Origin of the sequence: Leifsonia sp. EB34, assembly GCF_041260585.1 — a bacterium.
In the GTDB taxonomy this organism is placed as follows: domain Bacteria; phylum Actinomycetota; class Actinomycetes; order Actinomycetales; family Microbacteriaceae; genus Leifsonia.
Genome location: NZ_JBGCCV010000001.1, coordinates 445,296 through 502,966, shown reverse-complemented (window position 1 = coordinate 502,966; position 57,671 = coordinate 445,296). Strand labels below are relative to the sequence as shown.

The following is a 57,671-nucleotide window of genomic DNA, read 5'->3' as shown; positions in this document are numbered from 1 at the left end:
CGAGTGGAAGGGCTCCATGCCTGCCAGCACACACCGCGTCGCCGCCGTGCTGCGCAGAGCGCGCAGGCTTGCGGCCCTGGCGGCCGGATACCTCGCCCTCCCGCTGCTCAACGCGGTCTCACCGCTGCTTGCGCTGCCGGCGATCACCGCCGCGTACAGCGGGCAGGCCTTCGCCGCGATCGCGATCGGTCAATCGCTGGGCGCCGCCGCGGGCGTGGTGGTCGAACTCGGCTGGAGCCTCTCGGGCACTCAGCGTGTTGCCCGCCAGTCACCGCGCAACCGCGCGCGCTCGTTCGCGCTCTCACTGGTCACGAAGCTCATGGCCGCCGTCCCGTTCACGACCGCGGCGAGCATCGTGGCGTTCGCGCTCGCCCGCGAGCACGCCGAGATCGCAGCGCTGGTCGCCGTCGCGACCTCGCTGGGCACCCTCTCGGCCGGCTGGATCTACCTGGGGATGATGAAGCCCCAGACGTTCCTCGTGGCGGAGGCGATTCCGCGGGCGGTGATCATCTCGCTCGCCGCCCTGGGCCTCCACTTCGGCGCGCCTCTCCTGCTCTATCCGCTCGCGCTGTTGTGCTCCTCGCTGCTGGGGCCCGCGCTGGGCTGTCTCGTGCTCGGGGTGCGTTCCCGGGACTTCGTCGCCGTGGGCTTTCGTCGGTGCCTGATCGTCATCCGGAGCCAGTTGCACGCGGTGACGACCGGTGTCTTCTCGAGCATGTACATCGCGCTGGGCGTCACCGTCGCGACCCTGGGCTCGCCGCAGGCGACCGTCCTGTACGGATCGGTGGACCGGCTGCAGAGGATGGCCCAGCAGGTGCTGGCCGCGTCGAACACCTTCTTCAAGGGCTGGGTGGGTCGCGCGGTGGACCCTTCCACGCGGGTCGCGCGGGCGCGCACCGCGATCGCCGCCGCGGCCGTCGTGGGCGCACTCGCCGGGATCGTCTTCGCCGCGCTCGCGCCGATCGCCGCCGCGGTGCTCTTCTCTGGCACCGTCACGGTTCCCCCGCTCGCCGCCGTCATCGCGGGCGCCTCGCTCTGGATCATCACGCTCAGCATGGCGATGGGCGGAGTCATGCTCGTGACCTTGAATCGGGTCGCGGCTGTCGCTCGCTCGGCGATCGTGGGAGCCGTGGTGGGAGTCCCGCTGATCTACGCCGGCGCCGTCCTCGGCGGCGGCACGGGTGGTCTCGCCGGTCAGCTGGCCGCCGAATTCGCCGTGCTGTCCGTCCAAGCCGTGGCGGTCTTCCGCGGTCTGCGAGAACTGAATCGTACGAACTCAGGGAGGGAATCATGCGCATCGTCCACCTCACCAACAAGATGAGCAATCTGGCCGATGGCGTCGTCAACGTCGTGGTCGATCTCTCGACAGCCCAGGCGGCCGCCGGCGACGAGGTCGTCGTCGCGTCGACGGGCGGCGATTACGAACCCCTCCTCCGCGACCGGGGCGTGCGGACGGCGCGCATCGATTTCACCGACCGAGGGCCTCGGGGGCTCCTACGCGCGCGCGGGAGGCTGCGCGCGCTCATCGCGGAGTTCCGGCCGGAGGTCATCCACTCGCACACGATGACCCCGGCGTTGCTGGCGTCCACGTTGAGGACGCCCGGTGCGGTGACGGTCGGCACCGTGCACTCCGGGCATCAACGCGAATCACGGCTGCTGGGCGTCTGCGATGTCGTCGTGTGCGTCAGCGGCGCGGTGGAGCGGTCGATGTCGCAGAGCGCGCTCTGCCGCGGCAAGACCGCCGTCGTCTACAGCGGGGTCGTGGGCACTCCGCGCCGTTCCGGCGACGTCGTCGTGCCGAAGCTGGAAGGGCGCTCCGTGGTGGCCGTCGGCTCGCTGAAGCGCATCAAGGGGACCGACGTCCTGCTGCGGGCGTTCGGGCGGGTGGCGGCCGAGCTGCCGGACGCTCACCTCTACTTCGTCGGAAACCTCGACGACGAGGAGCTGGTGCGCCCCTTCCGGTCCGAGCCGTGGTTCGGTCGCGTCCACCTGGAGGGCTTTCACCCCGATCCCACGGGATACCTGCTGGCCGCCGACGTCTTCGTGCAGGCGTCCCGTCGGGAGGCTCTGGGCCTGGCGATCCTGGAAGCGCTGCACGCCGGCATCCCGGTGATCGGGAGCGACTCGGAGGGCATCCCGGAAGCGCTGCAGCACGGTCGCGCGGGGGACATCTTCCCCAATGAGGACGATGCGGCGCTGGCCGACCTGCTCCTCCGGCGGCTGCGCGAGACGCGTGACCGGGCGGCGGACGGGCCGCGACCCGATGCGCCGTCCGCGCCCGGGGGGCGACGCGACTTCTCTGTGGCCCGGATGGCCGCGGACTACGACGCCGTGTACCGGCGTGCGCGTTCCGGGCGTTCCTCCACGCCCGCGCCCTGACTGAACGTTCTCCACAATCTGCCCGGCTCTGGCACATCCCGCCCCGAAAACCGACAGAATAGTGGGACGGCCTGAAACGGGGCGCGAACACACAGGGAGGCGACGTGGCGGCATCGGGTGACGCGCAGCGATACATTCTCGTCGTCGCGCACACCGGCCGGCAGGACTCCCTCGACGCCGGCGTGCAGGTGTGCCGCCAGCTCATCTCGGCGGGCGTCGTGCCCGTGCTCAGCGAGGACGAGCGCCGCGACCTGCTCACTGCCGCACCCGACCTGGACGCCGTCGCCGTGCTCGGCGACGAGGTGCAGGCGAGCGACCTCGAGCTGGTGATCGTGCTCGGCGGCGACGGTACCATCCTGCGCGCGGCGGAGCTGGTCCGCGGCTGCACCGCGCCGCTTCTCGGCGTCAACCTCGGGCATGTCGGCTTCCTCGCCGAAAGTGAGCGCGACGACCTCGAGATCGCCGTCGCGCGCGGCCTCGCGAAGGACTACGAGGTGGAGGAGCGCATGACGCTCTCCGCCCGGGTCAAGGTCGGCAAGGAGGTCGTCTACGAGAGCTGGGCGCTCAACGAGGCGACCGTCGAGAAGGCCAGCCGGGAGCGGATGCTTGAGGTCGTCATCGAGGTCGACGGCCGTCCGATGTCGAGCTTCGGCTGCGACGGCGTCGTGATGTCGACGCCCACCGGATCGACCGCGTACTCGTTCTCGGCCGGGGGACCGGTGGTCTGGCCCGGCGTCGCGGCGCTGCTGCTCGTTCCGCTCAGCGCACACGCGCTCTTCTCCCGGCCCTTGGTCGTCGACGGCAACTCGTCCCTCGCGATCGAGCTGCTCGACCGCGCGGGCGGGGAGGGCATCCTCTGGTGCGACGGGCGCCGGCAGTTCGACCTGCCGCGCGGAGCGCGTGTCGTGGTGCGCCGGTCGCCCATCCCGGTGCGGCTCGCCCGGCTGCACCCCGGTCCGTTCACCGACCGGCTCGTGCACAAGTTCGACCTCCCGGTGACGGGGTGGCGGGGGCCGGCCGGCCGTGACTGAGCGCTCCACCACCCGCGCCGCGGCGGCCCGCGAGCAGACGTCAGCACGCCGCGGCGGCATCGACGAGATCTCCATCCGCGACCTCGGCGTCATCGCCGAGGCCGCGCTCCCGCTCGGCCCCGGGTTCACCGCGATCACCGGCGAGACCGGCGCGGGCAAGACCATGGTCGTCTCCGCCCTCGGCCTCCTGCTGGGCGAGCGCGCCGACACCGGCGCCGTCCGGCTCGGCAGCCCGCAGGCCTGGGTCGAGGGACGCTGGCGCATCGAGGAGCAGGGCGAGGTCGTCGAGCGCGTCCGCGACGCCGGCGGCGACGTCGACCCGATCGGCGACGGGGCGGCTGAGCTGGTGCTGAGCCGGTCCGTCTCGGCCGAGGGCCGGTCGCGGGCGGTCGTCGGAGGTCGCAGCGCGCCGGTGAGCGTTCTGACTGAACTCGGCGAGCAACTCGTCGTCGTGCACGGCCAGTCCGATCAGCTCCGGCTGCGGTCGGCAGTGGCCCAGCGCGAGGCGCTCGACCGGTTCGCCGGGCCCGACCTCGCGAGCGCGCTCGACGGCTACGTGCGGGTGTTCCACCGCTGGCGCGACAACGCGACGGAGCTCGACGAGCTCGTCGCCGACCGGGACCGCCGTGCGCGGGAGGCGGACGACCTCCGGGTCGCGATGGCCGAGATCGAGGCCGTGGCGCCGCAGCCGCGCGAGGACGACGAGCTCGCCGAGCGCGCAGAGCGGCTGACCAACCTCGAAGAGCTGCGGCTCGCCGCCTCCGGCGCCCGCGAACTGCTCTCGGCCGAGGAGTCCGACGAGCCCGACGTGGTCGGCCTCCTGGAGGCCGCGCGCCGCCAGGTCGAGCGCGTCGCTCCCCACGACGCCGAGCTCGCCCCGACCGTGGAGGCCGTCGCCAACCTCAGCTACCTGGCCTCGGACATCGCCGCTCAGCTCTCGACCTACCTCGCCACGCTCGACACCGACGGCTCGCGCGAGCTGGAGGCCGTGCAGGAGCGCCGGGCGGAGCTGTCCACGCTCATCCGCAAGTACGGGCCCACGCTGGACGACGTGATCAGCGCGCTGGAGACCGGGAGCCTGCGGCTGCTGGAGCTCGACGGCGACGCCGACCGCATCCAGGAGCTCGCGGCCGAGGTGGAGTCCGACAAGGCGCTCGTCGTGGAGCTCGCCGCCGACCTGAGCGAACGCCGCCGCGCGGCCGCCGAACGACTCGCCGCCGCGGTCTCCGACGAGCTGTCCGCGCTCGCCATGCCGGACGCCCGCGTCGTCGTGGAGGTCACCCAGCGCGACGAGGACGACCCGCAGAGCTACACGGCCAGCGGCCGCGACCAGGTCGCCATCCTGCTGCGCCCGCACCCCGGCGCCGAACCGCGCCCGCTCGGCAAGGGGGCGTCCGGCGGCGAGCTGTCGCGCGTCATGCTCGCCATCGAGGTCGTCATCGCGGCGACCGACCCGGTGCCGACCTTCATCTTCGACGAGGTCGACGCCGGCGTCGGCGGAGCCTCGGCCATCGAGATCGGCCGCCGGCTCGCCCGGCTGGCCGAGACCGCTCAGGTGATCGTCGTGACCCACCTCGCCCAGGTGGCGGCGTTCGCGAACAACCACCTCACCGTCGTCAAAGGCAACGACGGGGCGGTCACGGCCTCCAGCGTCCGCCGACTCGATGGGGACGAACGGATCGCGGAGATGGCGCGGCTGCTCTCCGGGCTGCCCGGCTCCGAGAGCGGGCTCGCCCACGCCCGCGAGCTCGTGGACATGGCGGCCGCCGCGCGCTGAGCCGCGACACGCGCGGGACACCCCGCAGCAGGTGATAAGCTGAGAGCCCGTGGTGGATAATTCAGACGCGGCTCAGACCAACAGCAAAAACGGCACTACCAAGCACATCTTCGTGACCGGTGGTGTCGTTTCTTCGTTGGGGAAGGGCCTCACGGCCGCCTCCCTCGGAAACCTCCTGACAGCACGCGGTTTGCGCGTCGTCATGCAGAAGCTCGACCCGTACCTCAACGTGGATCCGGGCACGATGAACCCGTTCCAGCATGGCGAGGTCTTCGTCACCGACGACGGCGCCGAGACCGACCTCGACATCGGGCACTACGAGCGCTTCCTCGACATCAACCTCTCGCAGTCGGCGAACGTCACCACCGGCCAGATCTACTCGAACGTGATCGCCAAGGAGCGCCGCGGCGAGTACCTGGGCGACACGGTCCAGGTCATCCCGCACATCACCGACGAGATCAAGCGCCGGATGCGCCTCCAGGCCCAGCCCGGCCCGGACGGCGAGGCCGCGCCGGACGTCATCATCACCGAGATCGGCGGCACCGTCGGCGACATCGAGTCGCAGCCGTTCATCGAGTCCGCCCGCCAGGTGCGCCACGAGCTCGGCCGCAAGAACTGCTTCTTCGTGCACGTCTCGCTCGTGCCGTTCATGAACGCGTCCGGCGAGCAGAAGACCAAGCCGACGCAGCACTCGGTCGCGGCCCTGCGCTCCATCGGCATCCAGCCGGACGCGCTCGTGCTGCGCAGCGACCGGCCGGTCTCCGAGTCCAACAAGCGCAAGATCGCGCTGATGTGCGACGTGGACGAGCAGGCCGTCGTCAACGCGGTCGACGTGCCCAGCATCTACGACATCCCGACCATGCTGCACGAGCAGGGCCTGGACGCCTACATCATCGACCAGCTCGGCCTCGACAAGGCCGCCGACGTCGACTGGAACGGCTGGGCGCGGCTGCTGGAGGCCGTGCACGACCCCAAGCACGAGGTCACCATCGGCCTGGTCGGCAAGTACATCGACCTCCCCGACGCCTACCTGTCGGTCACCGAGGCGCTGCGCGCGGGCGGCTTCGCCCACCGCACCAAGGTCAAGCTCAAGTGGATTCCGTCCGACGAGTGCCAGACGCCGGAGGGCGCTGCCGCGCAACTCGGCGACGTCGACGCGATCTGCGTGCCCGGCGGCTTCGGTGTCCGCGGCATCGAGGGCAAGGTGGGCGCGCTGAAGTTCGCCCGCGAGAACGGCATCCCGGCTCTCGGCCTCTGCCTCGGCCTGCAGTGCATGGTCATCGAGTACGCGCGCCACGAGGCGGGCCTGGCCGGCGCGTCGTCGTCGGAGTTCGACCCGGAGACCGAGTTCCCGGTGATCGCCACGATGGCGGAGCAGGTCGAGATCATCGCAGGCGGCGACCTGGGCGGCACCATGCGCCTGGGCCTCTACCCGGCCCTGCTCGCCGAGGGCTCGCTCGCGGCCGAGCTGTACGGCGCCGCGGAGGCCAGCGAGCGCCACCGGCACCGCTACGAGGTCAACAACAACTATCGCGAGCAGATCGCCGACGCCGGCCTCTGGTTCTCCGGCACCTCGCCGGACGGCCACCTGGTCGAGTACGTCGAGCTGCCGCGCGACGTGCACCCGTTCTACATCGGCACCCAGGCCCACCCGGAGCTGCGGTCGCGCCCGAACCGCGCGCACCCGCTGTTCGCCGGGCTCGTCGGCGCCGCACTCGACCGTCAGAAGGCCAGCCTCCTGTTCGAGGTCGCGCCCGATGACGAGGTGGGCGCCGGGGTCGGCGCGATCGAAGTCGGCGCGGACGCCTGATGGCGGCCGGACCCGGCGCGGCGCAGCCCGGCGCAGCGCAGCCCGGCGCGGCGCAGCCCGGCGCGGCGCAGCCCGGCGCGTTCCGCGACGAGCCGTTCCGTCCGGAGATCGTCGCCTCGGAGGTCCCCTTCGACGGCAAGATCTGGAACGTGCGGCGCGACACCTTCCGCTACAACGGCACGGAGATCACCCGCGAGTACGTGGACCACACCGGTGCGGTCGCGGTGCTCGCGCTCGACGACCAGGACCGGGTGCTGCTGATCAAGCAGTACCGGCATCCGGTGCGGTATCGCGACTGGGAGATCCCGGCGGGGCTTCTCGATATCCACGGTGAGGACCCGCTGACCGCGGCCCAGCGCGAGCTGGCCGAGGAGGCCGACCTCGAGGCCGAGCGCTGGGACGTGCTGACCGACGTCTTCACGAGCCCCGGCGGCAACGACGAGGCCATCCGCGTCTACTTGGCCCGGGGCGTGCGGGCGACCGCCGAAGCGTTCGAGCGCGAGGCGGAGGAGGCCGACATCGAGGTGGCGTGGGTACCGCTGGAGGAGGCGGTCGACGCGGTGCTCGAGCGGCGCGTCCACAACGCGGTGCTCGTCATCGCGGTGCTCGCGGCCCGGGTCGCGCGGGAGAAGGGCTGGGCGTCCCTCGGCGCCGCCGACGCGCCCTGGCCGAGCCACCCGAAGCTGGCCGAGGCTCGCACCGATGCCGGCGCTGCCGCGGGCCCCGCCGCCGGCACAGCCGCAGACCCTGCCGCCGGCGCCGCCGCGCCCGAGCTGAGCGAGCAGAGCGCCGCGGGATGAGCGTCGCGGCCGACGTGGACGCCTTCCTGAGGCACGTCGCGATCGAGCGCGGCCTCTCGGCGAACACGGTGGCCGCGTACCGGCGTGACCTCACGGTCTACACGGAGTGGCTGGACGGCGAGGGCATCCGCGACGTCCGCGAGGTCGTTCCACTGACGGTCTCGACGTACCTCGCCCACCTCGCGTCGCGCCAGGAGTCGCCGCTGACCGCGACCTCCCTCGCCCGGATGCTGTCGACGGTCCGCGGGTTCCACCGGTTCCTGCTGGAGGAGGGCCGCGTGGAGGTGGACGCCGCCCGCGACATCCGGCCGCCCAAACAGCCGAGCACCCTCCCGAAAGCGATCACCGTCGACCAGGTCGCCGCGCTGCTCGCGGCCTGCGACGGCGACGAGCTCGACCAGCTCCGCGACAAGGCCCTCCTGGAGCTGATGTACGCGACCGGCGCGCGTGTCAGCGAGGCGGTCGGCCTCAACGTGGACGACGTGATCGACACCGACGTGGTGCGCCTCACCGGCAAGGGCGCCAAACAGCGCATCGTGCCGCTCGGCAGCTTCGCGCAGGCCGCGGTCGCCGCGTACCTGGTGCGGGCGCGCCCGGTGCTGTCGGTGCGGGGGAGGGCGACGCCCGCGCTCTTCCTCGGGATGCGCGGAGCGCGGCTTTCCCGGCAGAACGTCTGGCTGATCATCCGCGCGGCCGCCGAGCGCGCCCAGCTCGGCGTGGAGGTCTCGCCGCACACCCTCCGGCACTCGTTCGCGACGCACCTGCTGGCGGGCGGGGCGGACGTGCGGGTGGTGCAGGAGCTGCTCGGCCACTCGTCGGTGGCGACGACGCAGATCTACACGCTGGTGACGGCGGACGCGCTGCGGGATGTGTACGCGACGGCTCACCCCCGGGCGCGGTGACGCCCGGGAACGGCGCCGGGACTTGCCGCCGTCACGGCCCGCGGACAGGGGTGCGCGCGGATAGGATGGAGCCCGTGAACAGGCCGTGAACGGCCGACGATCGAAAGGGACGAGGATCAGCCAGGTGACGCGCAACGACGAGGTCAGGACGGAGCTTCCCGGCATGGACACCGCATCCCTGGCCACGCGGCTCGGACCCACCGGGCGCCCGCTGCGTGCGTTCCCCGCGCCCGCCGAGCTCGGCCAGCACGGACCCGCCAAGATCGTCGCGCTGTGCAACCAGAAGGGCGGGGTCGGCAAGACCACGACCTCCATCAACCTGGGCGCGTCGCTGGCCGAGTACGGCCGCCGCGTGCTCGCGATCGACTTCGACCCGCAGGGCGCGCTCTCGGCCGGTCTCGGCGCGCAGACCCACGACGTGACGACGATCTACGACCTGCTGCTGAACCGCAATGCGGACGTGCAGGAGGCCATCCAGACCACCGGTGTTCCCGGGCTCGACATCATCCCGGCGAACATCGACCTCTCGGCCGCCGAGGTGCACCTGGTGAACGAGGTCGCGCGCGAGCAGATCCTCGCCGGCGTGCTGCGCAAGGTGTCGGCCGACTACGACGTCATCCTCATCGACTGCCAGCCGTCGCTCGGCATCCTCACCGTCAACGCTCTGACCGCGAGCCACGGCGTGCTCATCCCGCTGGAGTGCGAGTACTTCGCGCTGCGCGGCGTCGCGCTGCTGATCGAGACGATCGACAAGGTGCGCGAGCGGCTCAACCCGGCCATCGAGCTCGACGGCATCCTCGCCACGATGTACGACTCCCGCACGTTGCACTCGCGTGAGGTGCTGGAGCGCGTCGTCGACGCGTTCGGCGACCGCGTGCTGGAGACGGTGATCTCGCGCACGGTGAAGTTCCCCGACGCCTCGGTCGCGGCGACGCCGATCACGCAGTTCGCGCCCGAGCACCAGGCGGCGGAGGCCTACCGCCAGCTCGCGAGGGAACTGATCTTCCGTGGCGCCGTCGCCTGAGGCGCCGCAGGAGAAGGACACCGCCGGCCAAGGCGGCTTCCGCGTAGCCGTCGGCCACTTCGAGGGTCCGTTCGACCTCCTGCTGTCGTTGATCTCCAAGCACGAGCTGGACATCACCGAGATCTCGCTGAGCCGGGTCACGGACGAGTTCATCGCCTACCTGCGCCGCCTGGACGCCGACGAGAGCCTGGACGAGGCGAGCGAGTTCCTGCTCGTCGCGGCGACCCTGCTCGACCTCAAGATCGTCGGCCTGCTGCCGCAGGGCGAGCTGGTCGACGCCGAGGACGTAGCACTGCTGGAGGCGCGCGACCTGCTGTTCGCGCGGCTGCTGCAGTACCGGGCGTTCAAGGAGGCGTCGACCTGGTTCGCCGCCCGCCTCGACGCCGAGAGCTCCCGGCACGCCCGCACGGTGCGGCTGGAGGACAAGTACCGCCAGCGCACGCCCGAACTGGTCTGGACGCTGACCGCCGAGGACTTCGCGGCGCTTGCGACCCTGGCGATGACGCCGCGCGAGGTCCCCGTGGTCGGGCTCGACCACCTGCACGCGCCGCTGGTCAGCATCCGCGAGCAGGCCGCCGTGGTGGTCGGGATGCTGCGCGCCGGGGAGCCGCTGTCGTTCCGGCAGCTCGTGGCCGGAGCCGAGCAGAAGGGCGTGGTGATCGCGCGGTTCCTCGCCGTGCTCGAGCTGTACCGGCACGCGGCGATCGCGTTCGAGCAGCTCGAGCCGCTGGGCGAGCTGACGCTGCGCTGGACGGCCGAGCACTGGTCGGAGGAGAACCTGTCGAACCTGGGAGCGGATTATGACGGTTGACGGAACCGAGCTGGAGACCGAGCCGGCTGGCGTCGAGGACGCCCAGATCGAGCGCGCGCTGGAGGCCATCCTCATGGTCGCCGACGAGCCGAAGAGCCTCGTGACGCTGGCGACGGCGGTCGGCGCGCCGGTCAAGCGGGTGCGGGCAGCCGTCGACGCGCTGGTCGCCGACTTCGACGGCGCGGCCGGACCGGACGGGAGGCCCGGCGTGCGCCGCGGCTTCGAGCTGCGGGAGGTCGGCGGCGGCTGGCGCGTCTACGTGCGGCCGGAGTTCGACGCCGTGGTGTCGGGCTACGTCCTCCAGCAGAACCCCACCCGGCTGTCGCAGGCGGCGCTGGAGACGCTGGCGGTGATCGCCTACAAGCAGCCGATCAGCCGTGGTGCGATCGCCTCGATCCGCGCCGTCAACGTGGACTCCGTTGTGCGCACGCTCCTCGGCCGGGGCCTGATCACCGAGCTCTTCACCGACAGCGAGACCGGCGCCATCAACTACGGCACCACCGACCTGCTGCTCACCCAGCTCGGCATCAACTCCATCGAGGAGCTGCCTAAGATCTCGCCGCTGCTCGCGGACGGCGCGGAAGGATTCGACGATGTCCGTTGACGGTGCGAACGGTGGCTCGGCCGCCGAGGGGGAGCGCCTCCAGAAGGTGATGGCGGCCGCCGGGGTGGCCTCCCGCCGGGTGTCGGAGGACATGATCGTCGCCGGCCGCGTCACCGTGAACGGCCAGATCGTCACCGAACTCGGCCGCCGCGTCGACCCCGCGACGGACCGCGTGGCCGTCGACGGCACCGCGGTGCAGCTCGACACCTCCCGCCGCTACGTGATGCTCAACAAGCCGGTCGGCGTGGTCAGCTCGATGCGCGACGAGCAGGGCCGCCCGGACCTGTCGCGCTTCACGGCCGGATACCCGGAACGCCTGTTCAACGTCGGCCGCCTGGACGCGGAGACCTCCGGCCTCCTCATCCTCACCAACGACGGCGAACTCGCGCACGTGCTCGCCCACCCCAGCTTCGGCGTGACCAAGACCTACATCGCGCGCGTGCGCGGCACGGTCACCCCGCAGACCATCGCCCGCCTGACCAAGGGCGTCGAACTGGAGGACGGCCCGATCGCCGCCGACAAGGCGCGGCTGCTGCAGTCGCGTTCGGCCGGCGGCGACAGCCTCGTGGAGATCACCCTGCACTCCGGCCGCAACCGGATCGTCCGCCGGATGATGGCGGAGGTCGGGCACCCGGTGATCGAGCTGGTGCGGAGGCAGTTCGGGCCGCTGCACCTCGGGACGCTGAAGGTGGGGGCGATGCGCGACCTGACGAAGGAGGAGCTGGGGGCGCTGCTGACGATCTCGCGGCAGTAGCCTCCCTGTGCGTTTCGAAAAATACAAACATTGAAGCGTGAAACCTCAGGCACTACTTTCGTGTTCGTGTAGTTCAACGACGAACGAGAGGTGAATCCATGAGGCTCAACCGTAAGACCGGAGTGCTCATCGCAGCGGTGTCCGTACTCGCTTCGATGCTGGTGGGGAATGCTGCGAACGCTGCTGAGCCGCCCCACGCGGCCGACACCACGAGCGGTGGGGTCATCGTCTCCGGGCCTGGCGACAATGTGGTCCAGTTTCCCGATGGCACGTTCGTCCGTTTCGACGAGGGACGCGTGAAAGTGGAATTGACGGCGGATGGGGTCGAGACGGCGCTTCCCTCCGGCACGGTCATCGAGACGCCGACTGTGGAGGGCAGGGCGTCTCGCGCGGTTTATGCGCCCGTCACCATCTGGTACTCGCGTGCCGACGTCGAGGAGATGTGGCGCGCGAAGAACAACATCAACAACATCTGCCGAATGATCCCGCTGTCCTACTTCGGGTCGATCGGATGCTCGGCTCCCGCCACGCTCGCTGCAGCGCTGGATCAGGCTCACTATCAGGGCAAGCGGATCAAGGCGCTCTACTACCAGTGCTCTACGGGGACCTACTGCAGCTACTACACCTACCAAGTCGTCGCTTAGAAACGAGGGCGGCGAAAGCTCGGCTTCGCCGCCCTCCGAAGGGAACCCATGCCGGTCCGCATCATCGCCGCGCACGCGAAGATCACCTTCTTCGTCGTCGGTATCCCGGTGATCCTTACCGCTGGGTGGAGCATGGGGATCGCCGTCGGAGGAGCGATCGGAATCACGCTGAGCTCCGTTCTGGCTGTCGCGCTGCTCGTCGTCGCCGGCCGCACGTTCCGAGGCGCGGGCGAGCCGATCCTGCCCCCGCGGGCGTGGTGGCGCTTGACCGCCGGCCCTGTCGCCGGTTTCGTCGTCGCCGTGCTCTTCGCACTCAGCGGGATCGGGTCGGCCATATCGGGGGTGGGGTCCGATGGTTCTGCTGCGCTCACCGTGTGGGTGGTCGTCTTCGACTTCGCCGTGGCCGCTGCCTACGCGAACTCGTCCACTCGGCTGCTCTCGTCCGCCGCGTGAGCGAGCCCGGGAGACGAGCTGGGCGCGCTGCTGACCCTCTCCTGACAGGAGACACGCGCCGAATTCTCCTGCCCGAGGGCATCCGGAAGGAGAGTGGGCGGCGCGGCGGCGCGAATCTCCTGCTGGAGGAGGGCGGGCGGTAGCCCCGTTTCCGCCCCCACTAAAGTGGATCCGTGACTGATTCCGCCTCCCGCCTCGCCGGACCCGTCCGCGTGGTCGGTGCGGGGCTGCTCGGGGCGTCCGTCGGGCTCGGCCTGCGCGCTCGCGGCGTGGACGTCCTCCTCGCCGACGCCTCTCCCGCCCACCTGCGCCTCGCCGCCGACTACGGCGCGGGACGGCCGGACGACGGGACGGCGGAGCCCGCGCTCATCGTCGTGGCGGTGCCACCGGACCTGGTGTCGCGCGTGGTCGCGGACGAGCTGGCCGCGCATCCCGCCGCCGTCGTCACCGACGTCGCCAGCGTGAAGGGGCAGCCGCTCGCGGAGCTGGTGGACGCCGGCGTCGACCTCTCGCGGTACGTGGGATCGCATCCCCTCGCCGGCCGGGAGCGCGGCGGCCCCAGCGCCGCCCGTGCCGACCTCTTCATCGGCCGCCCGTGGGTGGTCGCCGCTCGGCCCGAGAACGCGCGCGCATCCGTCAACCTGGTGGAGGCGCTCATCCTCGACCTCGGCGCGACGCCGGTCGAGATGGCGGCCGACGACCACGACGCCGCCGTGGCGCTGGTCTCGCACACGCCGCAGATCGTGTCCTCGCTCATGGCCAAGCGGCTCGCCGCCTCCACCGACGCCGCGCTCGGCCTCGCGGGCCAGGCCGTACGCGACGTGACCCGCATCGCCGGAAGCGAGCCGGAGCTGTGGGTGCAGATCCTCGGCGCCAACGCTCCCGCCGTCGCGGCGATCCTCCGCGCCTACCGCGCCGACCTCGACCGTGTGCTCGCGGCTCTGGAGGACGTGGACGCATCCGGCTCACGCCGCACCCTCGCGGAGGAGATCGCCGGTGGAAACCTCGGAGTCTCCCGCCTGCCGGGCAAGCACGGCCAGGACAAGCGGTTCTCCAGTCTCGTCGTCATGGTGGACGACCGGCCGGGCGAACTCGCGCGCCTGCTCGCCGAGCTGGGCGAGCTGGACGTGAACCTGGAGGACCTGCGCCTGGAGCACTCGCCGGGCGCCGCCTTCGGCCTGGCGGAGATCGCCGTGCTCCCCGAGGTGTGGCAGCGCACCGTCGACGACCTGACCGACCGCGGCTGGAGGATCGCCGGATGACCGACCCGACCGACACGACCGACCCGACCGACCCGACCCACCGACCCGGCGGCGCCCTCCCGATCGTCGTCGCCGTCGACGGACCCGCCGGCAGCGGCAAGTCCTCCGTCTCCAAGGCGACCGCGCGCAAGCTCGGCTGGTCGTACCTCGACACCGGCGCCGCCTACCGCGCGCTGAGCTGGTTCGTCGTGCAGCGCCGCCTCGACCCCACCGACTCCGCCACCGTGATCGACGTGCTGCCCGACTTCGATTACCGGATCGGCACCGACCCCGACACCTACCACGTGTTCGTCGGCGACCACGACGTCACGGAGGTCATCCGCGAGCCGGAGGTGACCGCCGTGGTCAGTGCGATCGCGCGCGTGCCGGAGGTGCGCGAGTTCCTCACCGGGCTGTTCCGGTCGATCATCGCGCACGGCGAGAAGCGCGGCTTCGTGGTGGAGGGTCGCGACATCACGACCGTCGTCTGCCCCGATGCTCCGGTGCGCATCCTGCTCACCGCCGACGAAGAGGTTAGAATGGCCAGGCGTTCTGCCGAGCTGACCGGCCATTCCGCCGCCCACGTCGGTGAGGCCCTCCGCAGACGCGACGCGGCCGACTCCCGGGTCGTGGACTTCATGAACGCCGCAGACGGCGTGACCACCGTCGACTCCACCGACCTCGACTTCGACCAGACCGTCGACGCGGTCATCGCGGTCGTACAGAAAGAGACCCATGTCTGACATCGAGAACGAGCCAACCGGCGCCGACGACCTGGTCGAGCGCCTCGCCGGCCTGGACGAGAACCTCGCGGCGCAGCGCGCCGCCACCCTCCGCAGCGGTCTGGAGGAGTACGAGCTCGACGAGACCGACCTCGACGTCCTCGGCGCCGTCACCGAGGACCCCGACGCGATCACCTACCTCCCCGCGCTGCCGGTGCTGGCCATCGTGGGCCGCCCCAACGTGGGCAAGTCGGCGCTCGTCAACCGCATCCTCGGCCGTCGCGAGGCCGTCGTGGAGGACACCCCCGGCGTCACCCGCGACCGTGTCTCGTACCACGCCGAGTGGAACGGCCGCCGGTTCACGCTGGTGGACACCGGCGGCTGGGAGCCAGACGCCCGCGGCATCGACGCCTCCGTCGCCGCTCAGGCGGAGGTCGCGATCGACCTGGCCGACGCGGTGCTGTTCGTCGTGGACGCCACCGTGGGGGCGACCTCCACGGACGAGCAAGTGGTCCGGCTGCTCCGCAAGACCGACAAGCCGGTGTTCCTCGCCGCCAACAAGGTGGACGACGCCCGCCAGGAGCCCTTCGCGACCGAGCTGTGGTCGCTCGGCCTCGGCGAGCCGTGGCCGGTCTCCGCGCTGCACGGCCGCGGCGTCGCGGACCTGCTGGACGCCCTCCTGAAGGCGCTGCCCGAGGTCTCCAAGGTCGCCAAGCAGGAGGTCGGCGGCCCGCGCCGCGTGGCCATCGTCGGCCGCCCGAACGTCGGCAAGTCGTCCCTGCTCAACAAGGCGGCGGGGGAGGAGCGCGTGGTCGTCAACGAGCTCGCCGGCACCACCCGCGACCCGGTGGACGAGCAGGTCGAGCTGGGTGGCAAGGTCTGGCGCTTCGTCGACACCGCCGGCATCCGCCGCCGGGTACACCTGCAGCAGGGCGCCGACTTCTACGCATCGCTGCGCACCTCCACGGCTCTGGAGAAGGCGGAGGTCGCGGTCGTCGTGCTCGACGTGTCCGAGCCGATCAGCGAGCAGGACGTCCGCATCATCGACCTCGTGCTGGAGTCCGGCCGCGCGCTCGTGCTGGCCTTCAACAAGTGGGACCTGCTGGACGACGACCGCCGCCGCTACCTGGAGCGCGAGATCGAGCAGGACCTCGCGCACGTCTCCTGGGCGCCGCGCGTCAACATCTCGGCCCGCACCGGCCGCCACCTGGAGAAGCTGGTTCCGGCGCTGGAGCAGGCGCTCGAGTCGTGGGACACCCGCATCCCGACCGGCAAGTTCAACGCGTTCCTCGCCGAGCTCACCGCGGCGCACCCGCACCCGGTGCGCGGCGGAAAGCAGCCGCGCATCCTGTTCGGCACGCAGGCGAGCAGCCGCCCGCCGACATTCGTGGTGTTCACCACCGGCTTCCTCGACCCGGGCTACCGGCGGTACATCATCCGCCGGCTCCGCGAGGTGTACGGCTTCGAGGGCAGCCCGATCGTCCTCAACATGCGCGTCCGCGAGAAGCGCAAGCGCTGACCTCCCGAGTACGCCCATAATCGGTCAGTAACCGCCGAGTACGCAGATTATCCGCGTACTCGGCGGTTTGGCGTCAAGGGGGCGCGCGGGCAGGGAGGGTGAACGGACGGGTTTGCGTCACCCCCAGTGAGGGGGCGACTCGCTTGGGGGGGTTTGTACCCCTGTCTGTCCTCACTACTGTGGACCACTGAGAGAGCTACCCGACCGCGCTACCCGAAGGCGCGGGCTCTCGTCATCGAGGACGCATACCCGAAAATGAGTTCTACAAGTTCATACACGCCTGCCCGAAAACGACAGTGGGGCGCCGAGCGCCGCACCGAACCGCTGCCCACGGTCCACCCGAAGCCCTCCGACCGGAAGGTCACCTGGAGCCGCGTCGCCATCGTCGCGACCATCGTGTTCTGGGCGATCTACGTCGTCACCACGATCATCCGCCAGTTCCTCGTGCTGGGCACGCAGGACTTCCGCTTCACGATGGAGGCGATCGGCTACACGGTCGTCGTCACCTTCCTCACCTTCTCCGCGCTGATGTACCTGGTCGCCCGGCAGGGCGCGCTGCAGCGCTTCCAGAAGCACGTGCGCGTTCCCCGCGCCGAGCTCGACCGGCACTTCGCCCAGCACCAGCCGTCCATCACCGTGCTCGTGCCCTCCTACGCGGAGGAGCCGGAGGTCGTGCGGATGACGCTGCTGTCGGCCGCGCTGCAGGAGTTCCCCTCCATGCGCGTCGTGCTGCTGGTCGACGACAACCCGAACCCGACCGACCCGGCCGTGGCCGAGCGACTGGAGGCCACCCGCGCCCTCGCCGACAGCATCACCGGTCAGCTCGCGGAGCCGCGCTTCCGCTTCACCGACGCGCTGCTGCGCTTCGAGCTGGGCGACGAGCGCGCCTTCGCCGACGACGAGGCCACGCTCGAACTGGCGGATCACTACCGCTGGGCGGCCGAGTGGCTGTACGCCGAGGCCGACGCGCACGGCATCGACGACCACGTTGACGTCTTCTTCGCCGACCAGGTGCTCCGCGCCCTCGGCGACGAGCTCGCGCTCACCGCGGAGGCCGTGACGGCCGCCGTCGGCGAAGGCGCGGCGCTCAGCACCGAGCGCGTGGCCCAGCTCTACCGCCGGCTGGCGTGGACCTTCGACGCCGAGCTGATGGTCTTCGAGCGCAAGAAGTGGGCGTCCCTCTCCCACGAGGCCAACAAGGCCATGAACCTCAACGCCTACATCGGCCTCATGGGCGGCAGCTACCGCGTCGAGGAGACGCCGGACGGCCCGATCCTCAGCGCGGTGCCCGCGGGCTCCCGCCGGCCCGGCGACATCGAGATCCCGGACAGCGACTTCCTGCTGACCCTGGACGCCGACTCCATCCTGCTGCGCGAGTACTGCCTGCGACTGACGTACTTCCTGCAGCAGCCGGACAACGCCCGCGTCGCCGTGACGCAGACCCCGTACTCGTCGTTCCGTGGTGCAGGCACCCGCATCGAGCGTCTCGCCGGTGCGACCACCGACATCCAGCACATCCTGCACCAGGGCAAGAGCTTCTACGGCGCCACTTTCTGGGTGGGCGCGAACGCGGTCATCCGCAAGCGTGCGCTGGAGGACATCGTCGAGACCGAGTGGGTCGGCGGGTTCGAGGTGCGCCGGTACATCCAGGACCGCACCGTCATCGAGGACACCGAGTCGAGCATCGACCTCGGCACCCACGGCTGGACGCTCGTGAACTACCCGGAGCGGCTCAGCTACTCGGCGACCCCGCCGGACTTCGGCTCGCTGATCGTGCAGCGGCGCCGCTGGGCGAACGGCGGCCTCCTCATCCTGCCGAAGCTGTGGAAGCAGGTCCGTGAGCGCAAGCGCCGCGGTGAGACCGTCTCGCGCATCGAGCTGCTGCTGCGGGTCAACTACATGGCCTCCATCTGCTGGGCGAGCTTCGGCCTGGTGTTCCTGCTGGCCTACCCGTACGACGGCCGGCTGCTCAGCCCGATGGTGCTGCTGGCCGCGCTGCCGTACTTCATCAGCCAGGCGAGCGACCTCCGCTACGCCGGGTACAAGGCGACGGACATCTTCCGGATCTACGGCTTCAACCTGATCCTGCTGCCGGTGAACCTGGCCGGTGTGCTCAAGTCGATCCAGCAGTCGCTGACCGGCAAGAAGATCCCGTTCGCCCGCACCCCGAAGGTGAAGAACCGCACCGCGTCGCCGCTGCTGTACGTGATCGCGCCGCTCGCGATCATCGCGTTCTCGCTGTTCACGCTCTGGCGGGACTGGAACGCGCACAACTGGGGCAACGCCGCGTTCGCCGCCTTCAACGCCACCCTGGCGATCTGGTCGCTGGTCGCCTACATCGGCGTCTGGAACTCCATCGTGGACATCTGGCTCGGTGTGACCAAGCCGCTGTACGTCGAGAAGAAGGGCACGCGCTCCGCCCCGCAGACGACGCCCGCGACCGAGTCGGTCGACTGGCGCTCGGTGCTTTACCACGGCCACGCCGGCGGGGAGGTGCCGCACTTCGAGCGGACGACGGTGCGGGACGACGCGCCGCTGGACGCCCCGTTGGACGCACCCGTGGTCGACGCTCCGGCGGTCGACGGCGAGCGGCAGGCCGCCTGATGCCGCGGAAGGATAGGGACGCCGCCGCGTCGTCCGGAGCTGGGGACGCCGCTTCGGCCGACCGGCTGCAGGCCCCGGAGTCGGACTCCGGCCGCCGCCTCTCGCCGCTGCGCGTGATCGGCGCCGCCCTCGTCGCGATCGTCGTCGTCTCGGCCGGCGCGGTCGGCCTCCAGTGGTGGAGCGCCCGCGCGTCGGTGGACGTGAAGCCGTGGTTCGCCTCCTACGTGGACGTGACCGCGACCCCGAAGTACGCGTTCGAGAACCTCGGCTCCACCTCCACCAAGGACGCCGTGCTCTCGTTCATCGTCTCCGACCAGACGAAGCCGTGCACGCCCTCCTGGGGCGGCGCGTACACGATGAGCGAGGCGCGCGGCTCCCTCGACCTGGACCGCCGGATCGCCCGCCTCCAGCAGCAGGGCGGCGACGTCGCGGTGTCGTTCGGCGGTCAGCGGAACGAGGAGCTCGCGGTCGGCTGCACCGACCCGACCGAGCTGAAGAACGCCTACGCTTCGGTCGTCGACCGCTACAAGGTGGGCACCATCGACCTCGACCTGGAGGGCGAGGGCCTCGTGAACGCGGACGCCGCCGCACGCCGGGCCACCGCCATCCACGACCTCCAGCAGGAGCGTCGCGCCGACGACAAGAGCCTCGCCGTCTGGCTGACCCTCCCGGTGTCGCCGACCGGCCTGACCGTCGATGGCACCAACGCCGTCGCCGCGATGCTGAAGGCGAAGGTGGACCTTGCCGGCGTCAACCTGATGACGATGGACTACGGCACCGCCAAAGCCGCGGGGACGTCGATGGCCGCGATATCGGAGACCGCGCTCACCGCCGCGCAGAAGCAGCTCGGCGTGCTCTACGACCGGGCCGGCACGCACCAGTCCGACCCGCGCCTGTGGGCGAAGATCGGCGCGACCCCGATGATCGGCCAGAACGACGACCGCGGGCAGGTGTTCGGACTCGCCGATGCCAGGACCCTGAACGCGTGGGCCGTCTCCACCGGGCTCGGCCGCATGTCGATGTGGTCGGCGAACCGCGACAAGACCTGCGGCTCCAACTACGTGGACACGAGTGTCGTGTCGGACGCGTGCAGTGGCGTGAACCAGGGCAAGGCGACCTTCGCCGGCCTCCTCTCGAAAGGCTTCGACGGCCGCATCGCGCTGGGGGAGGGCGCCGTCACCACGGCGGAGCCCACCTCCGCCGCCGCGACCGACGATCCGGCCCACTCGCCCTACCCGATCTGGGCCGCGAGCAACTCGTACCTGAAGGGCACCAAGGTCACCTGGCACCACAACGTGTACCAGGCGAAGTGGTGGACGAAGGGCGACGTGCCCGACAACCCCGTGCTGAACGCGTGGGAGACCCCGTGGGACCTGGTCGGCCCGGTGCTGGCGGGGGAGGCGCCGATCCCGCAGCCGACCCTTCCGGCCGGCACGTACCCGGTCTGGAGCGGCGAGACCGCCTACGACAAGGGCGCCCGCATCCTGTTCGGCGGGATGCCGTTCGAGGCCAAATGGTGGACCAAGGGCGACAGCCCGGACGCCGCCAGCGCGAACCCCGACTCGTCCCCCTGGGCCCCGCTCACCCAGGACGAGATCGACACGATCCTGGGCGGTGGCACCACCCAGAAATGACTCGACGGCGGGATGCTGCCCCCCGCGCATCCCGTCGCCGACCATGCCTGGACGCACCGCTGCGGGGCGGGAAGTCCGGGCGTCGCGTCGCGCCTCCCTCGTCGGGAGGAAGGCCGCGCGGCGCTGTGTCGGCGGGGCAACGGTGGCCTTCGGGTTGGTCACGACCGGCCTCGCCGACACGCTAAGATAGACGAGTTGTCTCGCTTGGCGCTCTCACGGCCTGGGTGGGACAGCAACGGGCTGTGGCGCAGCTTGGTAGCGCACTTGACTGGGGGTCAAGGGGTCGCAGGTTCAAATCCTGTCAGCCCGACCATCAAAAGCCCCGGTAAACCAATGATTTGGTCTGCCGGGGCTTTCGTCGTTTAAGGCGTCTAGACCGCCTCTGTGTGCACCCTGTGTCCACGTCTACCCGGAGACCATCGTCCACTCTGTCATCCCCATAGGACGGGGTCCGGCCATGTCGTTCATCTCACCGGAGGACGCCCGGATTCTGGTGGGCGGAGACGGCATCGTTTTCCGCGACTGACATACGGGCAACCTGAGCACTTGTCGCGATGCTTACGCCGCCTCATACTTACGTGAGAATTACTCAGCTAAGAAGGTGAACGGCCGTGAGCACACGGCGCAAGAGCAAAGACCCAGAGAAGACGGGAACAGAACCGGGACCGGCAGGACAGCCGGCGGCCGCAACACCAGACCCAGCCCCAAGCGGCACGTCTGATGTCTTCCGCGCCGCAATCTATGTCTCGTTCGCGCTACTAATCGGCATTCTGGCCGCCCTCGGTATCCAGGGCGACACCATGCAGAGGATGATCCGCACCTACTCCGACTGGTTTGCCTTGGCGCTGACCCTTCTCTTCGCCGGAGCTGCGGTTCCGCTCGCTACCGGTTTCTGGCGGAAGGGCGGCTCACGCTGGCTGAAAGGAGTGGAAATACTCGGTGTGGCTTTGATGGTCGCAGCAATCTCATGGAGCGTCTATCTCGCGTCAGACAGCATCCGCAACAAGGAAGCCCCGAGCGTGACCGTTACAGTGCGCCGAGTGTCACCAACGATGCTTCACCTGGTCGCGAAAGTACACGGCACCTCCCTCCTCACTTACGAGAAGGCAGTCATGGGCGTGTTCGCAATGACCGATGACACCAAGGACTGCGACATTTTCAGCAAGGGGTTCAAGGACTACCAACCCAACCGGTTAGCAGTCGACTGGAGCGAGAGCACACCGAACGCGGCCGGCGTTGCAGACATCACCTTCGACAGCTACCTCAGCGCGGCGAAGATTCAATACGTCTGCGCCTGGGGTGGGCTAGAACTAGCCGACAGGTCAATCGCGCAAGTCCAAAAGAAGCTTCAGCAGCAGGATAGCGGGCGGTTCACAGTCGCTTTCGTAGACGCCGGAGACCTCCCCGCGCCATAGCCGTTTCTGTCGCGATTCTGCGTTCTTCCGCGCATGAAAGAGCATGAACGCCACCACCGCCATTGCACGCTCCGTCACGCTCATCCTCGTCGACGCGAAAGCGAAATCGAACAAGTTATACGCTCGAGCTGGACTCCACCGTTCGCGATCAGTACGCTCACCCGATGTAGGCGAAGGCTTTTGCGGCGGCGAGCACCTCGCGACCAGCCTCCGTCGGATCGCCCTCCCGGAGCAGTTGCGCCGGCGCCATCCCGAGCGAGGGGTTCTGGCCCTTGAACCACGACTGCACCGTTATGTCGTCGTAGCGTTCCAGCAGGGCCGCCGCGTCATACGAGTAACGCAATCGCTCCTGGTCCTTCTCGCTGGGCGCGCTGTGGCCATCGGCCCAGTCGCTAACCGCGCTGGACCGCGCTTCGCCGCCGATAAAACCGACGAGTCGTACGCCGATTATGTCGCGGAGGACCGTGACGAGCTCGTCGAACGGCATGTCGGGTCGCGTCAGCTCGCTCTCCTTTGCGGTCAATGCGCCATCCTCCCAGCGTCTTCGCGGGCCGCCGCGAGCACGGGTTCCGCGTCGCCAGCAAACAGCTGCTCCACGGCGGTAGCCCCACCCAGGCGTCGACTCGGCGTGTTCAGCCATCTGGCGATGGTCAGATCGTTCGGGAGCGCCGGGTAGAGGATGCTTCTGATCTCCGCAAGGTGAGGAAGGGGCTTGCCGAACGGCGAAATCTGAAAAGCGGGAAAAAGCCGTCGGCCAGCATCCGTTGTCACAGCCAAGAGATCGCCGGAGGCCTCCATCCGATCAATCTCGTCCGGATCCACGCCGAGCCAAGCGACGAGACCACCCGCCTCGTAGAAAGGCCCCGCCTTGGTGTCCCAGTCTTGATAGTGAGACCAGCGGGCGGCGAGCAAGCGCGTAGCGACATGCGCTGCCGTTTCGCCCTTATACAGGATCAGCTCGTCGTCGTCGACATCGAGCAGCAGCTTGCGGAGCTCCTCAAGCAGCTGCTCGTAGTACGGGGACAATTCACGCGTCATGGTCAGCCTCCCTTACGCGTCCTCGAGTCGCGCCAGCAAGCTCATATCGCGTTTGAGAACGCCGTCGACCATACGGTCAACAGGCGCCCGCCGGGCGTAACTCTCGACGAGCATCTGTGCCGCCGCGACCATGAGCCTGTTCTTGGAGGTGTGCATCTGCGTGGCGAGCTCCCCGATCTGCTCGTCGAGCTGCTCTGGCAGAAGCACGGTCATACCGGTCTTAGGGGCGATGGTACAGCCGACGCGGTCATCTCACCCTCCGAACGGTTAGCGCGGAACAGCCGAAAAGCCCGGCAATCTCGCCGGCAGTTCGCCCTTCGGCGCGAAGCCTGATCACCTCGCGGCGCTGAGCAGGGGACAGAGCGGGTGGCCGGCCGCCGGCTCGACCGGCGGCCAGGCCCTCGTTCACCCGCTGGACAATGATCGCTCGCTCCATCTCTGCGAGGGCGGCGACGATAGAAAAAACCATCCGGCCGGCCGGGGTGGCGGTGTCCACGCCGAGTTGGAGGATCTGCAACTCGACCTGCCGTTGCCGCAGTTCGTCGACCCAGACGAGCAGCTGCCGAGTATCCCGACCGAGTCGGTCCAGGCTCATCACGACAATCGTGTCTCCTGGTCGTACGTCGTCGAGTAGCTGGTCAAGCGCCGGGCGCGAGGATTTCATCCCGCTGATCCGATCGACGTAGATCTCGTCAACACCGGCCTCGCGGAGTGCGTCCTCCTGACGGTCAGTGACCTGGCCCTGCGCCAACGACACCCTCGCGTAGCCGAGACGGCGCGCACCCAGGTTTTTGGCCGGGAGGTTTCGCCGGGGTTTTTGACCGTTTCGCCGTCCCGGTTTTCCGGCTTCGGATTCTCGGCAGTGTCCGCGTAGACAGAATCAGTCGTTTCTGTCATGCCTGGAGTATGCGCGGACCCGCCGACTTCAGCGCGTTCACTCAGTGGTAAGGGTGAAGCGACGTCGCCCTCCCTGTGACGGCCGTTGCGTTCAGTACAGTGTGGCCGGCGCGGGGCTGGAGCCAAACCCTCCGGCCGACACTTCAACGGGCGCGCGAACGCCTGCGCAACGCCCGTCTTTTGTCGATGTTTCTGCTCCCTGACATGAGGTGAAACCAGGCGCTGGCTCCGCCTTTCGATGACCAGGCAACCCTGGAATCGCCAGCAACGAAAGCCCGGCTGAGGGATGTGCCCGTTCAGTTTCAGGGGTTGCCACCTAGAGACTTCACCAATTTCGTATTAGTTGGCTCGCTGTACGTGGCTGCCGCAGCAGCCATCGTTGTACGTGGTATTTGCGGGTCTGGTGTGCGCGCGGTCGGGGGTACCTAGCCTGCGGATGCGAGCCGCTCGCATCGGCGGAGTCCGGGACGCCTTGCCCGAGCGCTCAGCATTTCTGCACCTCGAGCTGCGGTGCCGCGCGGTGCTTGCCGCGCGGCACCGCAGGCACGCCGTGCGCGCTGCCTTGACGGAGCTCCCCGCCGATATCGGGCTGGATCAATCTGTTCAGGGGAGGGTGAGCGGTTCGTCCTCGTCGGCGCCGTTTGCCGATTGCAGCTGAGCAAGCAGGTACTGGCCGGCGTCCCGCACGGCGTGCACGACGGAGACGTCCGTCAGCACGTGCCAGCCGTCGTACGGCGCCCAGAGCTGGCGGAGGCTCCGCGCCGCGACCGTCTCTGCCTCGGCGGCGATTCGCTCGGGCGTCCAGCCAGCGCGCTCGGCGCGCTCGAGCTGGTCGACGTGGAGGGTGAACGTTGCAGTGGGCACACCCCCGCGGCAGAGGGAGGCGACCGCTGTGAGGTCCGGAAGTCGAGTGAGCTCGCTGGGCGGCACGCCGCCGAGACGCTCGCTCGCGGCGACGGCGGCACGGATGCCTGTGCGAAGCGATACCGCGGAGCCGCAGTTCGCCTCGACCGCGAGGGCGAGCCGCGGCGCCAGACCGTCCGCACTTTGCGTGGCGATCACAACACCCGCGCCATACTTCCTCCCCTCGGCGAGCAAGCCCGGCAGTGCGCCGAAGGTGTGCAGGTGTGCTTCGTCGACGAGGATCACGAGCGGCCGGTCGCGATGCGCACGGCGACCGATCGCACTTCGGATCTTCAGCAGCCACGCCGCGGTCAGCACCCGGGCAACGTCTTCGCCCAAGGCCATTGATGCAGTGTCGACAATGAGGCTCCGACCGCTGTCGATGAGATCCAGCACGTCGACCGAGTCGGCGCCCGTGCCGAGGATGTCGCGCAGGGCAGGTGTGCGCAGGAAGGGCTGGAGGCGCGAGATCAACCAAGAGATCAGATCTCCGAACTCCTTGTCTGCGAGCCCGAGCAGTTCCGCATGGATTCGGAGGGTGAGATCGGGGTTGATCGGCCTTACAGCCGCCGCGAGGACGCGCAGCGCTTCCTTCGTGACGCAGAGGGCGACGACGTCAGTGATCGAGGTGCGCGAGCCGAATAGCTCGAACGCAGCTAAAGCCACCAGGCTGATGCTGCGCTTGAACCGCTCGCCCACCATGCCCTCCTGACGCGGGTCGAGCATCGCCTGGACGGACTCGAGCCAGTCCGCTAGGGCGCGCTCGCGCAGCTCCGGATCGGTCTCGCCGAAGAAGTTCAGACGCACAGGGTGGGCGCGGTCACCATGGCGCACGTAATGCACACCTGGGCCGTCCAGTTCGGCGCTATATGCGGCCGCCCGCGCGGCACCGTCGCCGTGCGGGTCGAGGTAGATCACCTGGCAATCCGCCCTCAGCAAGGATTCGCATAGCTGGACCAGGAAGAGCGTCTTGCCCGAGCCCGGGCGGCCTTCGACGAAGACCGATCGGCACAGATCGCTCGCCTCGAGCTCGACCTCAGCGCGCTGGCCGAAGGCGTCCGCGGCCCAGCCGAGCCGGACGGGACGTGACGGCCTCGGCGGCATTGGATCCAGCGGGCGCGGGGGCGCGGGCGGGCGCCGGGTCGGGAGGCCCAAGGCCTGTTCGCCGCCAGCTGCCGGCACGCGAAGAAGTGCGACAGCGTGCAGCTCACCGATGGCGGCGGAACGAACCCCCGCTTGCGGCGCGGCCCAGAGCTCCGCCGCCGAGCTCACGTTCAGCGGAGCAAGCCGCAGCCCACTGCCGCGCAGCGCCAAGGCGGCGCGAACCGCGACCGGCACGCGGGACTCGGACGTCACCACCGTGCGCGCGAGGACGGGCGTCCGTGCGTAGTCGCCGATGGCTGAGCGCGACATCGAGGCCGCGAGCTCGTCGAGGGCGATCTGCGCGGCCAGATCGCCGGCCGGTGCGAGCACTGTCCGCACGCGCAGCCGACGGTCGGTGCGGGTGAGCGCGGCGAGCAGCGGCTCGTCGGAGTCCGCGTCGTTCGGCATCGGTACTGCGAAGGCGGGGCCGTCGATGAGGTCCTGCGCCTGCGACTCGGACTCGGTCGAGCTGGCGGTCGCGCGGAACAGCGGCGTTACCGTAGTCCTCACCAGCTCGAAGGCGGTGGCAACGTTCGGCACGTTTTCAGGCGCGAGCGGCATGGGCTTCCCGACGACGACAGCGGGGTCCAGCGCCGCGCGCAGTTCAGCGAGGTCCAAATCGAGGGCGGCGGGCCCGGCGATCGAGACGGATGCCGCGAGCCGACCTCGTACCTCCGTGGTGCGCACCTCGAACGCAATGTATGACTCCGGGTCGAACTCGGCAACGAGCCGGACGAGGCGACGCGATGCCACGAGCGCACGGAGGCCGGCGTCCTCGTCGCGCACGAGCGCGGTGACTGGGTAGACGAGGCCGAGAGGGGGGTGCTCGTCCGAGGGCTCGGCCGAGTGTTGAGGCTGCTCGTCCGGGCGATAAGGGGAAGCTGTCATAGGAGTCTCCTGAGTGGTCTGCGCAGGGGAAGACGGTCGCGTCTGCATGAGAGGGTCCCGCCGGATCTGCTGACGGGACCCCTGGCGCATCCGGGGCTCAGCCCCATTTAATGCCGCACACAGGACAGCGGACGAACCGGTCCTTGTAGACCTCCGTTCCGCAGCCGCGGCAGACGTACATCGCACGGTGCCGCTGGTGGCGGGTGAAAGCGTTCACTCTGCTCATCACCTCCCTCCGGAGGAATCAGGATTTATCGGGGTGAGCACCACGTTGCCGCTGGGCAGGCGCGGCAGGAAGCCTCGCGGCCTGCCCCGCCTGCCTTGACCGCGTGCCGGAGCATGGCTCCGTGTGATTCGGGGCGACGAAGAGGACGGTTCGCGCGTCGGCGCGGCCGTTCGCCACGGCCTGGATGTCGAGGACCCTCTCGCGGGTCACCGACACGCCTGCTAGTGACATCCGAACGCTCGCAGCGCCCGGCTCGCTCGCCGAGAGGACAGCGCTCGGGAAGGCGACGCCGCGCCGCTCATCCGCGCCGAGGGCCTGAATGCCGGCCGCGGCGAGTTGGGCGCTCAGGGCGCGGTGCGCGGCGATGATCGCGCCCGGCTCGTCGGCGTTGAGCGCGGCGTTCAGAAGGATGGCGGCGATTGGATGCGGGCGAATTGACAGTTCGCCGAGCTCCGGCATGGCGATGCCGTCGTGCAGCTGCCGCAGGGGGTGCGCGCTGCGACGCAGCGCCGCCTCCTTCAGGGCGTGGTCGCGTAGCACGATCGCGCCGAGCTCGCCGGCGTCGAGGCGCTTTCCTGGCCCGAAGCTCAGCACCGCGGCGTCTCCGAGGGCGCCGACGGGTCGCCCGTCGAGAGTCGAGCCGAGGGCCTGTGCACAGTCCTCGACCACGGGCAGCTGTGGGAGTGTACTGCGCAGGGCGGCCACATCGGCGGCGATCCCGAAGAGATGTGTGGCGACCACGGCGCGGGTGCGCGCCGTGCGGCGTGACGCCGCCGCGACGGGGTCGATGGTTAGGGTCCCGGGGGCAACGGGCACGACGACGGGCACAGCGCCGAGCGTCCGTACGGCCGCGAGGCTCGCCGGCCAGTCGTACTGCGGAATCAGCACCTCGTCGCCGTGGCGGAGGCCCAGGGAGGCGAGCACGACCATCAGGCCGTAGCTCGCGCTCGGCACGAGGAGCACGGGGCGCCCCTCATGCTGAGCGGAGAGCCGGGCCTCGACGAGCCCGATCGCGCCGCCGCCAGTGAGTTGACTGCTCGGCGTCTGGACGCGCGCCTCGAGCCAGTCGTCGAGCGCGCGGTGGGCGTGCAGAACGAGGTCGAGGTCGGGCGACTGCGGCGACGAGGCTCGTTCAGTAGCCACGGACCCGCTCCAGCTTGCGGAGACGGTCGTCGATCGCGGCGACGTCGAGCGTGCCATCGGGGCGCACGCAGGTGTCAAGGTAGGCGGGCGGGACCGCGCCGTCCACGCCTAGGTGTCGCGCCGCGTTCCACGGGAGGTGCCCCGCCCAGGTCGTAGCCCGCACGGCGAGCAGCGACTGTCTCTCCTCCTCCGGTCCGATGAAATGCAGCGACTCGGCGATCGCTGCAGCGACGTGGGCCCCGCGCACGGCGCTATGGGCGGACTCCAGTGCGTGGATGTGGGCGCGGTGGAACAGTCGCACCGCTTGCCGGCCCGAGACAGCGACCGGCGCGTCGGCGAGAGCGAGTCCGGCCTCGGCGCTGTCGAAGTCGATGGCATCCCGCCGCGCCTGGATCGCCATGATCTGCGCGGCCTCCCATGGCGAGGGATGCAGGACTGGCACCACCGTGAAACGGTCCGTCGCTGCCTCGTCAAGCAGGTCGGGGCGGTTGGTAGCGCCGATCACGGTGACTCCAGCCTTCGCGCCGACGTCGCCGAGCCACGCGAACAGCGCCGCGCGAAGGTTCGCGGAGACCTCGCTGCCTTCTCCGCCCGCGGACTCGCCTCGGCGCCCGAGGCCGGCCTGGTCGGCCTCGTCGATGAACAGCACGGCAGGCGCGTTCGCCTCGATCGCGTCGAGGGCGCGGCGCAGGTTGTCCTCGCTATCGCCGACATAGCGCGCCCGGATCCGCCCGAGCTCGAGGACAGGGACGCCGAGCCACGAGCCGATCGCGGTGGACACCCGTGTCTTGCCGTTGCCGGGAGGTCCGGCCAGCACGAGCCGCAACCTCTCGCTTCCGTGAAGCTGCTCCTCCTGCAGCACCCGCCGCAACTGCGGAAGGCCCGCGACGTCCGCTTCGATGTCGAGCAGCTCGTCGTGGACGAACAGAGTGTCCCCGGCCGCCTGACGGATCGCCGCGTTCTTGTGCGCGATGATCTCGGCGACCTCGAGCGGATGTTGCGCCGAGGTGTGGAACCGCATCGCGCTGAGTCGGTGTAGCGGAATCCCGCCGGTCAGCCGCGCGGCGCGATCGAGGTCGAGCCCGGGCGCGAGGTGCAGCGGGCTGCGCCGGGCGTGCGTCATCAACTGGATGCCGTGGCGCCGCTCGTCGAGCTGGGGGAGGCCCAGGCTGATCTGGCGCACACAGGGGAGCCGGATGATCCGCTCGTCGACGCTCGCGGTGCGTCCGATGAGGACAAGTCGATGCCCGCCCAGGGACCATGCAGCGTTCTTCGGCAGGGCTGCGATCTGCTCAACGATGCGCGCGGTGTCGCCGCTGGCCGACTGCATCTCGTCCGGCGGCAGCACGTGCTCGGCGTAGTCGGCGATGAGCAGGTGCGGCGAGTCCGACTGCAAGCACGCCTCGCGCAGCTGGTCGAGGGCGACCGTCGGCGGTGTGTTCGGCCCGATGCCCCCGGGAACGCGCGCCCGCGGGGCGCCGGGGGCGGCGATGACCTCGACCTGACCGGCGATGGAGTAGTGCAGGGTGGCCATCCCGCGCTCGGCCGCGCGTGCGGCGAGCACTCGTGTGACTTCGCGGAGAGTGCCCTGGTCGGCGAGGAAGTCGCTGACGAGGTCGTTCACGACCAGGATCGTCCCGTCGATGCAGGCGCGGTCGAGAGCGTCGATGAGAAGCCACGCGCGGCCGGTCATCGAGCGTACTTCCGTGCGCGGCGGCGGCCCGTGGGTACCGCTTGCATCGCAGGTTGGGGGACGAGGCGAGCCGCACTCTGGTCGCCGAAGCTCACCAGGCGTTCGGCGAGCGAGCCGCCGCCACGCGCAGCGTTCTGGGCGAGCGAGCCGCCGCGAGGGTCGTGGTGCTGAACGTTCGCCTGCTCGTCGAGAGCAATGCCGGCCTCGCGCATCGCATCGACGAACTCGGCCTGACGGTCGTTGCAGCTGCCGTCGATCAGACCGAGGTAGTCCATCTCTACGGCACCGCCGTCACGGAACATGATCAGCATCGTCTCGTGACCGTTGCGGGCCTCGAACGCGCTCGTGCACTCGCCGTCGGCGCGCTCGATCGCGTACCCGAGCATCGGTAGTACGGCCGCCGCGGTGTCAGCGGCGGCGAAGCGCTCGAGAGCGCCGAGATCCTGCGCGACCGCCGCGACGGCGTCCTGGAGCGGCACCGACCCCGTCTGCGCTTCGGTCAGCGCGTCGAGGGATGACACGGGAAGGTGCTCTCGCCACAGCGGCAGCGCCTGATCGACGTGCGACCAGGCCGCCGCGACGGCGCTCGGGGTGGCGAGCGGCATGTCGGCGAGGTCCGCCGCCAAGGTGGCGGCAGCCTGCGAGCAGAGGCCGTGGAGCAGGGCTTCGTACTCGGTTGATGCGGAGTCGAAGGCGGTTGAGACGCTTGTCGAGGTGTACGAGGTCGTGGCGGTGCGGTAGGTGGACACTGGCGTGAGCCTTTCGTTGGCGTTGGGTTTTCCGGGGGTTTACTGGAGGATGTCGAAGGAGTCGTCGAGGCGCTCGGGCGCCGGCCCCGCGATGGGCTCGGCCTCGGGCTGGGGGCTGGGCTGCACGATCGGACGCCCCGGCGTGCGGGAAGCCGAGGGCGCGCGACCCGTTGCCTCCGGGCCGACGGGCTGCACAGGGCCGCCGGCCGTCGATGCGGGCGTCGCCGGGACGGTCATAGTGCTCGCCGCGTCCGGCACGCCCGAGGGCATCGCGACTGGGTCCAGCGTCCCGGTAGCGACGGCGGCGGCGGGAGCAGGCTCGAGCTGGCGATCGAGGTCCTGCTGGGTGAGTCCAGCACTGCGGAATGCGCGGCCGAGCCGACGCAGCATCCGCGCCTCGCGCACGTTGTGCCGGTTCTGGGCGGCTGCGGCGAGCCGACGCGTGCGGTAGGCCGCCCCGCGGGCCGCCTCAAGCTGCAGCAGGTGCAGCGCGGGCAGCAGAAAGTATCCGCTCGCGGTTTCGACTCCGGCGGCCAACGGCACCAGGATCTGGTTGAAGGCGGCGGACTGCCGCTCCTGCGCCGTGAGCTGGGCGATGAGACTCTTCTCCGTTGCGACCGCGGTCTGGTCCCCGTCGTCCTGGTACTTGACAAGCTGGTGCCGAGCCGTTGTGAGCTGCTCGGCGTACTCGATCTGCGCGCGGATCGGGGCAAGGGTGGCGAGGATGGCGATCACAATGACGACCGCGGCAAGGACGGCGATGACGGCGCCAGCGAAAACGAGCGGGCCGAGCCGCGTGCGCCAGCGGTTCACAAGCTGCTCGAGCACAAGTGCAGCGACGAAGGGCCAGCACATGAACACCAGCACGCCGACGAGGGCATACAGGCCGTTGCCGCCGCTCACCGACTTGATGATCGGCCAGTCCAGGACAGCGGCGGCGGTGATCGCGACGAGCCAGACGGCGAGCATAGCCAAGGTGAAGATCTTTACGCTCCAGCCGGGCTCGGTGCCGTGGGGGAACCCGGCGCGGATGCGGTCCACGCGAGCCTCGGCCTCGCTCTGTGCGGACTGCGCCGCGCTAATCTTCTGCTGGCTCCGAAGCCGGGAAGGCAGCTGGATGCGCGCGGTGATGCGCGCGTGGTCGCCGGGGTTCCCGCGGATCCGTTGACGCCGCGCGTCGACCAGGGCGGCGGCGCGCCGGGCGACGCCCGGCAGGAGGCGGGTGGCGGCGATCAGCGCGAAGGCGCCACCGGCAAGCAACATGACGGTCAAGACGATTTGCGAGATGGACATGGGTGGTCACTTCCCATCGATGAAGGTGTTGAGAGCGGAGACGGCGGCCTCGGGGCGCACACGGGTAATGTCACCCGCACCGCCCGTCTGGGCCCACGAGCGGAAGGAGGCGTAGAGCGTGTCCCAGCGAGACTCGTCGCCTGCCGGGTCCGGCTGGACGACGAGGACCGGGTGTCCGTTGAAGTTCGCGGCCTGCCGGGGGCGATTTTCGTCGAGGTCTGAGAGGACGGCGAAGGCGACGTCTCCCTGAGCGGGCGCGAGGAGTGCGAGCGCAGCAGTCCCGGCCGTGATACCGCTCAGGACCGAGTTCGCGGCATCCACGGGAACGCTCTGCAGCGTCACGGCCGCGGCGCTCTGTGCGGCCAGCGCCTCGTCGTAATACGCTGACCAGCTCTTTTCGGCCTTCTGCCAGCTGTCGAGCGGCCCCTCGGGGTCGAGGGCACCCGGCGCCGTCGGGTCCGGCCGGGCCGGCAGAGCCGGAACGCTTGGGATTGCGACCGCGTAGTTCGGGGCGTCCGAGGACAAGGAGTCAGTCGACACGAGCCGCACCGTCAGCTGCACGCCGACAACGGCGCGGACGCCGCCTCGGACGTCTGCTGGCTTCGGTGGGACGACTCGGCCGACAGCCGAGATGGTGTCGGCCTTCATGGCCTGGCGGAACGAGGCGTTCGTCGACGTGGTCGGGTCGATGAGCTCGAAACGGAGCCGCGGAGCGGGTGCAACACCGAGAGTGACGAGGGAATGCGTCGTGCTCGGCGTCGGGGCGGGGGCGCCTGTGAGGTGCGCCTCCAGCGCGGTGAGCGTGTCGCGCTCGAGGTAGGCGACGGCGCCCAGCAGAGCGACGACGAGGACGAAGCCGAGGATCTTCTTCACGGCGTCCACCCCGCCCAGGCCGCGAGCGCGGCGGAGTGGACGACTGCGATCGCCTCAAGGGCGGTCCGGTTGGCCTCGGCGGTCGGTGGAACGACCCGGACCTCCGCGGCAGACGTAAGGTGAAATCCGCCGCAGCCCTCAGCGCAGCGGTAGAAGCGCGTCTCGTGCCGCTTGGTCTCACCGTAGACGGCGAGCTGGTGCGCTCCCGTCCACTGCGCGCTGCGCAGGGCATCGCGCGCCTGGTGCGCGTCGCGGTAGCGGCGCTTCCCGGAGGAGCGGCAGATCGCGACCGCATGGCGCTCGATGGTAACAGGACCGCGGCGACGGGAACGGCTGCGGCCGATCGACGCCTGGCCGGAATCCCGGCGGGCGGTGTGGCTGATGCTGGTCAATTCGTGCTCCGTATCTTCTGGGCGGACGGTGCTGCTCATCAGATATTGGGCGTGGGCAGGATCAGGCAGCCAGACGTGATCGCTGCCCGCTCTGCCCGGCCTGCCTGCCGACGCCGAGAGCGGCATCCAACGAGGTCGCGCGGAGGTGGTGTTTACTGAGGACGCCAGTCTTGAAAGAATCTCGACATGAGGAGTGCCATGCGGAGCCGGCGAGATGACCAGTTCCCGGTGCGTCTCGCCCGCTTTCTGCAAGAGCGACAGATCCCCCAGGACGGTGCACTCGGCCGCACGGTCAGCGCGATCGCGAGCTATCTCGATGAGCTGAAGACCGGTCACGGACTCGCGATACCTTGGACGAAGAGCAACGCGAGGACGCCACGGGTCTCGACGGATCCCCTCGCTGTGCACTACTTTCCGCCCGACCCCGACGACCCGCTCGCGGTCGATATCGAGGTGGCGGCGCGGCTGTTGTACGACTCGCTGGTTCGGTTATCGACGCAGCCGGAGGTTCAGAAGACGCTGAACCAGTTGCTCCCCCTCGCGCCTGAGCAGGTCATGCTGCTCGGCCAACTCGCGTGGAACATCGTCAAGGAGCCGGAATTCCAGCGGCTTCCGCTCGGTACCGAGCGACGAGAGGACGGCAGGCGCCTGGCTATCGCCTCACGCGACGTCGACTTCGCGGAGCTTAGTTGGACCAAGCGGACCGAGCATCGAGAGCTCGAGAGGTTGAGGCTCGGGAAGGGGGACGGAGGCTTCCGGAGACCTGTCACACAACTCACGCTATGGATCGCATGGGACATCGCCCACGCGCGCGGGCTACCGCCGGCTGCGGAGGTCATCGATGAGGGCGACGCCGACGAGGTCGCACAGACGGCCATCGCACAGACGGCCGCTGGCGCGCAGGTCGCACCAGTCGCGAATGCTGTGGTCACGGCGCCTCGGCCCAAGCGCGTTCTCATCGTCGAGGACCATATTGGTAGAGAACTCGAGCAGGAACTCATCGACCGGTACCGTGGCCCGATCGAGATCTATCTCGTCGCCGACCGCGACCAGTTCGAGAGGATGCAGCAGAACGTCGCAGACATCGACCTTGTGCTCCTCGACTACCATCTCGGCGGCTCTGACAGCAATTTCAGCGGGCTTCTCATCGCGAGGCAGATCATGAACGTTGAGGCGCCAGTCGCGGTTCTAGGGATGAGTTTCGCCCGCCCCGGGGTGAACGACGGGGCTCCGGTGCTGAAGTACGACCTCAGGGAATTCGTGTCCAAGCACGCGCGCGATGACAGCACGGCGGTGGAGGGCATCGTGACGACGGCGCTGGGGATTCTAGCCTCGACCGACGAGGACACGCGTGATCACTACCGCACGCGCTCGGCCCTGATGCATCACCGCGCCCGAACCAAACTGCGCATGCTTGGCGCAGACGAGACGCGATTTGCTCAGATGGAGGAGTCAGCAGAGCGGCTGAGAGCGGCCGTCGACTCGCCCGATCTGCAGCTGATGCGCCGGTTATCGCATCGCTTCTACGAGGACTGGTGCGGATGAGCGCCCGCAGACCAGTCCAACTGCATTATCTCGACGTCAGCATCCACTCGTGGGACGGTGAACCGCACGCGCGCGCCGCCCCGATCGCGGTTGCCCAATTCGACCGGGCCTGCGTGGGAGGCGAGCAGTCGATAAGCTTTGAGCCCGTGGCCATGATCGGATGCGCCGCTCGTCTGCGCCTCGCGACCTGATGAGAACGCGTTCAGGATCTCGGCGGGAAATCCCTCGCCCCGGTCTATAACGGTGAACGTGACGGCCGAGTCGCTCACTGTGACCCCCAGGTGGATGCCAGACTCCACCGACCTGCCGCGCGCCCGCGAGTCACGGATCGAATTCACGGAGTTGTGAAGAGCGTCCCACAGCGCCACATACAGTAGGACATAGGGCCCCTTGATCTTGATCGCGTCGTCGACATCAGGGGCGTCGATGAAGAACTCGATGTCAGGGGACCCCTTCTGGCGCTCAAACCGCAGTTGAACGACCGTGATCAGGTCCTTGACAGAAACGGGGACGTCGGGGTCCTTAAGATCGTCGATGCCGATCTGCACCTCGCGCTCGTCCGCGCCGGCGCTGTCGACGATGATGCCGCGGACGTCGTGGAGCAGATGACGATAGAGCTCCGCGTCGAACTGCTGGTCATAATCGGTACGGGCGGTGCGAAGCATGCGATGGACCGCATTCGTAAACCACCCGCGCGACCGGTCATTCGCAAAGGTCCTTCGGAGCGCATACCAGGGTGCCTTGTTGATCATTCGGTAGCGACCGTCGGGAAGCTGTTCGACATATCGTGCGGCGGTTAGCTTCTGAAGCTCGGCTTCGATCGTGACCAGTTCGAGGTCGACGGGCAGCGGTTCTGTTGTCGCCTCCTGCGCCGACTCGCGCACAAAGTATTCGATCTCCTCGCGGGTAGCGCCGGACCGTTCCCCCCATTCGGAGATGGCTGCCAGGACCACGACGGTCCCGGCGGAGCCGAGGTCCTTCGCCACCAACTCAGAAAGCATCAGGTCGAAGCTGGGGGTCGCCCTCCTGTCGCTGAAGCTAATCGCGGCGGGCGATTCCTTCTTTATCGCCTCGACGACGCGCCACAAGACGTAGGGGTGCTCTTCGAGCATGTCTTTGAGCGCCTCCCGCTCGGCCTGAGTGAGGTCGACGCCCAGGATGTAGAGAAGTCGGCGGAGGTGCTCCGGGCTTATCGCCGAAGCGCCCGGTGTCTGGGCACTTCTGCCCAGCACCTCGTCGAAGTCCAATCTGGAGGCAACCAGGCGGTGCAGACGGAGTTGTCGCAGGTCGAGCCGGTTGGCAGGGTCGGGAAGATACATGAGGGAGAGGATGTCTCCGATGGTGATCGTCGCGCCCCAGGGCCCTCGTTCCATCTCAGTCGCCAGACGCCAGTCCATGTCGGTGGCAAGGCGGAAGAGCGCGGGGGACTCCGACGTCCCGATCGCCACGTCGACCACTGAGTTGTCGGCCCATTTGATGCTCGAGGTGCCGTAGGGAGCCGGGAACTCAAACCTCGCGACGGGGCCGCCCGTTCCCTCGACGATGCGCGGCTGCGGCGTGGACGGACTCACGAGGGCCTGCACGGCGGCGACGTAATGCTCGATCGCCCCGTCTGCTCCCGCTGCCATTGCCGCGAGCGCTGTGATCACGCGCTGGCCCTCTGAATCGTCTTCGGTGGGAACGAAGTCCGCGAAGCCCGGCGGCCGCTCGTCGACGCGGGTGAGCCCGTTGACGACCTCGCGCAGCCGCAGGCTGTTCCAACGGAATGCCGGCGGCGGGGCGAAGTCGGATGCCGGGGCGCGGTGCAGCCGCCGTGCGTCGTCCAAGGCGGTGTTGTACTCGCCGATCCGGATGAGACCCTCCACGTACTCGCGCAGGGAGTCGTCTATATCCTCACGGGAGTTGAGCACAGTGGCGATCTCCTGCACTCGGAGCTCTTCGGTGTGTTTGAGGTCGGCCTCGACGGCGCTCAGCGTGTCCTCGTCGGGTTCAGACGCCTCCATCCCGATCCGCAACTCCTCGACCGGTGTGCCGAGGCGCTCGGCGGTCGCCGCTATACGCGCGACCCGCGACTGGAGCTGTTCGACCCGTCGATCGCGCTCAAGCTCCCACGACCGCCGCAGACGAGTCAGGACCTCCACGTCTACCGCGTTCTTTTCATCTAGACACTGGATGAACGAAGCGGCGGCGGAGAGATCGGGGTCGTGCAGGTACGTATTTAGTGCGTCTTCCGGTGAACGAATCTCAAGCAGATCGAGCGCTGCGAGGCGGGCCCGATCAGCCGGACCGGTATCGACGAGGCGACGGTACCGCGGCAAGCGCCAAACATCGAGGATGCGCGGATCGACAGCGATGGGATCGAGTGCGAGCTGGTGAAGCGCCCGAGCGAAAAGCGCGTCACTTGCCGTGCTTCCAACATGCGCCGACAGCAGCTCGTGCGCCGACTTCACGATTCCTTCCGCCGATTCCCGCTCGCCATCCAGCAGACCGCGCGTGGTTGACGGGCTCGCCTCGGCCGCGTCGAGGATCTTCATCGCGGCGACGCGGGTCGCCCGCCGTTTGGTCGTGAACCCGGTCCGCAGCTTGCCGACCAGCTCCACCGCGCCCGCCCGGTGAGCCGCATCCACCAGCCAGCGCTGGTCGTCGGCCTCATATTGCCGGTACCAGTCCGAGAGACTGTTCAGCTCGCGAGCGCGGATGATCTCCAGCGCACGGTCGAATTCCTGGCCCTCGCTGAACACGAAGTCGATCGTCTTCCGACCGTCATGGATCAGCTGCTTGACGTTGCGAAGGTCGTCTACGGTCTTGGCGAACTCCAACCAACCTGCTTCGGCTAGCTCCGCGGCCCGGCGCTTCTGCCGGTCCTCGCGTAGGGCCGCAATATCGATCTCGCCGAAGCGGTGGCCGTGGCGGAGGACCTGGTCGATGAGGGCCGCGACGCTAGGGGTCGCGGCTTCGCGCATAGCGCGCAGGGCCTCGCCGAGTTCGCTTCGACCGGCGACGAGATAGCAGGCCGCTGCATGCACCGCCAGGGCGTCGTGCTCGGGCTGACCGACATTCCCTTCCGCTGCCTCAAGGTAGAGCACGAGTTCTTCCGTTGGCGCCGCGGCGACCTCGAGGAAGCGGGCAGTCGGCTGGATCGTCGGTGTCGGAATGGCCTGCCGGAACGCGAGTGCGACCTCCCAGTCGGCGCGGTCGACTGCGAGTTGGGCAAGCTCGAGGAGCCGGTCAACTGTCGGCCCCGAGGCACCTGCTGCCAGGAACCAGAGGAAGCGCTCGAGTGTCTCCGCACTCCCGGCGAGTCGCAGCACCTCTAGGACGGCGGCCGTCTGCTCCGGGCGCACGAACTGAGAGAAAGTCCCGACCTCTACCAGTCCCGCGCGGTCGTTTTCGGCGAACGAGGCGGCCGCGTCAACGGCGGCGGAGGAGAGCCGGGGAACGGCCCTTTCCGGAGTCGCGGCGATCGGCGCGACCCTTGCTCCCAGCGCCTCGGCGATCCGGTTCGATACTTCCGCCGATGTGATCTCTAGACTGATCTCGCTGCTCATCCGCTTGCGAGAAACGCCCTCAAAACTCAGGTAGTTGAAGCTGCCGACCACGGCGACCTCGTCAGCGACGAGAACCTTCGCGTGGTTTTTTTCTCGTTGGCGGATCGGTACCCCGCCTGACGGCTCGGGTGTGTCGGACAACTCTTCGAGGTCCGCCGTAGTGGTCCCTTGAGAGAGTTCGCCATAAAGGAACTCCAGTGTCGCGCCCCGCTCGCGAGCGGCGATCGCGCGCGAGGCCAGGTCCCGATGGACGAGCTGGGCGGAGACGCGGTGCGAAGTGACGACCATGCGTTGCTTCGCACGCGACATGAGGCTTCGGATCAACTCGTGATGCTGATCATCCTGATATAGGCGGACAACAGGGCTGGGGCGGCCCATGCTAGCGGCGATTTCCGCGGCGACCGAGCGCCAGCCTTCCGCCCAGAGCACCACTCGCGGGTCTCCCGGCGCGGCCTTAACCAACTCGCTATCGAGGCGCGGGAAGGCCGGTGTGACCTGGTTTGAGGCGATCTCCTGCCGGTCAAACTCGGTCGCAGAGCGCAGAATGCCTCGGCCCAGGCCGTAGTCGGGAATCAGCTCTGCGGCCCACACCAGAAGCTCTTCGATGGTCGGCGCCCGACCCTGGTCGCGCGCCGAGACTACGACTCCGAGCTCGGCAAGATCGGACTGCGACAGGTAGTTCTTGCTGGTCACGAGCGCACTTCGGTCATCGGCGATGACCAGCTTTGCGTGAATGTGCGCAGGCGTCGTGGCGAAACGGGCGCCGCCACTTTCGTCGCCACCATCCCTCCGCCGATGACGAGAGATCGCGTAGAACGCCTGCTTGACCCGCTCGTCCAGATCGCTGGTCTGCCCGTCGAGGCCCCAGACGAAGAAGACGCGCACCCCACGGGCCACTGCACGTTCAAGGCTCGGCCGGTACTCGTTAATTCGCTTGATCGTGATCTTGGGGACCGCGAGCACCAGTTGGCGCTCAGCGCTGTCGATCAACTTGTTGATCGCGACCCTGTGCTCGCTTTCCGTCGAGATGACTTCGACGTCCATCTCGCGATCCATCTGCGCTCTGCTGCGGTCGAGCAGCGCGCTCGCAAGCTTCTTAGCTCGTTCGTGCTCCTGTTGGCGCACCCCCTGGTCGACGTCAGAGAGGCTCTTGGTCAGCCGAGCGAGCTCGTCGAACTGCTCGTCGAAGGTGGCGATGTGTCCTGGGTGGCCGGCCGTTGCCAGCGAGCGCAGGGCGGTCACGAACTCATGATTCGGGTTTGATCGGATAAAGGCCTGCAGTCGTACGTCCGCGTACTCGCGCAGATCTTCGCGGATGGGCTGCTCCGCCAGCCGGACGCGAAGCAGGTCGTCGTCCTTCCAGACTTCAAGCCTCAACGGAACATATCGGCGGGAAACCGGCAACTCGGGCAGTACAGGGACCGGCCGGATGCTCTCGATCCGCTGGTGCCCGTGGTACTCCAAGCTTTGACCCCGGTCGGCGTCGAGGCCTCGGGCGACGGCGTCGCCGAGCTCATTGAGCCGTACCTGCCGCGGATCTCGATCGCCTGCCAGGAGCGGCACGATCATGCGCCGATCGAGCGGGCGACTCTGCGCGCGTTCCGCAAGAACACGGCCGGTGAGCCGCTCGAGCAGGACCGTGGTAACCTCGCTGCTGCGCCGGACGCTGCCCCGGCCCTCGGCGCCCGTGGCCAGATAGCTTCGGCCTTCCTCGGACACCCGAATTGTCTCTCTCGTCATCCCAAGGTCCACAGTGATCAGACCGGACATCCATAGGTCGCCCAAGAGGTCCGCCGTAATGCGCGGTGTCAGCCCAAAGACGTCGGCTAGTTTGTCGAGCTCGTCCACGCCAGCTAGGACAGCGCGGAGGACGAGCGTCTCCAGCTCCGCAGCAGCACCTGCGGGCGCCAGTTCCAGCCGCACACCGATCGCGTCGGCCTGAGCGTAGACCACGACCTCGCTCATACGAGTCCTGCTTCCGCCAAGGTGATCACGTCGCCGTTTCGTCGGATGGTGGACACGATCTCCGCCCATTCGTCCCCGGCATGGGCCTCGAATAACTCGAGGTTCCCGACCATGACCAGGAGTGATCGAGCTCGTGACAGGAGGACATTGGCGCGGCCGGAATCTACGAGGTGGCCCGCGTTGGTCGCAGGATTGTCGCGATCGCCGATCTGGTCGCGGACCAGCGACACCACCACGACGTCCGCCTCGCGCCCCTGGAATGAGTCGATCGTGGCGATATCCTGGGTGTGCTCCGCCATCCTCCGCTTAAGTTCTTCCATCTGCCCGCGATACGGGGTGAGCACGACCACGCTCTTGTCCTGCTCCCGAAGTCCTCGATCAAGCTTGCGAACGATCCGGGCCACGTCCTGGGCCTCGTCGTCATTCGACCAGCTGGAGTTGCGTCGTGTCGCCCGTTTTCGCGTCTGGGTGTCGACCCACACGATCGCGCGATTCGTCACCCATTCCGGCTCGTTGAGTCCGTGCGGGCGACGACCGTGAGGCGAGGCGAGGCCGCCGGACTCTTTGTAGAAGGTGGTCGAGACTATCTCGGCGATACGCTCGTCCATCCGGCGCTGCTCGCGTAGTGTGTGCCGCCAGGTCGCCGGTTCGTCCGGACGCATGCGAAGGAGTTCTGCGAATAGCTCGAAGCCAGCCACAAGGGTCTCCCGCTGGCGAGACATCTCCTGCAGCTCCGGATCCTGGTCCTCGATCAGATCGGCAAGAAAGCGTTCGATGTCGGAGCGACCATAGGCGCCGATCTGCGCGTGGTCCCCGACAAGAGTCCATCGTGTTCCCCTGACAAGCGCGATGGCGAGTTCGGACGGCCAGGCATGCGCGGCCTCCTCAATGATCACCCAGTCGAAGGGCTCGTCCGAACCGCGGTCGACGAGGTTTGCTTCTGTCGCGGCCCCCGTGGTGGCGAAGACCAGATTCGTCCCGCGACGAAGTCGCCAGCGCAGGTCGAGTGCCAGCCCATCGATCGTTCCCAACCACTCTGTGAGGATCGGCACGAGTTCGCGGTTCTCGCCTTGACGGCGAGTTAGCCAGTCGCGGACGGCCCTCTTCGCAGATACGACCAGGTCGCGGACCGCCGCGTCCTCGAGATAGCGGCTCATGCCGGGCGAGACGCTGCGCTCGGTGTGCTGACTCGCCACGCGCACCGCCGTGTGTACGCGATTCGAGCCGTTTGATTTCAGTTCCAAATTTTGGAGGATGCGTTCGGCGAGGTTGTCTAACGCGTCGTGGGACTGCGCTGAAACTAGCACCCGGCCGCCGAGTTCGCGTCGCAGGAATTCAGAGACCGCCTGGGCCGTTATCGTAGTCTTTCCGGTTCCGGGCGGCCCCTGGACCACGAAGAGAGTTTCGTGCGCGAGCATCTGCCGGACAATCTGCGCCCCCTCACCGCTGAGCGTCCCGGCAGCGTCGGCACCCCAGCGATGCAGCCCTCGTGGGCTGCTGCTTGGATGCTCGAGCTGAGCGAGGAGGTCCCGCCGTTGCGAAAGCTCCTCCACCGCCGCGCGCTGTGCCCGGATCTGCATTGAGGTGGCGTTGTCGTCCGCGAGGCGCAGCCAGCCATGCGAAGGGATGGAGTGCCCCGGCGCCGTCTTCAACTCGATCTCGTTGCCCCGGACGGAATCGACCGTTGCCGTCATCCCCTGCCGGAGTCGAGTGCCCTCTTCTGCGAGGCTGACCTTGATTTCCTTATCCTGCTCGTACAGCTCTCCCCGAATGAAGTCGGTCAGGACGGGTCGATCCTTGTTGTCGACGACGACTCGAGTCAGCGAGTCGACGAGCTCGCTGATACGCGTCCTCTCGGCGATTTGATCGCTTGCGATCCGCGGACGGCCCGGCACCGACGCGTCGATTACCTCGTAGGCGTACTCCCGACTTCGAAGCACCGCGGCCTGGTAGTCCACGTACCAACTCATTGCCTGCCGCCGCCGGAGCGTGGCGTCATCCGACGGCGCGTCCGGAACGAGCTTGTCGAGCAGAGCGCCCCACAACGGGCGCCCCAGCACGTTCGCGTCGTGGGCCTGCTTTGTGAGCTCGAAGTTGACGGTGTCCACCTCGTTGACGACGCGGGACATGTTCCGGGCGAGAAACGTCTCGAGGGATCGGTAGATACGGCTCTTGTCGATCACATAGCGGATGATCTGGACCTGAGGGTAGTGCTTCGGCAGGCCGATACCGTGGCGCTTGAACATCTCTTCCAGGAACCATACGAAGCGGCGCCCCTCGATCACCGTCTTTGCCTTTTGCGCGCGCTCGGGGAGTCCGTCCCAGACGAAGGGAGCGGCCCCGCTCGCGGACTTAAGGACACGGCTTCCTCGCATGTCCTGCTTGATGAGCTCGGCGAGTTCGGCCTCGCCGTCAGGCGTCGAGGTCGACTCGGAGAGATAGCCCCACCTGAAGAGGGTCTTGTCGGTCCGCTCCGAGCCCGGCATGTAAGCCACCAAGTAGGGGCGCTGTTGCTGCTCCTCGCCGCCTGCCTCAAACTCCATCAGTGCGGCCCCGTAGATGCGGCCAAGTTTTTCGACTACGTCGGCCGCGGTGGGTCGCGGCGGATTCTCCGCGATCATTGCCGCGATCAGCTCTCGTAGCTCGCGGGGAAGACGGCTGGCCGCTACCGCGGAGCGGATGCGCTTCTGCAGCGCAAGCACTGAGGGGGTGTCTCCATAGTCCGCGTATGTGCCGAACATCTCGGCTCCGAACAGCCAGTCCACCGCGATCATCCCCAGCCCGAACACATCGGACGAGAACTCGTTGCCGTCGGGGCGATCCTCGTGACCGAACATGAAGCGGAGCCGCTCCGGTGGGGCGAAAACCCGGCTGCGCGCCGGCTGGCGCAGCAAGAATTCGCGCACCGCCTCAGGACCGGCTCGGCCCGGCCGGAGCGCACGCAACAGGTTCGACAGCATCCCGCTCATCTCGAAGCGCGCCAATTGCACCCGGAGAACGCCCGCTAGGGCCTCCGGGTCGTCCGCCTCGGCCTCGGGCAGACCAGGGGTCTCGAACTCGACCGTGCCCGACCACAGGTTGCGGTGGGAGATACGCGAATCGTGGATCGCGGCAAGAGCGTCGGCGAGAAGCCAAAGATGCCGCACCGCGTCCGCTGGCCGCTGCATCAAGAACTCCGACAGCTGAGAGGCTGCCGCGTCAAGGTCGAGCAGTCCGACTTGGCGGGTGCGTACATAGGCTGCACCAGGGAAGCCCACGTCGTCGGGCGGAATGTAGCCGCTGTCTAGCAACTCCGGCAGCGCGCTGTGCGCCAGACCACCGAGGCGCTCGAGCGCCGACGTCTCCTGCCGCCAGAGCGCCCCGCCGAGCTCGCCGACACCAACGTAGACGGTAAGAGTGACGTCGGTCTTCTCGTCGGCGGTCAGCTCGCGAAAGCGGTAGATCAGACCTGCGACGACGGTTTCGGGCGAGTCTTCTGCCCCTTCGACGGACCTGAACCGGTCTGCACCGTGGACCGGGTCCTCTCGCAGCCGCCGAATGATAGCGCCAAGCGTCTGCTCACTGCCTTCGGCCATCCTGCCCCCGTCTTGCGCAACCCGCCGCAAGAGCCTTAGCGGTCCTGTAGATTGCTCAGTTTTTGTAGCGTACTTGCACGAGCCCGACTTCGCGCAAGATTCCGGACGTAACTACACCACAACTGGGGTGACCCTTCCGGGTGAGCAGCCAGTTGCCATCGCACACCCGAACATTGAGGCTCGGTTAGCGCTGCTCCGTGACAGCGACCCGGCCGACGTCGAGTACATCTCCATCATGTTCGAGATGAAGCACGAAGCGGATGCGACCGCTACGAAGAAGCGGGACGAAGACTTTGTCAAGGAGCTCGACAAGGACTGGCCGTCGGCGTGGGAGTTCGCCGGCCCATCCCTATACCCGTGCGCAATGGTGTTGTCGTAACGCACGAGGTTTTCAGCTCGTTCGATCGAGGGAGTCGCAGGCGGCCCTTTGCCAGCGCCCTGCTGGATCGATATCCCGCCGGATCAGTAGGTACTGGGTTGCTCCAGTCGGAGGGCAGCAGGACGGGGCGGATCCCCTCCAGGAGCGCCCGTTCGGCGACGCGGGCGGACCGGCTGGCGGAGCGCCCCGCGATCAAAGTGACTTCACGGGGGGACTCCCAGCCGGCTTCACATTGTCTCGATGACCCGCCGCGCAAGGTCTGCGGCCCTGGCCCCGTAGTTCCCCCCATCGAGTACGGCCGCCGTGGCGTAGGCGCCGTTGAGGATGATGAGCAGGTCGTCGGCGAGCCTGTCCGGGTCGGCGGCGCCGGCCTCCGCCGCCAGGTCGCGGAAGAGGTCGCGCACAGCGTGCTTGTGGCGGACGGAGACCAGGTGGGCCGGGTGGTCGCCCTCCGGGAACTCGGTGTTCGTGTTCAGCATCGGGCAGCCGCGGTATCCGGAGCGCGCCGTCTCGCCGGCGAGGGTCTCGAACACGGCGATCAGCTTCTCGCGAGGGTCGGGGTGTGGCTCCATCGCTGCGTTCATCAGCTCGAACCACGCGTCCGCGCGCTCTTGCACGTATGCGGTGGCCAGGGCGTCCTTGCTCGGGAACTGGCGGTAGACCGTCGCGTTGCCCATGTTCGCCTCCTTGACGATGGTGTCCATGCCGACGGCGCGGATCCCTCGCTCGTAGAAGAGCCGGGTCGCCACCTGAAGCACGTCGTTCCGGTTCTGCTCTCCCGTCCTGCGCATGGTCATCGCTCGCCTTTCCGTTTTCTCAGCCGTTCCAGTTTGACAGACGGAACGATCCGTCACAAGAATGTGTGAGAACGATCCGTCACATTCGGCGGTCACCCCGGAATGGAGAACCATGAGCAGCACCGACCTTGCAGGCAAGCGTGTCGTCGTCATCGGCGGCACTTCGGGAATCGGTCGCGCGATCGCGGAGCACGCCGTCGCGTCCGGAGCCCGGGTCGTCGCGGCCTCGCGCACCGCCGACCAGAGCAGCCCGAACCCGCAGCTCGCCTTCGAGCAGGTCGACCTGACCTCGACGTCCTCGATCGAGGCGCTGTTCGAGCGCGTGGGCGCGTTCGACCACCTCGTGCTCTCGGCCGGCCCCGGCGCGATGGGCTCCGTCCGTGAGCTGAGCTCCGACGCCGCTCGCCCGTTCATGGACACCAAGTTCTGGGGATACTACGACGCGATCCGCGCCGCCGCCGAGCGCATCTCGGCCGACGGCTCGATGACGCTCGTCGGAGGCGGCGCGAGCAGGAAGCACGCGCCGGGACGCCCGATGATGGCCGCGATCAACGCCGCCATCGAGGCACTCGGCAAGGCGAACGCCATCGACCTCGCGCCGGTCCGCGTCAACGTCATCGCGCCCGGCCTGGTGGACACCCCGGCCTACGCCGGCCTCCCCGACGAGATCCGCGACGGGATGCTCGCGGGCTACGCCGCCACCGTTCCGGCCGGCCGCGCCGGGCTTCCTGAGGATGTGGCGACAGCTGCACTGTTCCTGATGACCAACACGTTCGTCACCGGTACCGTGCTCGACGTCGACGGCGGCGTCCAGATCGTCTGAGCCCGACTCGAGTCGAAACGCCGAGAAGCCGTAACGCCAGAGAAAAAACGTCAGAGAAGGAGGAGTCACCCATGACCAGCTCCATCGCCGTCGCCGTGATCGGCACCGGCATCATCGGCCGCACGCTGGCGGCCCGCTTCGCCGAGGCCGGCCACACGGTCGTCATCGGAACCCGCGACCCCGGCCGCGCCGAGGTCGCGGAACTCGCGCAGCAGACCGGCGCGCGGCTCGCGAGCATCGAGGACGCCATCGACGCGTCCGACGCCGTGGTGTGGGCCATCAACGGCGCCGCCATGGCCGAAGCCGTTCCGGCACACGGGCCGCGCCTCGGCGGCAAGGTCGTGATCGATGCGACGAACTCGGTCGGAGCCGCCGTAATGAACAGCCTGGAGCTCCTGGGCGCCCACGCGCCCGACGCACGGCTCTACCGGGCGTTCAACAGTCTCGGCTGGGAGAACTTCGCCGACCCGCACTACGGCGACATCGTCGGCGACCTGCTCTACTGCGGCCCGGCGGGCGCCGGAGCCGAGGTCGCCGAGTCGCTCATCCAGGCGACCGGCCTCCGCCCGATCCGGGTCGGCGACACCGACGCCGTCGGGATCGTCGACAGCATGGCCTACCTCTGGTTCGCGCTCGCGTTCGGCCAGGGCATGGGCCGCGGCGTCGGCTTCAAGATCCTCACCCGCTGAAAAACCCGCTCCACCCAACGCACTAGGAGATACATGAACATCGCAGTCATCGGCACCGGAATGGTCGGCCGCACCCTCGCCGCGCGCCTGGCCCAGCTCGGCCACGACGTCACCATCGGAACACGCGACCCCGAGGTCACCCTCGCCCGCACCGAGCCGGACGCCATGGGCGCACCCGGATTCGGCACCTGGGCCGCCGAGAACCCCGGCATCCGCGTCGCCGCGTTCGGCGACGCCGCCCGCGGCGCCGAGCTGATCGTCAACGCCACCAACGGCAGCGCGTCGATCGAGGCCCTCCGCCTCGCCGGAGCCAGCGACCGCGCCGGCACGATCATCCTCGACATCGCCAACCCGCTCGACTTCAGCGCCGGGATGCCGCCGACCCTGTTCGTGAAGGACACTTCCTCGCTCGGCGAGCAGATCCAGGACGCGTTCCCCACCGCCCGCGTGGTCAAGTCGCTGAACACCCTCAACGCCGACCTGATGGCGGACCCTGGGCGCCTCCCGGAGTCCAGCACCGTGTTCGTCTCGGGTGACGATGCCGAGGCCAAGCAGGTTGTCACCGGCCTGCTGGAGCAGTTCGGCCACGCCGACATCATCGACCTCGGCGACCTGTCCACCGCCCGCGGCACCGAGATGCTCCTGCCGGTGTGGCTGCGCCTGTGGGGCGCGCTCGGAACGGCCGAGTTCAACTTCAAGATCGTCCGCTGACCAACCGAAAAACCCTGGAAAGGAACCGTTTCATGCGCGCAGTTCAGATCGATGCTCCCGGTGCCGAGTTCACGCTGGTCGAGAAGGCGATCCCGGAGGTCCCTCGCGGCCACGTCCTGGTGAAGGTCGCGGCGAACGGCATCTGCCACAGCGACGCGATGCCCGGCGCGGGGATGTCCTCCGCCTACCCGCGCGTGCCCGGCCACGAGGTGGCCGGCACCGTCGAGACGCTGGGGGAGGGCGTCACCCGGTGGGAGCCCGGCCAGCGGGTCGGCGTCGGCTGGTTCGGCGGCGCCTGCTTCGAGTGCGACGCGTGCCGGCGGGGCGACTTCGTCTCCTGCAGCGTCGGGAAGGTCACCGGCCTGACCGTCGACGGCGGCTACGCCGAGTACCTCGTCGCACCGGCGGACGCGCTCGCCGCGATCCCGGACGCTCTGAGCTTCGAGGAGGCCGCACCCCTGCTGTGCGCCGGAGTGACGACCTTCAATGCGATCCGCTCCAGCGGCGTCCGCCCCGGCGACCGCGTCGCCGTGGTCGGGCTCGGCGGCCTGGGCCACCTCGGTGTCCAGTTCGCCTCCAAGCTGGGCTTCGAGACCATCGCCATCGCGCGCGGAAGCGAGAAGGAGCCGTTCGCGCGCGAGCTCGGCGCCGACCACTACATCGACAGCACCACCGCCGATGTCGCGGAGGAGCTCACCAAGCTGGGCGGCGCCGACCTCGTCATCGCCACGGTCACCGACGCCGACGCCATGGCGGCGACCGTCCCCGGCCTGGACGCCCGCGGCCGCCTGATCGTCCTCGGGGTGCCGCAGCAGCCGCTGCAGGTCAATGCGGTGGACCTCGTCCTCGGCAGCCGTGGCGTCGCCGGCCACGCCTCCGGCACCGCGAAGGACTCCGAGGACACGCTGCGCTTCGCCGCACGCACCGGCGTGCGCCCGATGATCGAGACCTACCCGCTCGAGAACGCGGCCGAGGGATTCGACCGGATGATGTCGGGGAAGGCGCGCTTCCGCGTCGTGCTCACCAACGCCTGATTCCGAGACCGGTCCTGCCCCGGAGACGCACGGCGCGTCCCCGGGGCAGGCGCGGACCCCACCCGTTTTGGGTGCGCCGACGACCTGCGGACAGTAGACACCAGGGTCTATCCTGCGAATGCAGACGAGATCCTTGGGGGAGTGATACGTGGCAGACGACAGCGAGCCGCCGCAGGGGCGGGGGTTGCTTGCTGTCTGGGTCCTGTTGGGTGCTCTGGCGGTCGCGGAGGCCGTCGTCGGCGGGATCGCCGCTGCCGGCGGGTTGAGCCACGTGAGGTGACGGGCGGGTCCGACCGCACCCCGATGGCCCCGAGCGATTGCCACAACACCATGACGTGACGTATCCTCAGTTGTGCTCGGGGCAACCTGCCGACGGCGCACTCGCGGGTTTCGCACGCTTGCGCTCGTCTCGTCGGTGATCACGGCGGCCGCGCTCGGTGTCCTCGCCGGCGCGGAGCCCGGGACCGCCGCGACCGCACCGCTGCCCAGCGGCACATATTGCCAGGGGCCGCAATCCAGCCAGCCCGCCACGGGACCCACCAAAGTCGCATTCATCGACCTCGAGAACGAGTCCGCCTCCGCCGTCAGCTCCTCTCCCGACGCGCCGTTCCAGAACGGGACCCTCACCGGGCAGTGCGGCACCTTCGCGACGACGGCGATGCACAGCATCACACACCCCTCGGAGGGCAACTACGCGGGGCAGGTGTCCGGCCTCAACGCCGCAACCGACCCTGTGGCCCGCTTCACCTTGTCGGACTGCGCGCCGGACAGCACGTCGTCGTCCTGCGCCTTCGGCGGCGGCCATTTCGACAGCTCGGTTCCCTCCCTCTTCTCGCAGGTGGAGTCGGCGTTCGGAACCGGCGGCTGGAAGAGCTACGCCGACGACATGCCCGCCAACTGCAGGATGTCGGATGCCACGCCCTACGCGACCGTGGGGAGTTCGACCTACATGAAGTACGTGGTCAGGCACAATCCGGCCGCGTACTTCAACGGGATCGCCTGCGGGTCTCAGGACGTCCCCTCCGGCGATTGGGCGAACGGACAGGGCGCCCTCTACGGCGACGTGGCCGGCGGTACGCTGCCGCGCTTCTCGTTCATCCAGCCCAACGACATCGAGAACGGCCACGACCCGGTCAGCGTCGGCGGGGTGACGGTCGCCGGCGGGACCAGCCAGATCGGCAACATCGACGCGTACCTCTCGCGGATGCTGGCGCTGATCCAGAGCGGCCCCGACTACCAGAGCGGCAATCTCGTGGTGGTCGTGACCTACGACGAGGGATACACCCACGGGTCGGCTCCCGGAGACGGGGCCGCCGGACAGAACTGCGCGGATCCCGCCATCAGCGTCAACGCGACATCGTGCCAGGTGAGCACGTGGATCGTCGGCCGGTACGTCCCGCACTACAGCTACTCCGGCTACATGAACGACTTCGGGCTGCTCGCGGCGACCCAGCGAATCCTCGGTCTCACGCCGTTGCTCGCCCACGCCGCCGACAGCTCCACGCCGGACATCGTCAACGGCACCACCGGCGCTCCCGACCCCTTCAACCTCGCCCCCGGCACGCCGCCGCCTCCGCCGACCGTGCCGGGGGCGCCGACGGGCCTGAGCGCGGTGGCCGGCGATGGGAGTGTGGCGTTGTCGTGGTCGGCGCCGTCGTCGACCGGTGGTGCTGCGATCAGCGACTATGTGGTGCAGTACCGCACGACCGGTTCGACGACCTGGTCGACGTTCGCGCATCCGGTCTCCACGACGCCGAGCGCTACGGTCACGGGGCTGGTGGACGGCACCGGGTACGACTTCCAGGTGAGTGCGGTCAACAGTGTCGGGACCGGACCGGCGAGTCCGGTGGTCACGGCCACGCCCGTCGCGCCTGCCACGGGTCCGCAGCTTCTGCCGGACCCGGGGTTCGAGTCGGGCAATGGTGGTTGGGCGGCGTTCACCCAAGGGACGCTGACCCGGGTGGGGAGCCCGGTCCACGGCGGTGCGTTTGCTTTGCAGGTGGCCGCGACCTCGGCGACGGCGTCGCTGGTGGGGCTGACGCAGAACACCGCGGTCAACAACTCCGTCGCCGGCACCAGCTACACGGCGAGCTGTTATGTCCAGCCCACAGGGGCGAACCTGAACGTGCAGATCCGGTTCCTGGAGTACACGCAGAACTTCGGTTCCGTCACCCACCTGGACAGCACCGTGATCGCCACCCTGCCGACCGGCACTTGGACGCTCGTGTCCGTCACCTCCACCGCCCTGCGGTCCGGCGAGCGGATGATCCCGCAGATCTACTCCACCAACGAGAAGACCAGCACGGGCAACCTCGTCTACGACGACTGCTCCCTCACCGCCGGGACTCCTCCACCGCCTCCGCCGCCGACGGTGCCGGGGGCGCCGACGGGCCTGAGCGCGGTGGCCGGTGACGGGAGCGTGGCGTTGTCGTGGTCCGCGCCGTCGTCGACCGGTGGTGCTGCGATCAGCGACTACGTGGTGCAGTACCGCACGACGGGTTCTGTCACGTGGTCCACGTTCGCGCACCCGGCTTCGACCACGCCCAGTGCCACGGTGACCGGGCTGGCGGATGGCACGGGCTACGACTTCCAGGTGAGTGCGGTCAATAGCGTCGGGACCGGACCGGCGAGTCCGGTGGTGACGGCCACGCCCGTCGCGCCCGCCGGGGGTCCGCAGCTTCTGCCGGACCCGGGGTTCGAGTCGGGTAACGGCGGTTGGGCGGCCTTCACGCAGGGCACGCTGACCCGGGTGGGCAGCCCGGTCCACGGCGGTGCGTTTGCTTTGCAGGTGGCCGCGACGTCGGCGACGGCGTCCTTGGTCGGGCTAACGCAGAACACCGCGGTCAACAATTCCGTCGCCGGCACCAGCTACACCGCGAGCTGTTATGTCCAGCCGACCGGAGCCGGCCTGAACGTGCAGATCCGATTCCTGGAGTACACGCAGAACTTCGGTTCCGTCACCCACCTGGACAGCACCGTGATCGCCACCCTGCCGACCGGTGCCTGGACGCTCGTCTCCGTCACCTCCACCGCCCTACGCTCGGGGGAGCGGATGATCCCGCAGATCTACTCCACCAACGAGAAGACCAGCACCGGCAACCTCGTCTACGACGACTGCTCTTTCACCGCGGGGTGAGGCGTCGCGCCGGCGTCCCCGGCGTACAGTCGCCTTCGTGACCGACGAAGACACCCCCATCGCCTACACCGCCCTCCAGAAGGGCACTCCCGTCCTGACCGCCGACGGAACAGAGATCGGTACGGTCGAGCATGTCCTCCAGGACAGCACCATCGACCTCTTCGACGGGATCGCCGTGAAGACGACCGCAGGCCTCCGCTTCGTCGACGCGAACCTCGTCGGCCGCATCACGACGGGTGCCGTGCAGACCAGTCTCACCAGCGATGACGCGGCCGCGCTGCCGGAGCCGGAGGGCACCGAGGTGCTCGACGCCGATCCCGACGAGTTCGGCGGGAACGGGCTGAGTGCGTGGTTCGGCCGGATGTTCATGCGCGAGCACTGGATGCGCCGCAAGGAGTGAGGGGCCCGGGTGTTCGCCCTCCCGGCCGCCCAAAAAGTGACTATTGCTCAATCGCAATCTCAGGCCTACCGTGAGCGGCGCCGGTCGGACGACCGGTTTGACACCGAATCGAGGGGTTGGATATGAGCGATCGCACGCCACAAGCGGATGTTCCGGACGCGTCGGCTCGAACGAGGACGACCGGAGGCGGCGCGGCCGCTACCGCGCCGAAGCAGGTCAACACGGCGTTCTGGCTCTACATCGCCTGCGCCGTGCTCAGCCTGGTGGGAATGATCATCGTGCTCGCAAGCATGGGGTCGATGACGACCCGTCTGCAGCAGAGCGGGCAGGTCTCCGGCGGGACCGCGAGCGCGGCCGTCGGCATCGGCGTCACGCTGAACGTGATCTTCGGCATCCTCTTCATCGCCGCCTACGTGCTCTTCGCCGTGTTCATGCGCCGTGGGGCGAACTGGGCGCGCATCGTCCTGCTGATCGTCACCGTCCTCTCGCTCCCCGGGATCCTCGGCGGCTACGGGATAGGCGCACTCCAGGTCGTCCTCGGCGTGATCGCCACCATCCTGGTCTTCATCAAGCCGGCCAGCGAATACTTCCGGTCGGGCCGCGCTCCGCGGGCCTGACGGCAGCGGGGCGGCGGCCGTGACCACGGTGGAGGACCCGGCCGCAGCCCGCTGGCGGGCGGCCGACGAGCTGGCACAGGGCGTCGCGGATGACGGGCTCGGCCGGCGACGGGGGCGCGTGCTGGCGTGGGTCCTCGGACTCTTCGTCGCCTCGTGGCTGGCGGGCTTCGTCCTCGCCTTCGCGCTGCCCCGCCCCGCTCATCACGCGACGAGCGGCGGCATGGGCGTCCGGGAGTTCGCCGGGTTGACGCTGTCGGCGATCGGCTTTCTGGTGGCCCTCATCGGCTTCATCTGGGGTGTGCGCACCAAGCACTACATCACGCGCTGGCGAGCGGTGACCAGTCCGCTGAGCCGAAGGGAGCGGAAGTCGGTGATGAAGCAGATCCGGGGCAGGCGGCCGATGGACTCGGAGCACGCCGACACGATCGTCGCCGCGGCGCGCCAGCTCCGGCGCGCGAGTCTGGGGACCGCGCCGCTCTACGCCGGGCTCTCGCTCATGGTCCTGGGATTCGTCGTCAGCGCGACGGTGCTCGTCTCCCTCATCCTGTGCCTGATCTCCCTCGCCCTGTTCGCGGCCGCCGGCGTCCAACTCCTCGTCTACTACCGGCAGATGGGAGCGTTCCTCGAGGCGCAGAGCCCCGGCTGACCCCCTACTCCTGGAACACCCCCAGCATCCGCTCCCGGTTGTCGCCGAGCGCCCGCTCGCAGCCCGACACGCAGTGCACATCCTGCGGGGCTGTGCGGAAGCCGGCCTGGCCCGGGTTGCCGAGCATCTTCACCGTGCCGTCCATGCGCTTTCCGCAGACGGGGCAGTCCGCCGTCCGCAGTTCGATTCTGATCGCCATGCGCCAACGGTAGACCCCCCATTCGCGGGTCATGCGCGGCCACGCGGGCGGCCGCGGAACGTCCAGGAACGACGCCTTGCCGTAGACCGGACGGTCTGCGACACTGGCGGCGCTCGGACGAGAGGAGTCATCATGCCGAATCCAGGACAGCCGACGGTGCAGGAGGGCGACACCGGCGACGCGGTCAAGCGGGCCCAGCGCGCGGTGCGGCGCACACCGAACCTCGGCATCGTCGTCGACGGGATCTTCGGACCCGCGACGAAGGCCGCGATCATCGACTTCCAGACCGGAGCGGGACTCGTGCCCGACGGGATCGTGGGCCCGCTCACCTGGGCGGCCCTCCCGGACGGCGGCCCGATGCCGGTGCTCAGCGAGGGCTCGACCGGGGCCGTCGTGTCCAGCCTCCAGACCGTCCTCACCAACGGGGCCGACCGGTGGGGCGGCGTCACGCCGGGCGGGATCGACGGGATCTTCGGGCCGCACACCCGTGCGTCGGTGGAGGCCTTCCAGGGCTGGGGCGGCGTCAACGTGGACGGCGTGGTCGGCGACCAGACCTGGAGCGTGTCCCTGCACGCGGCCAGCGCGACGCTGGAGACGGCGGTGGGGTTGGAGTACGTGACCTCCTGAAGGAGGACACGGTCCGAATCTCCTGCCGGACGGCGTTCGGCAGGAGGTGCGGGCGCGTGTCGGGGCGAAACCTCCTGCGGGAGCGGCGGGGTTAGCTCGCGGCCTCCTCGGCGGGAGGAGCCGCGGGGATGCGGGCGCGGCCGATGGTGGCGACGCCGGCCGGGGTGAACAGCTGCTCGCCGAGGGACTCGATGCACATGCGCAGCGCGCCCGTGAGGACGCTCGCGTCGCCGTACTGCGAGCCGCGGAGGCGCGTCTCGATCGGCCTGTCGTTCTTCGCGAGAGTGCGCTCGAGCGCGGGGATGAGGAGGTCCTGCAGCGTGCCGAGCGACCCGCCCAGGATGATCTCCTCCGGCGCGAGCAGCCACGCGATCAGGGTCACGCCGGTGCTGAGCGCGTTCGCGAGGCGGTCGACCTCCTCCAGCGCGTGCGGCTCGCCGGCGCGTGCGGCGGTGACCAGCTCCCAGGTCGCCGCATGGCCCGGCGCGAGCTCGTCGTCGAGGTCGACGAGCAGTGGGCTGACCAGGTCGTGGAGGCCGAGGTCGCGCGCCCAGCTCACCTCGCCAGCGGCGCCGTCGCGGCCGCGGTAGAGCTCGTTGCGCAGCACGAGACCGATACCGATGCGCTCGCTGTCGGAGAAGATGTAGGCGAAGTCCTGCACCTCGCCGTCGCGCGACCACTTCTCGCCGAGCGCGGCGACCTTCGCGTCGTTCTCGACCCGCACGGGACAGTCGAACAGCTCGCCGACCGCGTCGCGGAGTGAGAAGCCGGTCCACTCGGGCATCGTCATCGGCAGGTCGACCATCCCGTCGTCGCGCACGATGCCGGGAGTGGAGACGGTCACGGCGACCACGGCGGAGCGGTCGACGCCGGCCTCCTCCAGGAGCCGCGTCACGCAGTCTTCCAGGAGCCTGAGGCGTTCGGCCCGGGAGGTCTTGATCGGCAGCGGCACCCGGAGGTCGCCGAGGATCGACGTCGCCAGGTCGGCGACGGTCGCGTGGATCTGGCCGGCCTCCAACTGCAGGGCGACCACGCACGCGGCGTCGTAGCGGAACGCGAAACTCCGCGCCGGCCGGCCGACCGGGCGGGCGTCGGGGGAGGCCGCCGCCAGCTCCACGACCCAGCCGCTGTCGATGAGGTCGTCGAGGATCAGCTCGATCGTCCGCCGCGAGAGCCCGGACTCCTGCTGCAGCTCGGTCATCTTCGCCGGGCCGGTGCGGTACAGGATGCCGAGCGTGCTGGCGGCGTTGCGCTGCCGCATCTCCGAATGATCCATCTGTGGTCTACCCCTTCGTGCCAGTGCCTGATCTTACGCGAGAAAAAATAGTTTTGCTATTACCGCGCATAATTGCTAACGTTCCCGATCAACGGCGACAAGCAAACGTGCTTCTTCCGCCGAGAGCTTCGACGAAGAAGGGCCAGCGTGACTGTTCAGAAAGACCGGATCGGAGTCGGCATCGTCGGCTGCGGCAACATCTCGGGCGCGTACTTCCGCGGTCTGGAGCGCTTCGACGGCCTCCGCATCGTCGGCTGCACCGACCTGAGCCAGGAGCTCGCCCAGGCGGCGGGGGAGCGCTACGGCGTCCCGGTGTTCGCGAGCGTGGACGAGCTGGCCGCGGCGGAGGGCGTCGACATCCTCGTCAACCTCACCCCACCGCTCGCCCACGAGAGCGTGACCCGCGCCCTCCTCGCGACGGGAAAGCACGTCTTCACGGAGAAGCCGCTCACGGCCTCCTTCGCCACGGCGGCCCCGCTCGTCGCCGAGGCCCGCGAGCGCGGCGTGCTGTTCGGCTCCGCGCCCGACACGTTCCTCGGCTCGGCGGGCCAGACCGCACGTGCGGCGGTCGACGCGGGCCTGATCGGCGAGGTGATCGGCGCGAGCGCCTTCGTCACCCACAGCAAGGCGGAGCTCTGGCACCCGGACCCGACCTTCCTCTTCATCCCCGGCGGCGGCCCCGCGCTGGACATGGGCCCGTACTACATCGCCGCGCTGGTCAACCTGCTCGGCCCGGTCGCGAGCGTCTCCGCCCGCGCCCGGATCGGCAGCACCGTCCGCCCGGTCTCCACCCCGGGCCGCCGGGTGGAGTCCATCGACGTCACCATCCCGACGCACGCCTCGGCGACGCTCGACTTCGCCTCCGGCGCGATCGGCACGGTGCTCGCCAGCTTCGACATCTGGGACCACAACCTCCCGTTCATCGAGCTGTACGGGTCAAAGGGCACGCTCAGCGTCCCCGACCCGAACAACTACGACGACGCGGTGCGCGTGCGCCTGCACGGCGAAGAGGAGTGGCGCGAGCTGCCTCCCGTCATCGAAGGCTTCACCGACGGTCTCCTAGAGGAACTGCTTCCGCTGCGCGGCCCCGGCGTCGCCGACCTCGCCGCCGCGCTGACCGGCGAGCCGCACCGCACCAGCGCCGACTTCGCCCTGCACGTGCTGGAGGTGCTCGACGCGATCGCGAACGGCACCGACGGCCTCCACACCCTGACCACCACCTGCGAGCGCCCCGCCCCGTCTACCGAGACCTGGCGCTCGGCATCCCTCGAGGAGACCGCGATCGCATGACCGCCACCACCGCATCCACCACGACCGCGCCGGCCACGACCCGCGCGTTCGGCGTCGACCTGATCACCTTCTTCGACCCGGGCTTCTGGGGCCTCACCAGCCGTGAGGAGCTCGAAGCGCTCGCCGCCGCCGAGCCGCGCCGCGTCTGGGACACCATCCTCGACGCCCTGCAGGAGGCCGGCGTCGCCGAGCTCGAGATGACCTTCCCGCCCGCCGACCGCCTCACCGCGATCGCGGCCTACGGGTCGACGGAGGGCTTCGCCGCCGAGCTGGAGCGTCGCGGGCTCTCGGTCGTCAGCGCCTACTTCGCCGACATCGAGCACGCGGAGGACGTGACCGACCCGGCCACGCGCGCCGCCATCCTCGCCGCCGCCGAGACGGAGGCCGCCTTCCTCGCCAGGATCGGCGCCTCCTTCCTGGTCGCCGGGCTCCCGATGCGCCGCAACAACGCGGAGGGCGACGGACTCGCGCCGGTCGACCTCGCGACCGCGGCGCCGATCGCCGACATCGCCAACGAGGTCGGCGCGATCACCCAGCGCCACGGCGTCACCCTGGCCCTCCACACCGAGAGCCACTCGGTGTTCTGGACCCCGCGCGATGTCGACCTGTTCCTGCTGCTGACGGACCCGTTCCTCGTCGCGTTCTGTCCGGACACCGGCCACATCGTGCTCGGCGGGGGAGACCCGGTGCAGCTCGTCTCGCGGCACCGCGAGCGCGTCGTGATCGCGCACTGGAAGGACGCCGCCGGCGCCTTCCGCGAGCACGCGCTCGTGGACGGCGGCATCTGGGACCGGCACCGCCCGTACTTCCGCGCCGCCGGCCAGGGCATCGTCGACTGGCCCGCCTTCGCGGCCACGCTCGCCGAGATCGGCTACGGGGGCGGCATCCTGCTCGAGCTCGACGCCGCCGCCGACCCGGTCGGGCAGCTCATCGCGGCGCGCACCTACCTGGAGGACGCCACCGCCGGCATCCTCTGACCCGGACCGCACCACCCGGACCGCACCACCTCCACCCGCCAGGAGTGGACCCACGCAGCACCACACAACAAGGAG

At 69.1% G+C, this 57,671-nt stretch carries 48 protein-coding genes and 1 tRNA gene; 33 read left to right on the top strand and 16 right to left on the bottom strand.

Annotated features, from left to right (window positions below; genetic code table 11):
* The first annotated feature begins 16 nt into the window (after window positions 1-16).
* From ABIA36_RS02435 to ABIA36_RS02340, 20 genes are all read left to right on the top strand, one after another.
* Entirely contained in the window at window positions 17-1,321 is a 1,305-nt protein-coding gene (locus ABIA36_RS02435; protein ID WP_369960683.1) for a hypothetical protein, read from the top strand.
* Window positions 1,291-2,379 carry a glycosyltransferase gene (locus ABIA36_RS02430; protein WP_369960682.1) on the top strand — a complete coding sequence of 363 codons (1,089 nt, stop codon included), beginning with the start codon at window positions 1,291-1,293 and terminating at the stop codon, window positions 2,377-2,379. The genes ABIA36_RS02435 and ABIA36_RS02430 overlap by 31 nt, the downstream gene beginning before the upstream one ends.
* A 104-nt stretch (window positions 2,380-2,483) precedes the next feature.
* The gene (locus tag ABIA36_RS02425; RefSeq protein ID WP_369960681.1) at window positions 2,484-3,410 is read left to right on the top strand and encodes an NAD kinase; all 927 of its coding nucleotides are present in this window, start codon (window positions 2,484-2,486) and stop codon (window positions 3,408-3,410) included.
* A 58-nt stretch (window positions 3,411-3,468) separates the two neighbouring features.
* Complete coding sequence (recN, locus tag ABIA36_RS02420; RefSeq protein WP_369962058.1) at window positions 3,469-5,187, top strand: DNA repair protein RecN; 1,719 nt, start codon at window positions 3,469-3,471, stop codon at window positions 5,185-5,187.
* A 52-nt stretch (window positions 5,188-5,239) separates the two neighbouring features.
* A complete protein-coding gene (locus ABIA36_RS02415; RefSeq protein WP_369962057.1) occupies window positions 5,240-6,997 on the top strand; it encodes a CTP synthase in 1,758 nt (585 codons plus the stop codon).
* A complete protein-coding gene (locus tag ABIA36_RS02410) occupies window positions 6,997-7,797 on the top strand; it encodes an NUDIX domain-containing protein (RefSeq protein ID WP_369960680.1) in 801 nt (266 codons plus the stop codon). The genes ABIA36_RS02415 and ABIA36_RS02410 overlap by 1 nt, the downstream gene beginning before the upstream one ends.
* The gene (gene xerD / locus ABIA36_RS02405; protein ID WP_369960679.1) at window positions 7,794-8,699 is read left to right on the top strand and encodes a site-specific tyrosine recombinase XerD; all 906 of its coding nucleotides are present in this window, start codon (window positions 7,794-7,796) and stop codon (window positions 8,697-8,699) included. Before ABIA36_RS02410 ends, xerD begins: the two co-directional genes overlap by 4 nt.
* Before the next feature lie 124 nt (window positions 8,700-8,823).
* On the top strand, window positions 8,824-9,723 hold the full coding sequence (locus ABIA36_RS02400; protein WP_369960678.1) for a ParA family protein: 900 nt from the start codon (window positions 8,824-8,826) through the stop codon (window positions 9,721-9,723).
* Window positions 9,707-10,534: a ScpA family protein gene (locus tag ABIA36_RS02395; RefSeq protein ID WP_369960677.1), complete on the top strand. Its 828-nt coding sequence runs from the start codon at window positions 9,707-9,709 to the stop codon at window positions 10,532-10,534. Before ABIA36_RS02400 ends, ABIA36_RS02395 begins: the two co-directional genes overlap by 17 nt.
* Entirely contained in the window at window positions 10,524-11,138 is a 615-nt protein-coding gene (locus tag ABIA36_RS02390) for an SMC-Scp complex subunit ScpB (protein ID WP_369960676.1), read from the top strand. Before ABIA36_RS02395 ends, ABIA36_RS02390 begins: the two co-directional genes overlap by 11 nt.
* On the top strand, window positions 11,128-11,892 hold the full coding sequence (locus tag ABIA36_RS02385; RefSeq protein ID WP_369960675.1) for a pseudouridine synthase: 765 nt from the start codon (window positions 11,128-11,130) through the stop codon (window positions 11,890-11,892). The genes ABIA36_RS02390 and ABIA36_RS02385 overlap by 11 nt, the downstream gene beginning before the upstream one ends.
* Before the next feature lie 98 nt (window positions 11,893-11,990).
* Window positions 11,991-12,536, top strand: a complete 546-nt coding sequence (locus ABIA36_RS02380) for a hypothetical protein (protein ID WP_369960674.1) — start codon at window positions 11,991-11,993, stop codon at window positions 12,534-12,536.
* A gap of 48 nt (window positions 12,537-12,584) precedes the next feature.
* Window positions 12,585-12,989: a hypothetical protein gene (locus ABIA36_RS02375; protein ID WP_369960673.1), complete on the top strand. Its 405-nt coding sequence runs from the start codon at window positions 12,585-12,587 to the stop codon at window positions 12,987-12,989.
* A 173-nt stretch (window positions 12,990-13,162) separates the two neighbouring features.
* Window positions 13,163-14,251, top strand: a complete 1,089-nt coding sequence (locus ABIA36_RS02370) for a prephenate dehydrogenase (RefSeq protein ID WP_369960672.1) — start codon at window positions 13,163-13,165, stop codon at window positions 14,249-14,251.
* Entirely contained in the window at window positions 14,248-14,973 is a 726-nt protein-coding gene (gene cmk, locus ABIA36_RS02365) for a (d)CMP kinase (protein ID WP_369960671.1), read from the top strand. The genes ABIA36_RS02370 and cmk overlap by 4 nt, the downstream gene beginning before the upstream one ends.
* The gene (gene der, locus ABIA36_RS02360) at window positions 14,966-16,471 is read left to right on the top strand and encodes a ribosome biogenesis GTPase Der (protein ID WP_369960670.1); all 1,506 of its coding nucleotides are present in this window, start codon (window positions 14,966-14,968) and stop codon (window positions 16,469-16,471) included. The genes cmk and der overlap by 8 nt, the downstream gene beginning before the upstream one ends.
* A gap of 255 nt (window positions 16,472-16,726) precedes the next feature.
* Window positions 16,727-19,075: a glycosyltransferase family 2 protein gene (locus ABIA36_RS02355; protein WP_369960669.1), complete on the top strand. Its 2,349-nt coding sequence runs from the start codon at window positions 16,727-16,729 to the stop codon at window positions 19,073-19,075.
* Complete coding sequence (locus ABIA36_RS02350; protein WP_369960668.1) at window positions 19,075-20,709, top strand: chitinase; 1,635 nt, start codon at window positions 19,075-19,077, stop codon at window positions 20,707-20,709. The genes ABIA36_RS02355 and ABIA36_RS02350 overlap by 1 nt, the downstream gene beginning before the upstream one ends.
* 236 nt (window positions 20,710-20,945) lie before the next feature.
* Window positions 20,946-21,022: transfer RNA gene (locus tag ABIA36_RS02345), tRNA-Pro, on the top strand.
* Between the two features lie 298 nt (window positions 21,023-21,320).
* On the top strand, window positions 21,321-22,124 hold the full coding sequence (locus tag ABIA36_RS02340; protein ID WP_369960667.1) for a hypothetical protein: 804 nt from the start codon (window positions 21,321-21,323) through the stop codon (window positions 22,122-22,124).
* Window positions 22,125-22,281: 157 nt separating this feature from the next.
* On the opposite strand, the gene ABIA36_RS02335 is transcribed toward ABIA36_RS02340, so the two are convergent.
* The 11 genes from ABIA36_RS02335 to ABIA36_RS02285 form a co-directional block, all read right to left on the bottom strand.
* Entirely contained in the window at window positions 22,282-22,647 is a 366-nt protein-coding gene (locus ABIA36_RS02335) for a hypothetical protein (RefSeq protein ID WP_369960666.1), read from the bottom strand.
* Window positions 22,644-23,162: a hypothetical protein gene (locus ABIA36_RS02330; protein WP_369960665.1), complete on the bottom strand. Its 519-nt coding sequence runs from the start codon at window positions 23,160-23,162 to the stop codon at window positions 22,644-22,646. The genes ABIA36_RS02335 and ABIA36_RS02330 overlap by 4 nt, the downstream gene beginning before the upstream one ends.
* 12 nt (window positions 23,163-23,174) lie before the next feature.
* Window positions 23,175-23,375 (bottom strand): hypothetical protein, encoded by a 201-nt coding sequence (locus ABIA36_RS02325; protein WP_369960664.1) that lies wholly within the window; start codon window positions 23,373-23,375, stop codon window positions 23,175-23,177.
* A 34-nt stretch (window positions 23,376-23,409) separates the two neighbouring features.
* Window positions 23,410-23,949, bottom strand: coding sequence for a recombinase family protein (locus ABIA36_RS02320; protein WP_369962056.1), 540 nt, complete (start codon window positions 23,947-23,949; stop codon window positions 23,410-23,412).
* A 713-nt stretch (window positions 23,950-24,662) separates the two neighbouring features.
* Window positions 24,663-26,993 carry a type IV secretory system conjugative DNA transfer family protein gene (locus ABIA36_RS02315; protein ID WP_369960663.1) on the bottom strand — a complete coding sequence of 777 codons (2,331 nt, stop codon included), beginning with the start codon at window positions 26,991-26,993 and terminating at the stop codon, window positions 24,663-24,665.
* A 244-nt stretch (window positions 26,994-27,237) separates the two neighbouring features.
* A complete protein-coding gene (locus ABIA36_RS02310) occupies window positions 27,238-28,362 on the bottom strand; it encodes a DegT/DnrJ/EryC1/StrS family aminotransferase (protein WP_369960662.1) in 1,125 nt (374 codons plus the stop codon).
* Window positions 28,352-30,055 (bottom strand): ATP-binding protein, encoded by a 1,704-nt coding sequence (locus ABIA36_RS02305; protein WP_369960661.1) that lies wholly within the window; start codon window positions 30,053-30,055, stop codon window positions 28,352-28,354. The genes ABIA36_RS02310 and ABIA36_RS02305 overlap by 11 nt, the downstream gene beginning before the upstream one ends.
* Window positions 30,052-30,804, bottom strand: coding sequence for a hypothetical protein (locus tag ABIA36_RS02300; RefSeq protein ID WP_369960660.1), 753 nt, complete (start codon window positions 30,802-30,804; stop codon window positions 30,052-30,054). Before ABIA36_RS02300 ends, ABIA36_RS02305 begins: the two co-directional genes overlap by 4 nt.
* A 39-nt stretch (window positions 30,805-30,843) precedes the next feature.
* A complete protein-coding gene (locus ABIA36_RS02295; protein WP_369960659.1) occupies window positions 30,844-32,097 on the bottom strand; it encodes a hypothetical protein in 1,254 nt (417 codons plus the stop codon).
* A gap of 6 nt (window positions 32,098-32,103) precedes the next feature.
* Window positions 32,104-32,970 (bottom strand): hypothetical protein, encoded by an 867-nt coding sequence (locus ABIA36_RS02290; protein ID WP_369960658.1) that lies wholly within the window; start codon window positions 32,968-32,970, stop codon window positions 32,104-32,106.
* Window positions 32,967-33,362 carry a hypothetical protein gene (locus tag ABIA36_RS02285; protein ID WP_369960657.1) on the bottom strand — a complete coding sequence of 132 codons (396 nt, stop codon included), beginning with the start codon at window positions 33,360-33,362 and terminating at the stop codon, window positions 32,967-32,969. The genes ABIA36_RS02290 and ABIA36_RS02285 overlap by 4 nt, the downstream gene beginning before the upstream one ends.
* 186 nt (window positions 33,363-33,548) lie before the next feature.
* Between ABIA36_RS02285 and ABIA36_RS02280 the strand changes: the two genes are divergently transcribed.
* Window positions 33,549-34,907 (top strand): hypothetical protein, encoded by a 1,359-nt coding sequence (locus ABIA36_RS02280; RefSeq protein WP_369960656.1) that lies wholly within the window; start codon window positions 33,549-33,551, stop codon window positions 34,905-34,907.
* On the opposite strand, the gene ABIA36_RS02275 is transcribed toward ABIA36_RS02280, so the two are convergent.
* Window positions 34,886-40,420, bottom strand: a complete 5,535-nt coding sequence (locus ABIA36_RS02275) for an ATP-binding protein (protein ID WP_369960655.1) — start codon at window positions 40,418-40,420, stop codon at window positions 34,886-34,888. The two genes, ABIA36_RS02280 and ABIA36_RS02275, sit on opposite strands and share 22 nt — an antisense overlap.
* The gene (locus ABIA36_RS02270; protein WP_369960654.1) at window positions 40,417-43,995 is read right to left on the bottom strand and encodes an AAA domain-containing protein; all 3,579 of its coding nucleotides are present in this window, start codon (window positions 43,993-43,995) and stop codon (window positions 40,417-40,419) included. Before ABIA36_RS02270 ends, ABIA36_RS02275 begins: the two co-directional genes overlap by 4 nt.
* 73 nt (window positions 43,996-44,068) lie before the next feature.
* On the opposite strand from ABIA36_RS02270, the gene ABIA36_RS02265 reads away from it, so the two are divergent.
* A complete protein-coding gene (locus ABIA36_RS02265) occupies window positions 44,069-44,374 on the top strand; it encodes a DUF2130 domain-containing protein (protein ID WP_369960653.1) in 306 nt (101 codons plus the stop codon).
* A 227-nt stretch (window positions 44,375-44,601) separates the two neighbouring features.
* On the opposite strand, the gene ABIA36_RS02260 is transcribed toward ABIA36_RS02265, so the two are convergent.
* The gene (locus ABIA36_RS02260; protein ID WP_369960652.1) at window positions 44,602-45,171 is read right to left on the bottom strand and encodes a TetR/AcrR family transcriptional regulator; all 570 of its coding nucleotides are present in this window, start codon (window positions 45,169-45,171) and stop codon (window positions 44,602-44,604) included.
* A 112-nt stretch (window positions 45,172-45,283) separates the two neighbouring features.
* On the opposite strand from ABIA36_RS02260, the gene ABIA36_RS02255 reads away from it, so the two are divergent.
* The 8 genes from ABIA36_RS02255 (at window position 45,284) to ABIA36_RS02220 (ending at window position 53,227) form a co-directional block, all read left to right on the top strand.
* On the top strand, window positions 45,284-45,994 hold the full coding sequence (locus tag ABIA36_RS02255) for an SDR family oxidoreductase (RefSeq protein ID WP_369960651.1): 711 nt from the start codon (window positions 45,284-45,286) through the stop codon (window positions 45,992-45,994).
* A gap of 71 nt (window positions 45,995-46,065) precedes the next feature.
* Window positions 46,066-46,683: an NADPH-dependent F420 reductase gene (locus ABIA36_RS02250; RefSeq protein ID WP_369960650.1), complete on the top strand. Its 618-nt coding sequence runs from the start codon at window positions 46,066-46,068 to the stop codon at window positions 46,681-46,683.
* 33 nt (window positions 46,684-46,716) lie between these two features.
* Window positions 46,717-47,394, top strand: a complete 678-nt coding sequence (locus ABIA36_RS02245) for an NADPH-dependent F420 reductase (protein WP_369960649.1) — start codon at window positions 46,717-46,719, stop codon at window positions 47,392-47,394.
* Window positions 47,395-47,426: 32 nt separating this feature from the next.
* Complete coding sequence (locus ABIA36_RS02240; RefSeq protein WP_369960648.1) at window positions 47,427-48,428, top strand: alcohol dehydrogenase catalytic domain-containing protein; 1,002 nt, start codon at window positions 47,427-47,429, stop codon at window positions 48,426-48,428.
* A 415-nt stretch (window positions 48,429-48,843) separates the two neighbouring features.
* Window positions 48,844-51,564 carry a fibronectin type III domain-containing protein gene (locus tag ABIA36_RS02235; protein ID WP_369960647.1) on the top strand — a complete coding sequence of 907 codons (2,721 nt, stop codon included), beginning with the start codon at window positions 48,844-48,846 and terminating at the stop codon, window positions 51,562-51,564.
* A gap of 37 nt (window positions 51,565-51,601) precedes the next feature.
* Window positions 51,602-51,964, top strand: coding sequence for a hypothetical protein (locus ABIA36_RS02230; RefSeq protein ID WP_369960646.1), 363 nt, complete (start codon window positions 51,602-51,604; stop codon window positions 51,962-51,964).
* Window positions 51,965-52,086: 122 nt separating this feature from the next.
* A complete protein-coding gene (locus tag ABIA36_RS02225; protein ID WP_369960645.1) occupies window positions 52,087-52,581 on the top strand; it encodes a hypothetical protein in 495 nt (164 codons plus the stop codon).
* 19 nt (window positions 52,582-52,600) lie between these two features.
* On the top strand, window positions 52,601-53,227 hold the full coding sequence (locus ABIA36_RS02220) for a hypothetical protein (protein WP_369960644.1): 627 nt from the start codon (window positions 52,601-52,603) through the stop codon (window positions 53,225-53,227).
* 4 nt (window positions 53,228-53,231) lie between these two features.
* Here ABIA36_RS02220 and ABIA36_RS02215 read toward each other — a convergent pair whose 3' ends face one another.
* On the bottom strand, window positions 53,232-53,426 hold the full coding sequence (locus ABIA36_RS02215) for a hypothetical protein (RefSeq protein WP_185278140.1): 195 nt from the start codon (window positions 53,424-53,426) through the stop codon (window positions 53,232-53,234).
* Window positions 53,427-53,558: 132 nt separating this feature from the next.
* Here ABIA36_RS02215 and ABIA36_RS02210 point away from each other — a divergent pair, with 132 nt between their 5' ends.
* Complete coding sequence (locus tag ABIA36_RS02210) at window positions 53,559-54,053, top strand: peptidoglycan-binding protein (protein ID WP_369960643.1); 495 nt, start codon at window positions 53,559-53,561, stop codon at window positions 54,051-54,053.
* A gap of 91 nt (window positions 54,054-54,144) precedes the next feature.
* Here ABIA36_RS02210 and ABIA36_RS02205 read toward each other — a convergent pair whose 3' ends face one another.
* Window positions 54,145-55,329 carry an ROK family protein gene (locus ABIA36_RS02205; protein WP_369960642.1) on the bottom strand — a complete coding sequence of 395 codons (1,185 nt, stop codon included), beginning with the start codon at window positions 55,327-55,329 and terminating at the stop codon, window positions 54,145-54,147.
* A gap of 147 nt (window positions 55,330-55,476) precedes the next feature.
* On the opposite strand from ABIA36_RS02205, the gene ABIA36_RS02200 reads away from it, so the two are divergent.
* Together ABIA36_RS02200 and ABIA36_RS02195 are read left to right on the top strand one after the other, a co-directional pair.
* Entirely contained in the window at window positions 55,477-56,619 is a 1,143-nt protein-coding gene (locus ABIA36_RS02200) for a Gfo/Idh/MocA family protein (protein WP_369960641.1), read from the top strand.
* Entirely contained in the window at window positions 56,616-57,596 is a 981-nt protein-coding gene (locus ABIA36_RS02195; protein ID WP_369960640.1) for a sugar phosphate isomerase/epimerase family protein, read from the top strand. Before ABIA36_RS02200 ends, ABIA36_RS02195 begins: the two co-directional genes overlap by 4 nt.
* Window positions 57,597-57,671: the final 75 nt, after the last annotated feature.

Coding starts and splice junctions, on each gene's coding strand:
- ABIA36_RS02210 (WP_369960643.1), top strand. CDS start 53,559: ATGCCGAATCCAGGACAGCCGACGGTGCAGGAGGGCGACACCGGCGAC.
- ABIA36_RS02435 (WP_369960683.1), top strand. CDS start 17: ATGCCTGCCAGCACACACCGCGTCGCCGCCGTGCTGCGCAGAGCGCGC.
- ABIA36_RS02215 (WP_185278140.1), bottom strand. CDS start 53,426: ATGGCGATCAGAATCGAACTGCGGACGGCGGACTGCCCCGTCTGCGGA.
- ABIA36_RS02250 (WP_369960650.1), top strand. CDS start 46,066: ATGACCAGCTCCATCGCCGTCGCCGTGATCGGCACCGGCATCATCGGC.
- cmk (WP_369960671.1), top strand. CDS start 14,248: ATGACCGACCCGACCGACACGACCGACCCGACCGACCCGACCCACCGA.
- ABIA36_RS02375 (WP_369960673.1), top strand. CDS start 12,585: ATGCCGGTCCGCATCATCGCCGCGCACGCGAAGATCACCTTCTTCGTC.
- ABIA36_RS02430 (WP_369960682.1), top strand. CDS start 1,291: ATGCGCATCGTCCACCTCACCAACAAGATGAGCAATCTGGCCGATGGC.
- ABIA36_RS02275 (WP_369960655.1), bottom strand. CDS start 40,420: ATGAGCGAGGTCGTGGTCTACGCTCAGGCCGACGCGATCGGTGTGCGG.
- ABIA36_RS02245 (WP_369960649.1), top strand. CDS start 46,717: ATGAACATCGCAGTCATCGGCACCGGAATGGTCGGCCGCACCCTCGCC.
- ABIA36_RS02410 (WP_369960680.1), top strand. CDS start 6,997: ATGGCGGCCGGACCCGGCGCGGCGCAGCCCGGCGCAGCGCAGCCCGGC.
- ABIA36_RS02260 (WP_369960652.1), bottom strand. CDS start 45,171: ATGACCATGCGCAGGACGGGAGAGCAGAACCGGAACGACGTGCTTCAG.
- ABIA36_RS02355 (WP_369960669.1), top strand. CDS start 16,727: ATGAGTTCTACAAGTTCATACACGCCTGCCCGAAAACGACAGTGGGGC.
- ABIA36_RS02225 (WP_369960645.1), top strand. CDS start 52,087: ATGAGCGATCGCACGCCACAAGCGGATGTTCCGGACGCGTCGGCTCGA.
- ABIA36_RS02330 (WP_369960665.1), bottom strand. CDS start 23,162: ATGACGCGTGAATTGTCCCCGTACTACGAGCAGCTGCTTGAGGAGCTC.
- xerD (WP_369960679.1), top strand. CDS start 7,794: ATGAGCGTCGCGGCCGACGTGGACGCCTTCCTGAGGCACGTCGCGATC.
- ABIA36_RS02350 (WP_369960668.1), top strand. CDS start 19,075: ATGCCGCGGAAGGATAGGGACGCCGCCGCGTCGTCCGGAGCTGGGGAC.
- ABIA36_RS02240 (WP_369960648.1), top strand. CDS start 47,427: ATGCGCGCAGTTCAGATCGATGCTCCCGGTGCCGAGTTCACGCTGGTC.
- ABIA36_RS02280 (WP_369960656.1), top strand. CDS start 33,549: ATGAGGAGTGCCATGCGGAGCCGGCGAGATGACCAGTTCCCGGTGCGT.
- ABIA36_RS02385 (WP_369960675.1), top strand. CDS start 11,128: ATGTCCGTTGACGGTGCGAACGGTGGCTCGGCCGCCGAGGGGGAGCGC.
- ABIA36_RS02195 (WP_369960640.1), top strand. CDS start 56,616: ATGACCGCCACCACCGCATCCACCACGACCGCGCCGGCCACGACCCGC.
- der (WP_369960670.1), top strand. CDS start 14,966: ATGTCTGACATCGAGAACGAGCCAACCGGCGCCGACGACCTGGTCGAG.
- ABIA36_RS02270 (WP_369960654.1), bottom strand. CDS start 43,995: ATGGCCGAAGGCAGTGAGCAGACGCTTGGCGCTATCATTCGGCGGCTG.
- ABIA36_RS02315 (WP_369960663.1), bottom strand. CDS start 26,993: ATGACAGCTTCCCCTTATCGCCCGGACGAGCAGCCTCAACACTCGGCC.
- ABIA36_RS02295 (WP_369960659.1), bottom strand. CDS start 32,097: ATGTCCATCTCGCAAATCGTCTTGACCGTCATGTTGCTTGCCGGTGGC.
- ABIA36_RS02380 (WP_369960674.1), top strand. CDS start 11,991: ATGAGGCTCAACCGTAAGACCGGAGTGCTCATCGCAGCGGTGTCCGTA.
- ABIA36_RS02390 (WP_369960676.1), top strand. CDS start 10,524: ATGACGGTTGACGGAACCGAGCTGGAGACCGAGCCGGCTGGCGTCGAG.
- ABIA36_RS02325 (WP_369960664.1), bottom strand. CDS start 23,375: ATGACCGTGCTTCTGCCAGAGCAGCTCGACGAGCAGATCGGGGAGCTC.
- ABIA36_RS02305 (WP_369960661.1), bottom strand. CDS start 30,055: ATGACCGGCCGCGCGTGGCTTCTCATCGACGCTCTCGACCGCGCCTGC.
- ABIA36_RS02255 (WP_369960651.1), top strand. CDS start 45,284: ATGAGCAGCACCGACCTTGCAGGCAAGCGTGTCGTCGTCATCGGCGGC.
- ABIA36_RS02205 (WP_369960642.1), bottom strand. CDS start 55,329: ATGGATCATTCGGAGATGCGGCAGCGCAACGCCGCCAGCACGCTCGGC.